The organism is Paenibacillus sp. Dod16 (genome assembly GCF_049893405.1).
Taxonomy (GTDB): Bacteria; Bacillota; Bacilli; order Paenibacillales; family Paenibacillaceae; genus Paenibacillus_AQ.
In genome coordinates, this window is the sequence record NZ_JBNDYG010000009.1 from 57,672 (window position 1) to 115,342 (window position 57,671).

The 57,671-nt window shown below is 46.6% G+C and carries 57 protein-coding genes and 6 pseudogenes (2 of these 63 cut by a window edge); 45 read left to right on the top strand and 18 right to left on the bottom strand.

Annotated elements, in window-relative coordinates:
• The 8 genes and pseudogenes from ACPV3A_RS09775 to ACPV3A_RS09810 all read left to right on the top strand — a co-directional run.
• Positions 1-1,530: the 3' end of an RHS repeat-associated core domain-containing protein gene (locus tag ACPV3A_RS09775; RefSeq protein ID WP_426199271.1), read on the top strand. Its footprint begins 3,198 nt before the window's first position; 1,530 of the gene's 4,728 nt are visible here — the last part of the coding sequence; its start codon lies beyond the left edge, outside the window; its stop codon occupies positions 1,528-1,530.
• A 21-nt stretch (positions 1,531-1,551) separates the two neighbouring features.
• Complete coding sequence (locus ACPV3A_RS09780) at positions 1,552-2,055, top strand: hypothetical protein (protein WP_426199273.1); 504 nt, start codon at positions 1,552-1,554, stop codon at positions 2,053-2,055.
• 104 nt (positions 2,056-2,159) lie between these two features.
• Positions 2,160-2,472 (top strand): annotated as a pseudogene (locus tag ACPV3A_RS09785) (RHS repeat-associated core domain-containing protein); the annotation flags it as partial.
• Positions 2,473-2,903: 431 nt separating this feature from the next.
• On the top strand, positions 2,904-3,077 hold the full coding sequence (locus ACPV3A_RS09790; protein WP_426199360.1) for a toxin C-terminal domain-containing protein: 174 nt from the start codon (positions 2,904-2,906) through the stop codon (positions 3,075-3,077).
• Position 3,078: 1 nt separating this feature from the next.
• Positions 3,079-3,600, top strand: a complete 522-nt coding sequence (locus tag ACPV3A_RS09795; protein ID WP_194544179.1) for a hypothetical protein — start codon at positions 3,079-3,081, stop codon at positions 3,598-3,600.
• Positions 3,584-4,219 carry a hypothetical protein gene (locus ACPV3A_RS09800; protein WP_426199275.1) on the top strand — a complete coding sequence of 212 codons (636 nt, stop codon included), beginning with the start codon at positions 3,584-3,586 and terminating at the stop codon, positions 4,217-4,219. Before ACPV3A_RS09795 ends, ACPV3A_RS09800 begins: the two co-directional genes overlap by 17 nt.
• 16 nt (positions 4,220-4,235) lie before the next feature.
• Positions 4,236-4,673: a hypothetical protein gene (locus ACPV3A_RS09805; RefSeq protein WP_194544177.1), complete on the top strand. Its 438-nt coding sequence runs from the start codon at positions 4,236-4,238 to the stop codon at positions 4,671-4,673.
• A 229-nt stretch (positions 4,674-4,902) separates the two neighbouring features.
• Positions 4,903-5,283, top strand: coding sequence for a hypothetical protein (locus ACPV3A_RS09810; protein WP_426199277.1), 381 nt, complete (start codon positions 4,903-4,905; stop codon positions 5,281-5,283).
• A 322-nt stretch (positions 5,284-5,605) separates the two neighbouring features.
• Here ACPV3A_RS09810 and ACPV3A_RS09815 read toward each other — a convergent pair whose 3' ends face one another.
• Entirely contained in the window at positions 5,606-6,796 is a 1,191-nt protein-coding gene (locus ACPV3A_RS09815) for a YhgE/Pip domain-containing protein (protein WP_426199279.1), read from the bottom strand.
• Between the two features lie 258 nt (positions 6,797-7,054).
• Positions 7,055-7,834: a nuclear transport factor 2 family protein gene (locus ACPV3A_RS09820; RefSeq protein WP_426199281.1), complete on the bottom strand. Its 780-nt coding sequence runs from the start codon at positions 7,832-7,834 to the stop codon at positions 7,055-7,057.
• A gap of 195 nt (positions 7,835-8,029) precedes the next feature.
• Between ACPV3A_RS09820 and ACPV3A_RS09825 the strand changes: the two genes are divergently transcribed.
• The 4 genes from ACPV3A_RS09825 (at position 8,030) to ACPV3A_RS09840 (ending at position 11,573) form a co-directional block, all read left to right on the top strand.
• Positions 8,030-8,635 (top strand): TetR/AcrR family transcriptional regulator, encoded by a 606-nt coding sequence (locus tag ACPV3A_RS09825; protein ID WP_194544173.1) that lies wholly within the window; start codon positions 8,030-8,032, stop codon positions 8,633-8,635.
• 113 nt (positions 8,636-8,748) lie between these two features.
• Positions 8,749-9,039 (top strand): ArsR/SmtB family transcription factor, encoded by a 291-nt coding sequence (locus ACPV3A_RS09830; protein ID WP_374198185.1) that lies wholly within the window; start codon positions 8,749-8,751, stop codon positions 9,037-9,039.
• 152 nt (positions 9,040-9,191) lie between these two features.
• Positions 9,192-10,259, top strand: a complete 1,068-nt coding sequence (locus ACPV3A_RS09835; RefSeq protein WP_426199284.1) for an Atu2307/SP_0267 family LLM class monooxygenase — start codon at positions 9,192-9,194, stop codon at positions 10,257-10,259.
• A 129-nt stretch (positions 10,260-10,388) separates the two neighbouring features.
• A complete protein-coding gene (locus ACPV3A_RS09840) occupies positions 10,389-11,573 on the top strand; it encodes an MFS transporter (protein ID WP_426199286.1) in 1,185 nt (394 codons plus the stop codon).
• A 323-nt stretch (positions 11,574-11,896) separates the two neighbouring features.
• Here the strand turns inward: ACPV3A_RS09840 and ACPV3A_RS09845 are convergent, their stop codons facing one another.
• Both ACPV3A_RS09845 and ACPV3A_RS09850 read right to left on the bottom strand, forming a co-directional pair.
• Positions 11,897-13,393: a monooxygenase gene (locus ACPV3A_RS09845; protein ID WP_220684134.1), complete on the bottom strand. Its 1,497-nt coding sequence runs from the start codon at positions 13,391-13,393 to the stop codon at positions 11,897-11,899.
• A gap of 24 nt (positions 13,394-13,417) precedes the next feature.
• A complete protein-coding gene (locus tag ACPV3A_RS09850; RefSeq protein ID WP_194544169.1) occupies positions 13,418-13,819 on the bottom strand; it encodes a RidA family protein in 402 nt (133 codons plus the stop codon).
• A gap of 233 nt (positions 13,820-14,052) precedes the next feature.
• Here ACPV3A_RS09850 and ACPV3A_RS09855 point away from each other — a divergent pair, with 233 nt between their 5' ends.
• Positions 14,053-14,535, top strand: a complete 483-nt coding sequence (locus ACPV3A_RS09855) for a MarR family transcriptional regulator (protein WP_426199289.1) — start codon at positions 14,053-14,055, stop codon at positions 14,533-14,535.
• An 86-nt stretch (positions 14,536-14,621) separates the two neighbouring features.
• On the opposite strand, the pseudogene ACPV3A_RS09860 reads toward ACPV3A_RS09855, so the two are convergent.
• The 5 genes and pseudogenes from ACPV3A_RS09860 to ACPV3A_RS09880 form a co-directional block, all read right to left on the bottom strand.
• Positions 14,622-14,903 (bottom strand): annotated as a pseudogene (locus ACPV3A_RS09860) (chlorophyllase); the annotation flags it as partial.
• 372 nt (positions 14,904-15,275) lie between these two features.
• The gene (locus tag ACPV3A_RS09865; RefSeq protein WP_426199291.1) at positions 15,276-16,430 is read right to left on the bottom strand and encodes an epoxide hydrolase family protein; all 1,155 of its coding nucleotides are present in this window, start codon (positions 16,428-16,430) and stop codon (positions 15,276-15,278) included.
• Positions 16,431-16,512: 82 nt separating this feature from the next.
• Complete coding sequence (locus tag ACPV3A_RS09870; protein WP_426199293.1) at positions 16,513-16,710, bottom strand: SDR family NAD(P)-dependent oxidoreductase; 198 nt, start codon at positions 16,708-16,710, stop codon at positions 16,513-16,515.
• Positions 16,711-16,751: 41 nt separating this feature from the next.
• Entirely contained in the window at positions 16,752-17,054 is a 303-nt protein-coding gene (locus tag ACPV3A_RS09875) for a Dabb family protein (RefSeq protein WP_426199295.1), read from the bottom strand.
• Between the two features lie 23 nt (positions 17,055-17,077).
• Positions 17,078-17,647 (bottom strand): NADPH-dependent FMN reductase, encoded by a 570-nt coding sequence (locus ACPV3A_RS09880; protein ID WP_426199362.1) that lies wholly within the window; start codon positions 17,645-17,647, stop codon positions 17,078-17,080.
• 193 nt (positions 17,648-17,840) lie between these two features.
• Here ACPV3A_RS09880 and ACPV3A_RS09885 point away from each other — a divergent pair, with 193 nt between their 5' ends.
• Entirely contained in the window at positions 17,841-18,719 is an 879-nt protein-coding gene (locus tag ACPV3A_RS09885; protein ID WP_426199297.1) for a helix-turn-helix transcriptional regulator, read from the top strand.
• Positions 18,720-18,932: 213 nt separating this feature from the next.
• On the opposite strand, the gene ACPV3A_RS09890 is transcribed toward ACPV3A_RS09885, so the two are convergent.
• Positions 18,933-19,805, bottom strand: a complete 873-nt coding sequence (locus ACPV3A_RS09890; protein WP_426199299.1) for an SDR family oxidoreductase — start codon at positions 19,803-19,805, stop codon at positions 18,933-18,935.
• Positions 19,806-19,901: 96 nt separating this feature from the next.
• A complete protein-coding gene (locus tag ACPV3A_RS09895) occupies positions 19,902-20,750 on the bottom strand; it encodes a helix-turn-helix domain-containing protein (protein ID WP_426199301.1) in 849 nt (282 codons plus the stop codon).
• Positions 20,751-20,918: 168 nt separating this feature from the next.
• Here ACPV3A_RS09895 and ACPV3A_RS09900 point away from each other — a divergent pair, with 168 nt between their 5' ends.
• The 4 genes and pseudogenes from ACPV3A_RS09900 to ilvB all read left to right on the top strand — a co-directional run bounded on the left by ACPV3A_RS09900 (position 20,919) and on the right by ilvB (position 24,308).
• Positions 20,919-21,107: an SDR family NAD(P)-dependent oxidoreductase gene (locus ACPV3A_RS09900; RefSeq protein WP_426199303.1), complete on the top strand. Its 189-nt coding sequence runs from the start codon at positions 20,919-20,921 to the stop codon at positions 21,105-21,107.
• 130 nt (positions 21,108-21,237) lie between these two features.
• Positions 21,238-21,531 carry a hypothetical protein gene (locus ACPV3A_RS09905; protein ID WP_426199364.1) on the top strand — a complete coding sequence of 98 codons (294 nt, stop codon included), beginning with the start codon at positions 21,238-21,240 and terminating at the stop codon, positions 21,529-21,531.
• A pseudogene (locus ACPV3A_RS09910) lies at positions 21,476-21,801 on the top strand (IS4 family transposase); the annotation flags it as partial. The gene ACPV3A_RS09905 and the pseudogene ACPV3A_RS09910, both read left to right, overlap by 56 nt.
• A gap of 776 nt (positions 21,802-22,577) precedes the next feature.
• Positions 22,578-24,308: a biosynthetic-type acetolactate synthase large subunit gene (ilvB, locus tag ACPV3A_RS09915; RefSeq protein WP_426199305.1), complete on the top strand. Its 1,731-nt coding sequence runs from the start codon at positions 22,578-22,580 to the stop codon at positions 24,306-24,308.
• 240 nt (positions 24,309-24,548) lie between these two features.
• Here the strand turns inward: ilvB and ACPV3A_RS09920 are convergent, their stop codons facing one another.
• Entirely contained in the window at positions 24,549-25,187 is a 639-nt protein-coding gene (locus ACPV3A_RS09920) for a TetR/AcrR family transcriptional regulator (RefSeq protein WP_194544156.1), read from the bottom strand.
• 182 nt (positions 25,188-25,369) lie between these two features.
• Here ACPV3A_RS09920 and ACPV3A_RS09925 point away from each other — a divergent pair, with 182 nt between their 5' ends.
• From ACPV3A_RS09925 to ACPV3A_RS09950, 6 genes are all read left to right on the top strand, one after another.
• Positions 25,370-26,128: an SDR family oxidoreductase gene (locus ACPV3A_RS09925; RefSeq protein WP_194544155.1), complete on the top strand. Its 759-nt coding sequence runs from the start codon at positions 25,370-25,372 to the stop codon at positions 26,126-26,128.
• Between the two features lie 174 nt (positions 26,129-26,302).
• Complete coding sequence (locus tag ACPV3A_RS09930) at positions 26,303-27,253, top strand: NADP-dependent oxidoreductase (RefSeq protein WP_426199308.1); 951 nt, start codon at positions 26,303-26,305, stop codon at positions 27,251-27,253.
• 45 nt (positions 27,254-27,298) lie between these two features.
• Complete coding sequence (locus ACPV3A_RS09935; RefSeq protein ID WP_426199310.1) at positions 27,299-28,168, top strand: SDR family NAD(P)-dependent oxidoreductase; 870 nt, start codon at positions 27,299-27,301, stop codon at positions 28,166-28,168.
• A 286-nt stretch (positions 28,169-28,454) separates the two neighbouring features.
• Positions 28,455-29,681, top strand: coding sequence for a copper amine oxidase N-terminal domain-containing protein (locus ACPV3A_RS09940; protein ID WP_426199312.1), 1,227 nt, complete (start codon positions 28,455-28,457; stop codon positions 29,679-29,681).
• A 368-nt stretch (positions 29,682-30,049) separates the two neighbouring features.
• Positions 30,050-32,311 (top strand): M20/M25/M40 family metallo-hydrolase, encoded by a 2,262-nt coding sequence (locus ACPV3A_RS09945; protein ID WP_426199314.1) that lies wholly within the window; start codon positions 30,050-30,052, stop codon positions 32,309-32,311.
• 59 nt (positions 32,312-32,370) lie between these two features.
• Positions 32,371-32,799, top strand: a complete 429-nt coding sequence (locus ACPV3A_RS09950) for a protein-tyrosine phosphatase family protein (RefSeq protein ID WP_426199316.1) — start codon at positions 32,371-32,373, stop codon at positions 32,797-32,799.
• Positions 32,800-32,808: 9 nt separating this feature from the next.
• Here ACPV3A_RS09950 and ACPV3A_RS09955 read toward each other — a convergent pair whose 3' ends face one another.
• Entirely contained in the window at positions 32,809-33,669 is an 861-nt protein-coding gene (locus tag ACPV3A_RS09955) for a helix-turn-helix domain-containing protein (RefSeq protein WP_426199318.1), read from the bottom strand.
• 153 nt (positions 33,670-33,822) lie between these two features.
• Between ACPV3A_RS09955 and ACPV3A_RS09960 the strand changes: the two are divergent.
• The 7 genes and pseudogenes from ACPV3A_RS09960 (at position 33,823) to ACPV3A_RS09990 (ending at position 42,020) form a co-directional block, all read left to right on the top strand.
• Positions 33,823-34,631: pseudogene (locus ACPV3A_RS09960) on the top strand (amidohydrolase family protein).
• 74 nt (positions 34,632-34,705) lie between these two features.
• Positions 34,706-35,715 (top strand): annotated as a pseudogene (locus tag ACPV3A_RS09965) (aldo/keto reductase).
• Positions 35,715-36,734 (top strand): zinc-binding alcohol dehydrogenase family protein, encoded by a 1,020-nt coding sequence (locus ACPV3A_RS09970; RefSeq protein WP_426199320.1) that lies wholly within the window; start codon positions 35,715-35,717, stop codon positions 36,732-36,734. Before ACPV3A_RS09965 ends, ACPV3A_RS09970 begins: the two are co-directional and overlap by 1 nt.
• A 29-nt stretch (positions 36,735-36,763) precedes the next feature.
• A complete protein-coding gene (locus ACPV3A_RS09975) occupies positions 36,764-39,034 on the top strand; it encodes a glycoside hydrolase family 95 protein (RefSeq protein ID WP_426199322.1) in 2,271 nt (756 codons plus the stop codon).
• 422 nt (positions 39,035-39,456) lie between these two features.
• On the top strand, positions 39,457-40,719 hold the full coding sequence (locus ACPV3A_RS09980; protein ID WP_426199324.1) for a M20/M25/M40 family metallo-hydrolase: 1,263 nt from the start codon (positions 39,457-39,459) through the stop codon (positions 40,717-40,719).
• 24 nt (positions 40,720-40,743) lie between these two features.
• Positions 40,744-41,541, top strand: a complete 798-nt coding sequence (locus ACPV3A_RS09985) for a DUF3100 domain-containing protein (protein ID WP_216530446.1) — start codon at positions 40,744-40,746, stop codon at positions 41,539-41,541.
• Positions 41,538-42,020 (top strand): hypothetical protein, encoded by a 483-nt coding sequence (locus ACPV3A_RS09990; RefSeq protein WP_216530445.1) that lies wholly within the window; start codon positions 41,538-41,540, stop codon positions 42,018-42,020. The genes ACPV3A_RS09985 and ACPV3A_RS09990 overlap by 4 nt, the downstream gene beginning before the upstream one ends.
• Before the next feature lie 178 nt (positions 42,021-42,198).
• On the opposite strand, the gene ACPV3A_RS09995 is transcribed toward ACPV3A_RS09990, so the two are convergent.
• On the bottom strand, positions 42,199-42,630 hold the full coding sequence (locus ACPV3A_RS09995; RefSeq protein WP_426199326.1) for an N-acetyltransferase: 432 nt from the start codon (positions 42,628-42,630) through the stop codon (positions 42,199-42,201).
• A gap of 166 nt (positions 42,631-42,796) precedes the next feature.
• Between ACPV3A_RS09995 and ACPV3A_RS10000 the strand changes: the two genes are divergently transcribed.
• The 8 genes and pseudogenes from ACPV3A_RS10000 (at position 42,797) to ACPV3A_RS10035 (ending at position 47,894) form a co-directional block, all read left to right on the top strand.
• Positions 42,797-42,955, top strand: a complete 159-nt coding sequence (locus ACPV3A_RS10000) for a hypothetical protein (RefSeq protein ID WP_339219188.1) — start codon at positions 42,797-42,799, stop codon at positions 42,953-42,955.
• Positions 42,918-43,667 (top strand): ATP-binding cassette domain-containing protein, encoded by a 750-nt coding sequence (locus tag ACPV3A_RS10005; protein ID WP_426199366.1) that lies wholly within the window; start codon positions 42,918-42,920, stop codon positions 43,665-43,667. The genes ACPV3A_RS10000 and ACPV3A_RS10005 overlap by 38 nt, the downstream gene beginning before the upstream one ends.
• Entirely contained in the window at positions 43,664-44,887 is a 1,224-nt protein-coding gene (locus ACPV3A_RS10010; protein ID WP_426199329.1) for a hypothetical protein, read from the top strand. Before ACPV3A_RS10005 ends, ACPV3A_RS10010 begins: the two co-directional genes overlap by 4 nt.
• On the top strand, positions 44,880-45,260 hold the full coding sequence (locus ACPV3A_RS10015) for a DUF3796 domain-containing protein (RefSeq protein ID WP_194544129.1): 381 nt from the start codon (positions 44,880-44,882) through the stop codon (positions 45,258-45,260). The genes ACPV3A_RS10010 and ACPV3A_RS10015 overlap by 8 nt, the downstream gene beginning before the upstream one ends.
• A 10-nt stretch (positions 45,261-45,270) precedes the next feature.
• Complete coding sequence (locus ACPV3A_RS10020) at positions 45,271-45,471, top strand: helix-turn-helix transcriptional regulator (protein WP_071223363.1); 201 nt, start codon at positions 45,271-45,273, stop codon at positions 45,469-45,471.
• Between the two features lie 274 nt (positions 45,472-45,745).
• Positions 45,746-46,954, top strand: a complete 1,209-nt coding sequence (locus tag ACPV3A_RS10025) for a PQQ-binding-like beta-propeller repeat protein (RefSeq protein ID WP_426199330.1) — start codon at positions 45,746-45,748, stop codon at positions 46,952-46,954.
• A gap of 25 nt (positions 46,955-46,979) precedes the next feature.
• A pseudogene (locus ACPV3A_RS10030) lies at positions 46,980-47,143 on the top strand (ATP-binding protein); the annotation flags it as partial.
• 250 nt (positions 47,144-47,393) lie between these two features.
• Complete coding sequence (locus ACPV3A_RS10035) at positions 47,394-47,894, top strand: cell wall hydrolase (RefSeq protein ID WP_426199332.1); 501 nt, start codon at positions 47,394-47,396, stop codon at positions 47,892-47,894.
• Here the strand turns inward: ACPV3A_RS10035 and ACPV3A_RS10040 are convergent.
• Genes ACPV3A_RS10040 through ACPV3A_RS10050 form a run of 3 tightly spaced genes read right to left on the bottom strand, consistent with a single transcriptional unit; the run spans position 47,878 to position 50,238 of the window.
• Complete coding sequence (locus ACPV3A_RS10040) at positions 47,878-48,651, bottom strand: glycosyltransferase family 2 protein (RefSeq protein ID WP_426199334.1); 774 nt, start codon at positions 48,649-48,651, stop codon at positions 47,878-47,880. The genes ACPV3A_RS10035 and ACPV3A_RS10040 overlap by 17 nt on opposite strands.
• A complete protein-coding gene (locus ACPV3A_RS10045) occupies positions 48,641-49,261 on the bottom strand; it encodes a polysaccharide deacetylase family protein (RefSeq protein ID WP_426199336.1) in 621 nt (206 codons plus the stop codon). Before ACPV3A_RS10045 ends, ACPV3A_RS10040 begins: the two co-directional genes overlap by 11 nt.
• The gene (locus ACPV3A_RS10050) at positions 49,258-50,238 is read right to left on the bottom strand and encodes a CgeB family protein (protein ID WP_426199338.1); all 981 of its coding nucleotides are present in this window, start codon (positions 50,236-50,238) and stop codon (positions 49,258-49,260) included. The genes ACPV3A_RS10045 and ACPV3A_RS10050 overlap by 4 nt, the downstream gene beginning before the upstream one ends.
• Before the next feature lie 89 nt (positions 50,239-50,327).
• Between ACPV3A_RS10050 and ACPV3A_RS10055 the strand changes: the two genes are divergently transcribed.
• Both ACPV3A_RS10055 and ACPV3A_RS10060 read left to right on the top strand, forming a co-directional pair.
• A complete protein-coding gene (locus ACPV3A_RS10055; RefSeq protein ID WP_426199340.1) occupies positions 50,328-50,963 on the top strand; it encodes a polysaccharide deacetylase family protein in 636 nt (211 codons plus the stop codon).
• 167 nt (positions 50,964-51,130) lie between these two features.
• On the top strand, positions 51,131-52,111 hold the full coding sequence (locus ACPV3A_RS10060) for a CgeB family protein (protein WP_426199342.1): 981 nt from the start codon (positions 51,131-51,133) through the stop codon (positions 52,109-52,111).
• Between the two features lie 20 nt (positions 52,112-52,131).
• Here ACPV3A_RS10060 and ACPV3A_RS10065 read toward each other — a convergent pair whose 3' ends face one another.
• Positions 52,132-53,244, bottom strand: coding sequence for a UDP-N-acetylmuramoyl-tripeptide--D-alanyl-D-alanine ligase (locus tag ACPV3A_RS10065; RefSeq protein WP_426199344.1), 1,113 nt, complete (start codon positions 53,242-53,244; stop codon positions 52,132-52,134).
• 155 nt (positions 53,245-53,399) lie between these two features.
• Here ACPV3A_RS10065 and ACPV3A_RS10070 point away from each other — a divergent pair, with 155 nt between their 5' ends.
• From ACPV3A_RS10070 to ACPV3A_RS10085, 4 genes are all read left to right on the top strand, one after another.
• Positions 53,400-54,392: a CgeB family protein gene (locus tag ACPV3A_RS10070; protein ID WP_194544119.1), complete on the top strand. Its 993-nt coding sequence runs from the start codon at positions 53,400-53,402 to the stop codon at positions 54,390-54,392.
• 45 nt (positions 54,393-54,437) lie between these two features.
• Positions 54,438-54,953 (top strand): C40 family peptidase, encoded by a 516-nt coding sequence (locus ACPV3A_RS10075; RefSeq protein ID WP_426199346.1) that lies wholly within the window; start codon positions 54,438-54,440, stop codon positions 54,951-54,953.
• A gap of 236 nt (positions 54,954-55,189) precedes the next feature.
• The gene (locus ACPV3A_RS10080; protein WP_426199348.1) at positions 55,190-56,761 is read left to right on the top strand and encodes a response regulator transcription factor; all 1,572 of its coding nucleotides are present in this window, start codon (positions 55,190-55,192) and stop codon (positions 56,759-56,761) included.
• Positions 56,758-57,671 carry the 5' portion of a cache domain-containing sensor histidine kinase gene (locus ACPV3A_RS10085; RefSeq protein WP_426199350.1) on the top strand. It continues 877 nt past the right edge of the window, so only the first 914 of its 1,791 coding nucleotides appear in the window; it begins with the start codon at positions 56,758-56,760; the stop codon falls past the right edge of the window. The genes ACPV3A_RS10080 and ACPV3A_RS10085 overlap by 4 nt, the downstream gene beginning before the upstream one ends.

Sequence of the window (57,671 nt, forward strand, 5' to 3'; positions counted from 1 at the left end):
CGCCGAAGCTTTGATAGTGGGCTCAGTACCGGTTTTAGCTATGACGGATATGACTTGTCAGGCGTAACCGTTCAGCAGGGAAGCACATCCGTGCACGAATTCGGATATAGCTATGACCCGAACAAAAATATCATCTCCCGCACGGAGAACGGAACGTCAGGACAATTCACCTACGATCCGCTGAACCGGATTCAGACGGAAACATCAGGTGACAAGAATTTAAGTTACACGTATGACGCTAACGGGAACCGGCTGGAGCAGGGAAGCGGCAAGATTTTCGGCCTGAAGGAAGCAGATTATACGTTTGACAGCCAGAACCGGTTAACCCAGGTGGCAGGAGAAGGCAAGGAAGTCAGCTACACCTATAACGGGGACGGGTTACTGTATGAACGTAAAGAAGGCACGGATACGACGCGTTATTACTTTGACGAGGAAGCTAAACTGATTGCAGAAGCGGAAGTCACCGGAAGCCATGTTACCCTTACCTATGCCTATGTCTATGACCTCTACGGTCAGTTAACGGCAAGGCAGGACCGAGCCACCGGAAAACTGCAGTACTACGAATTCAACGGTCACGGCGATGTTGTCGGTTTGGTGGATGAGCAGGGTAAGCAGCTAAACAGTTACTCCTATGATATTTGGGGTGGCCCAGTTGAAACCGAAGAAACCGTTCCGAACGTGATGCGCTACGCCGGCGAGTATTGGGATGATACGACGGGCCTGCAGTACCTGCGTGCCCGCTGGTACGATCCGGGAACGGCACGGTTTATGGGCGAGGATACGTATGAAGGGGATCTTACAAATTCCAAAAGCTTGAATTTGTATAGTTATGTGCTGAATAATCCATTGATTTATATTGATCCAACAGGGCATTATTGTCGTTCTAGTGATGGAAACTGGGCACACTCAGGAGAGTGCTCGAATAATACTAATGGTTCATACTATCTAGGAGAAGATAAATATCTGACTGGCTTACCGTTAATTAATAATGGGATGTTAGTTGGATGGCAAAACATAGGCCCTACAGAACACAGACCTTATAATTATAATGATCAACATAGGTATTATACTAGTTTAGTCGATCGTGGCGTCAAAGAAGACGAGCTCAGTTGGTTTATATTTGAGACTGTTGCTACGGGTGGGGGAGCGGCAGGAAAAAAAGCTGTACTTTCTATTTTTAAAGGTTCTAAAAAGGTTAAAACTGTATGGAGCTTTATTAAAGGGACTCAAGATGTTATAAAAGGAACGGTTATTCCTAAATCTTTTGAACTCACAACAAGAAAAGCAGGAAAGGTTTGGGTTCATCCTAATGCCACTAAACACATGGAGGAATATGTTAAAAAATATATAAATCATAGTTACCCAGTGAATCAGCAAGCACTATTAGCTAGTTTTAAGTCGGCAGTGGATCATGCGACTCAAAAAGGGATAATTTATGATAGAATGATCAACGTTGGTGGATGGGAATTAATGTTTTCTAAGAAAGCTGGCGATGCTCTTCCAGTTATTAAACATGCATTATTTAAATAGTTAAGAAAGGCAGGTCCTAGAATGTTAAAGATGGTGGGGGTTGAAAGTACCATTAATAAAGTGGATTTAGAGATTGATAAGTATGTTCCTTTTAACATTGAATGGAATTATACCACAATTAAGAATCCTAAGAATTATTGGAGAACAGGTGATTTCAATCGATCTTTATTCGCAATAGGATTAGATTCGGTAACCGGACTAATAAGAGATATGACACTCACAAGTTTCAATAAGATTTCTGAGAGTGATGGTCTTCTCTTATCTAGCAATTCTGTAGTGGGTCTTCCTAAGTTCGACTTAACGCAATGGCCTTCTTCAGATAGTTTCTTAGATTATTCACGAGATTTTATAATTCATCTCACGAGAAATGGGATATCTATTAGTATGATACCAGACTCTGTAGCATTGACAGTCAAGAGTGAAAGAGTACTGTTTCACTTTGATGAAAATAATATATTATTAACAGTTGATATAATCGATTTTACTGAGGATGAGTATCAAAGGATTAGAATGTCATTAACTTAATTACAAGAAGTTGAAGCCGCATGTGAAATAATATTCCATGTGGCTTCTCTTTTATATCTCCTGTTGTCCATTCAAATCTTCTTACCGAACTAATAAGGTTAAAAGTATTAAACGGTCACGGCGATGCCGTCGGCTTGGTGGATGAGCAGGGTACACAGCTAAACAGTTAGTCATACGATATTTGGGGTGGTCCAGTTGAAACCGAAGAAACCGTTCCGAACGTGATGCGCTACGCCGGTGAATATTGGGATGATACGATGGGCCTGCAGTACCCTGCGTGCCCGCTGGTACGATCCGGGAACGGAACGGTTTATGGGCGAGGATACGTATGAAGGGACTCTGACGAATCCGCTGAGCCAAAATCTATATACGTATGTGCATAATAATCCGTTGAGGTATATTGACCCAAGTGGACATTTTGCATTTGAAACCTCGGATAAAGTAGAACTGAAAAATTTACTCGATGAAGCCAAGGAAAAATCGAAATCCAACAGAAAAAACAAATACTATAAGGTATACAAGGATTTCACTGGATCGGTACGACTTTGTATCCATCATGGGAGAAAACCGTTATAATTACTTATTCGATTTGTTAACGGGAACAAGCCCTTACACTAATAATCAGGCATTTCGTCTTGGGCAAGAGCGCAGTTATTAAATGAGTATCAGGTTTCAAAAGAGGCAGAATATATTGCGTTGCTTGCTATGGGATTTTTACCTGCTAACGGTGCCGGTAACAAGAGTACTAAGGCTTGGGTTCGGATGACTACAAAACAATCTACTGATGCGGCTAAGAAATTAGGTTATGAACCGACGAACTACACTGCTAAAAATGGTGAAAGGATGGGATATACTATAATAAGAAAACTAAAACCTATATCAGTCAGGATATTGGCAGTGGTGATGGTAGTGGTCCTCATAATGGGGGGGTATGGAAAATGGCAAAATCACCTGAGGCATTGAATAAGAAGGATACACGGATGGGCACGTATGATGGAAACTTGGAAAGAATAGGTGATTAAAATGAATAAGTATCGTATTTCAAAGTACAACCCTATTTTTAGGGGAAGTACTGGCAGATATTCGAAAGAAGATTGGACGGCGATAAGCGATATAGGAAAAACCTTTGATGGCCAGTTACTTACGGTTGAACTTTACAAGTCAGTTGAAGATAACTATGTAAATACCGTAAGAACAATTATGAATTATTTGAATGTATCTCATCTTACAGTAAGTAATATTAGAAAAGGTTCGAATGAAGAAGAATTCGAAAAAGTTGTTACGAAATATCAACCGCTATATAACAATAACGAGATAAGAGATGCATATTACAATCTTGTTGACAACACGAAACTATCTGCTCAAGAAATTGGACCTGTGGTGAGACTGTTGCTGAGGGAAGATATCGGAGCTGATGTGTATTGCGAGAATGTGATGAGAGTTTTTATTGGATACGATTATCTAATGGGAATTCATACAGCCCAACCCATCGAATCAATAGTTCTCGATATTGAAAGAATGGGAGTGTTTGTCGAAAAAGTGTAATAATAAAGCATTATTATTGACCTTGGGGGAACAATTCCTTCAAGGTCTTTCTTTACTTCACCACCCAGTGCCGAATGAATCGGTCGATGCATCTCGAAAGAACTTAACCCTCATCAAGGATTTCATACGGGATCGGTACGACTTTGTATCTATCATGGGAGAAAACCGTTATAATTACTTATTCGACTTGTTAACGGGAACAAGCCCTTACACTAATAATGCAGGCATTTCGTCTTGGGCAAGAGCTCAGTTATTAGATGAGTACCAGGTTTCAAAAGAGGCGGAATATATTGCGTTGCTTGCTATGGGATTTTTACCTGCTAACGGTGCCGGTAACAAGAGTACTAAGAACACCAAAGTTTTATGGGACATTAAAACAGGTGCTGACAAAAAAATTACTTATAAATTTAAAGGAGATACCGTTACTGCTTATCGTGACCCTAAAACTGGGTTATGGTGGGCGAAGGATACAACCGGACATGCAGATTCTGCCTACAAAGTATTTAAGGAAGCGAAAGGCGGTAAGGAACTTCATTGGGTTGCTGATTCAGACAAATATGGTAATTTTATTGATGGCAAACACAAGAGTTCTACTGGTACAGTAATAAAAATTAAGTAGATTTGAGGTATGAGATATGTCTATATCAAAAACAGAGGCAATAAAGCTGTTCGAATTAGGATTTCAGAGGCCATTATATGCAGATAAGGTATATCCACAGGACATTTTTGAATATCAAGATTCCGTTTGGGTTGTAGGAGGAAGGGTTCTACCATCAACGGGATTTCTCTGCGATGAAGAGATTTATAAAAAGGGAGTATGGATACCGAGTATTCTCGATTTAATGTCCTGGCTAGAGGACAATGATTGCAAATTCAATCTATCTTATATTGGAACAGGTTATAAACTAATCGTTAGTGATAACAATGAAATAGAGTACTCCTCTAAAGGAGCAACTCCGGAATTTGCCTTTTATAACGTTATCATTAAGATTCTCAAGAAGTATGGAGGGAATCCTGTAAATAAAGAATATGAAGTAATTGAAGCCGAATTTATTGATAGAAAGGATTTATAAGCAATCTAACTAAAGACCTTGAAGGTATCTACCTTCAAGGTCTTATTTGTATCCCACGTACCCAGCTAATCTTCTAGCCAGTGAGAGTCCGGTCGCGGAAGGAGCCAAGCTTCAAGTACAAAGGGCGCGTCCTCCATAAACCGTAGTAGTGTGAGACAATAGCCATAAAGTGGTTCTCCAAAAAGAAGCAAATAATACCTTGCTTTTTATGATAGGAGGTGGGAGAAAAATGCGTAGTATTCATGACAATGAAATTGTTTCCTATGAAGTTGATTTTCAAAAATCTAGAATTACATTGCACACTTTAGGTGGTAATGGAGATTCAGTTACCACTACTATCGAGTTCATTGATGTCCTGGCGCATATGTTTAAAACACAGCTACAGGGAAGTATTATTCTTGATATTAGCAAATACGATGTAAGCCGATTTCTCAAACATAATAAAGAATTGTTAAAGAAACAGAAGAATTACGGATGGCCGATGCATTATGAAAAGATTGAAGATTTGTTTGAACATTTACAAAATGAAAAGTATAACTATTATGTAATTTCAGCTTCATATGGTCTTAATGGATGGGTAATTGCTAAAAAATATAATATTTATAATTGAATAGTAATTTTAAACTTGGCCTTGGGGCGGCAATCCTCAAGGTCTTTCTTTTACCCCTACCTAGTGCCGAATCCATTGGATTGGGTGGCATGACTTCAAGGAAACTAACGCTCATCATCCGTATAATACCCCCTGAAATGCCTGCCTCGCCTTTTTAATTCTGATATATACAAAATAAAACTCGTTGGAATCAAGATTAACGGTGTTTAAAATTCAATTTCTTAACATAGAGATAAAAAGGGATTACATTAAACGTACATTAAACGCAATCTAATTATAACATGAGCGTAAAAAAGGAAGTACAACGCATCGTTGATTGTTCTTACTTTATTGTATCGCTTGTAACAGAAGTAGGAGCGGCATCTGTCGCTCGACCGGCCCTAAATCCGGAAGTGAGCAGCAAGACCAAAAATCCACCGGCGACGCCCCACAAAATCAAGGCGTTTGAGTAAGCTGCGTCCAGTCCGCCGAAGTACATTACTTCCCGTAGCCCTCCTGCCGCGAATCGCAGTGGCGTCCACGAATAGATCCAATCTCGCGTCGTCTGCGACAAGAACTCCGGAGCCATGTTCAGCAGCGGCATGGAGAAGAACATCAACAGTACGAGAAGCGGTATTGCCCGGAATCCGATCCAATTCAGCAAGGAAGATTGCAACAAGAAGAACGCCGATCCAGCCAACCATAAGAACAACCACGTCTCCCCCGCGTTCGCCAGTTCCATACCGTACCACGACGAAGCCATCCATATGGTGTAGCACGAGGCTATGCCGACGATCGCAAGCCCCCCGATAGCTTGCAGCGCGCTGACTGTCCATCTCCTTGAACCCGCGGCGACCGCCTTCTGGCTAGCCAGGAACAAGACGACTCCGGTCACCATGCTGCCGATCCATATAATCTGGGTCAACAAACCCGGCGCATTCCCCGCCGCATTATTCGCTCCCGGTGGATGCACGACTTCCTCCTGAACGTTCACCGGCGTCATTAAAGCTTTAGCCGTCTCAACCGAAATTTGCTCCGTTTGCTGTCCGATCTGCCCAAGCAGCTGCTGCAACAGTTCCCCGTTGATCATTTTCATCGCTTGCCCCATTGCCTGTCTTACGACCATCGAGGCTGGGGTGTTCATACCCTCGTTGGAGATGATTCTCACATTAGGGTGAATCGGCGAGTGCGTTGCTAGCGAGAGTAAACCGCTGCTCAGATCCGCCGGAATCACCATCGCTCCGTAATATTCGCGTTTATCCAGTCTTTCCCGGGCCTTTTCCTCGGAATCCACGACATGCCAGTCGAACGGCATTGCCGGGCTAGACAGCAACTTTTCCCGGATCATTTCCCCTATCGCAAACGTTCCTCCAGTCGGCAGCTCCGCTGGCTGGTCAAGGATAACGAGGGCCACCGGGACCTCCTTTGGCTTCGATCCAAGCACCGATCCCATCATCGCTACCCCGAATACGGTCAATACGATCAGGACGAGCACCATTCCTAGCCACATCATTTTTTGTGTCAGCATTTTCACGATCCACTACTCCTCGTCTCTTTATAATGAACATATGGTTGATTATCAACGGCAATGTTCATTGTGAAAGGACCACCATATAATATGGCTGCATCACACGGTCACTTCATGGCAATGAACAAAAATAGCGTTGCTGCAGCAACGCTTCTGTATCCATTTCATTAAAAAAATGATCACTCAAGTACATTCGTAAAATCGAAAGACATCACCGCACTTAAATTTCGGCGATGTCTTTCTTGCGATTCAGCTACACAAACTTCAAAATCTACTGTTCGAATTTTTTCGTTTTTCTGCCGGCAAGATGGCCTCGATTACGTCCCAATGCTCAGCGATCTTTTCATCCTCTACGCGGAACAAATCGTAGAAAGCGGTATGCTGACCATCAAACAGACCTTCACTCATTGTAAGAACAAAATCGCCTTGACCGATAACTTGATGGACATAAGTATATTGAAACTCAACATTTTTCTCCTTCAGAGCCTGCAAAGCAGTGTGAAGACCTGAAAGGCCGTCTGCAATATGCGGACTATGCTGAATGTAGTGATCTCCATCAAAGTAAGAGGCAAGCAGGTCAGGGTTCTTCCCGAGCAAGATGTTCTCAACATAGCTTCTGACAAATGCCTTGTTGGCATCCGTTTTGTCGATATCCTTAATCGTAACCGGTCCGTCAATCATTGTATGATTGCTTGGTGTCTTCTCCACCATCTCTTGCAAATTATCCCAGTGCTCAACGATTAGTCCATTCTCAAAACGGAAGATATCAAATACGATTTTAGGGCCGTGAAAATGATATACAGAATGAAGTGCCACATAATTTCCGTCAACTAAAGCCCGCTTAATGCTTACCTTTGTACCAATTTCCTTTAAATGATCTAGAGCACCAAGCATGGTTTCACGACCATCGAGTAAGGCCTGGTTATGCTGAATATATTGATCTGGATGAACGTAAGCCGTAATCGCTTCGGGATTGCCGCTCTCAAAACTTTCCAGTACGGCGACTGCCTTACGAACAAGCTCATGTTGATGATTGGATGTCATTGGAATGTCCTCCTTGGAATTCTTTTTAGTCATTAGATAAATAATGAACATAACGTTGTTTATTTATCTCTTGCTCATTATAATAGAGGCTAATATAACGCTCAATATTCAATATTTTTAGTTATGATGGATAACAGACAACTCATATAACTTTGTCGCTTAACGACCTAAATAAATGTAGGGGGAACGAAAACAATGAACAAGAAAACCGACCTAAGAATACTGCGCACGAAACAATCGATTCGAAAGGCGTTTTATGAGCTTATTCAGGAAAAGGGATATGAATCCATAACGATCCAGGATATTGCCGATCGGGCTATGATCAATCGAAACACATTTTATCTCCACTACCAAAACAAGCCTGATTTACTAGATACATGTATGAATGAATTGTTGAGCGAATTAAAGGATGCGGTCGTTCTTTGTCCCATCAGCATGGATCCTTTCAGTATTTCTCTACTCGAGACAGTCATGCAAACTGTACTGGAGCATATTTCCCAAAATTTGACCTTTTATCATTCCATGTTAATAGATGAGAATAGAATCTATCAGTTTCAAGCGAAAATGGAAAATATCATTAAAGATAAATTAATTGAGGGGTGGAAACCTGCTCAGGGAAACTCCCCATTAGCGATATCCAAGGAATTACTGATCGAATACCTCGGATCGTCATTCATGGGGATTGTAATTTGGTGGATTAAAAACGATAAACCCCTTCCTGCAGATGAAGTTTCATCTCAGTTTAGCAGAATCGTTGCCTACGGGCATTTAAGAGCTGCCGGCATCGCCGTCGAGGAATAAAATTAACGAGGGTAGAGGGAGCAGGGTTCAGCTCTGCCCTTTACATTTGAACGACATGGTGCTAAACTTGATTTCGATAGTTATAGAACTGCAGAAGATGCGCGGGGAGGTGGATGGAATCAGTGGGAGAAAATCAAGAAGATATCGGGCAAGCGGTTAAAGTGTATAAAGCTTTGGGGGAACCAACCCGGTTGAAAATCGCTTTACTGCTCGCGAAAGAAAGCAACTTATGCTTCACTGCCGTCGGTGAAAGGCTTGAGTCGGTTGCAGGCTCGACGCTATCGCATCATTTAAAGCAATTGACGGACTCTGGCTTGATTGATTCTCGCAAGAATGGATCGTTTATTCACTATAACGTCAATCGAGAAATAGCGGAAAAATTTGCGCCCTTTTTGTTGGCGTAATTTTTTCGAAAATCAATTCTATAAGTTTAGAACTATAGAATTGATTGGGGTTTATACTTAAACGGATTTTAACGAACGAGTCGATTTGGAATGATTATTCAACAGTTTTTTACTAATCCCCCCTATTCCATATTAAGAAGGAGAGAATAACTATGAGCGGTCAAACGAATACGATGGAGATTGGAATGAGCACCTTCCTTCATGCAAATCCCGGAAATGGCGGTGTCTCGCATGCCCAGAGGCTGCGCCAGGCGATCGAAGAAATCCAATTGGCAGATCAGGTCGGCCTTGACGTCTATGCCATCGGCGAGCATCATCGCATCGAATACACAAGCTCCTCGCCAGCTGTCATTCTGGCCGCAGCTGCAGCTACAACGAAGCGGATCCGGCTCTCGAGCGCAGTGACGGTGCTATCTTCGGACGATCCGGTGCGGATATATCAGGACTTTGCAACGTTGGACGGTCTGTCGAACGGGCGAGCGGAGATCATGGCCGGACGGGGGTCGTTCATTGAATCGTTCCCGCTATTCGGCTATGACCTGAAAGATTACGAGGAATTGTATGAAGAGAAACTGGAACTGCTGTTGAAGATTCGCGCTTCCGAAAAGGTGACCTGGCGTGGCGGTCATCGCCCGGCGATTGACAACATGGGCGTCTATCCTCGTGCACTGCAGGAGCCTTTGCCTGTCTGGATCGGTACGGGCGGCAATCCGGAATCAGCTGTTCGGGCCGGCTTGCTGGGACTTCCTATTGCCTTCTCAATCCTGGGAGGGGAGCCGCAAAGATTCGCACCCTTAGTGAAGCTTTATAAAGAAGCCGCCGTGAAAGCTGGTCACGATCCGAATAAGCTGCAAATTGCTACACATTCGCATGGCTTTATTTCGAATACGGCACAAGAGGCTGCTAAGCGGTATTACCCTGTCATGGCTGGCCAAATGAACCACATTGGACGGGAACGAGGCTGGTCTACGTATACACGTGACTCGTACGATTCAGCCCGCAACCTTCATGGCGCTCTATACGTCGGTGATCCCGAATACGTCGCAGAAAAAATCGTGCTGCTGCATAAGAATCTTGGCTTGACTCGCTTCATGATGTACAACGATTTCAGTTCCTTGCCGCATCGCGATTTGCTGCAGACGATTGTGCTTCTCGGGACCAAAGTAGCGCCGATTGTCCGTAAGGAGCTGGCACGTCAGACATCTGGCCATAACGCTTAAAGCAGACCACGAACGCTGGGAACGAGGAGGCTTGATTGGGCCGAGAAGTGAAGTCGGCGAATTGAGCAATTTTTTTTAAATATGAATTCTATAGATTTAGATCTGTTGAAGTGAAAAGAGGAGAAATAGATGAGAAATTCATGGAAAATTTATATTTTAGCCATTGTCAGCTTTTTAGTTGGAACTTCAGAGTTCGTGATTGCCGGCATCTTGGATATGCTTGCAAGTGATTTTGGAGTGTCGGTAGCGGCGGCCGGGCAGTTGATTACGGTCTACTCGCTTGCTTATGCCATCGGCACCCCGATCCTAATTGCGCTCACGGCAAAAATGGATCGAAGAAAGCTTATGCTGTCGGCTTTGGGATTATTTTTCGTAGGGAACTTGATCACGGTCACAACTACAGGCTACGGCATGCTGCTTGGAGCAAGAATTATCTTGGCGATCAGCACGGGGGTATTTATGGTCGTCGCCCTGACGGTTGCCGCTAAAATATCTCATCCAGGAAAACAGGGCAGCGCAATCGCCACGGTTCTAGTGGGCTTTAATCTCGCACTTATTTTAGGGGTTCCGCTTGGGAGAATCATTGCGGGCTCACATGATTGGAAAATCATCTTTACGGGAGTCGGAGCCCTGAGCTTAATCGCGATGCTGGTCCTTTTGCTGGCGATTCCGAGATCGGAAGGAGAGGCTCCCGTACCTATTCGGGAACAGCTTGCCTTATTAAAAAGCCCACGAATCACGGTCGCGCTTTCCATCAGTTTTTTCTGGATATTGGGCTATACGATGCTGTACACCTATATAACGCCGTTTCTTCTGGACATTACGGGGATGAGCGAAGGGATGGTAAACATCGGGTTGTTTGCGTTTGGGCTGGCCAGTCTCATAGGGTCCCAAGTTGGCGGTTACGGTGCAGATAAATGGGGTATCCCCCGTACGATGATTGGAGGCTTGCTCTTTCACTCGGGAATATTATTATTACTGACGGCGTTCTCCCACTCGTCCATGATCGTGTTGCCTTTGCTTATGTTATGGTCCTTTTTCGCCTGGTTGACGGGGCCGGTTCAACAAGTTTATTTAATCGGCATGGCTCCTCAGGCTTCGGGGATTATCCTGAGTTTGAATAATTCTATTGTGCAGTTGGGCATGGCTGTAGGGGCTGTAATCGGAGGCATTGTTGTAGAAAGCATCTCGCTAGCATCCGTTGGTTTGCTTGGCGGAGCTTTCGTTGCCATTGGACTCATCCCGGCTATTATTTCATTATCCATGCGTCGCCGATCTGCAGCTGCGGGCGTAACCGGCAATGCGGAAGTTTGAAAAACCAGGCTTCTATATAAGTTGAACAAATAATATCAGATCAGGTCACCGATTTCTTCGGTGGCCTGCTGTGCATGTTGTTTGATTATAGCTTCTGGACCGGGTGCGTTAAGTTGAACCGTACCACAAATAGTGGTAAAGCGCCTGGATCAAGGCTGTGATGATGCGTTCTGCAGAATTGGGGAGAGGGATTTAAGGAATCAAGTTTTATCCCAACCTGAGGATAAGAACTTGATTCCATTGACATAAAGGACGGTGCTTGTTCAATCATCTACAGACCTTACTGGGTCAGGGGGAGGCGGTCACACACCTCAAACGAATTACTAATCCGTAATGTTTCCGCACCAGCGAGTGATTCCTTCATTTATGGTTTGCATGGGATTCGGATCGGATAGAGGAATCGCCCAGGCAATATGTCCATCCGGCCGAATAAGTGCCGTGTGGACGTCATTCCAATCCGCATCAGCCTCAGCCAAAGAGGCATGTACAACTTGAAGATGGCTATACGTTTCCCATTGGCCGCTATTCTGTTCATTAGAATGGAAATGCAACAGAAGAAAAGTACCTTTGTGCAGGAGCGGATAGGCGTTAATCAATTGCCCGTCTTTCAGCTTTAAGCTGAGATCCTTGAACCGTTTCCCATTTAAAGGATGGGAAGGCGCTTCGGCATCGGGTGCATAATGTACATCCATTGCGGAAACTTGTGCGGCGATTTGATAATTAGCCTCCGGTATTTGAATCAGATCAGCCAACATGCTTCGCAGTTCCGTGATGGGAGGAGTCACGTCCAGAAGCAGGGTTTGGACCTCGGTATTCCGGAGCAAGGCTGTATTCCATGGGAAACGTTCGGTATGATAACTGTCCAATAGCCAGTCCGGAGCCCAGCCTTTGATTGCTCCTGCAAGCTTCCAGCCTAAGTTCATCGCTTCTTGTAAGCCGACGTTCATTCCCTGTCCACCAGCCGGAAAATGAATGTGCGCCGAATCTCCGGCCAAAAACAATCGACCATTCCGATAGCGTCCCGCTTGCCGCGTCGCATTTCCGAAACGGGACATCCATATCACATCGTTCAATCCCAAGTCGCTTCCGGTCGTACGGATGAGCGATGAACGAAACTCTTCCAATGTAACCTTCTCATCCTTAGAGATGTTACGTCTCTCCATATCGATCATCAAGACTCGGTAGATATGATCATTGATTGGCATGATGCTGACCAATCCTTTTTCTGTAATCCGGGATATGACACTCATAGGAGCCAATTCAGATAGAACGGCATCCCCCAGAATAGCCGTGAAGGTCGCATCTGTACCTTCAAATGATATGTTTGCATGCTTGCGAACCAAACTTCTAGCTCCATCCGTACCTACCACATAAGCTGATCTTAACGTTGTTTCTCCATGAGGTCCCGCGATCTTAACGTCAACCCCATCCTCATCCTGGTGCACAGATAGAGCCTCAACCTCTCTCCGGACCTCTGCGCCAAGGCTAAGCGCCCATTCCTCCAGCACCTTCTCCGTCTCACTCTGCGGTAAAAAGAGGGTGTGATTGGAAGAAGAATCCAACACCGAGAAATCCAAGGGGGTTTCTAATCCGGCAAAATGTCCTCTCGAAAGTAAGCGGCCTTGACTGATTAATTGTGATTTCACTCCACGCATATCTAATATTTCAAGGGTTCGTGGATGGACGGTAAGCGCACGTGAATATGGAGTTGTCTCTTTTAATCGCTCAATGACGCAGACCTTTACACCGGCTAATGCCAATTCCCCAGCCAACATCATGCCGACAGGTCCGCCACCGATAAGGATGACTTCATATTTCATATAAATAACCTCTTTTCTTAAACATTATGGGAAGATCACGATAGCGTCTATTTCGATAAGCCATTCAGGATCGGCTAGTGCTTGAACGCCTATATAGGTACTTGCTGTCTTCGGCCAGTTAGGGCCAAACACATAAAATCCTGCATCAAAAATAATCGAAATCAATTCCGGGTTGTGGTTTACCACAAAGATATTCATCTTTCCAATGTACAATGGATCCGCTCGCACGGCTTCCAATGCATACTTAAGATTGGTGAACACTTGAACCGCTTGCGCGTAATAGTCCCCTGAACCGACCAATGCTCCTGTTTCATCTACAGAAACCTGACCTGAGATGAAGGCCAGTTTGGAGGCAGTAGTTACCACGACATGAGAAATTACAGATGTAACCTTATCCGTCAATGTCTTCGGATTCACGAGTTCCATTGGTAGGTATGCACCTCCTTCATTAATTATTGTTTCGGTAGAATCTTTTTATTGCTTGTTAAAAAGGGTATGATAAAAATTATATATAATTTTTGTTTCATATGAAACAATATCATTGTACTTATTTATTCTTTACCCTGTCAACCCCAATCTTAATATGAGTATGATCGTTTGTTTCTCAGGAAACAATCTATGATATAATAAACAAATAAGTCGAGGGAGTCAGCATAATCATGRAAACTGCCAGTAAGAACAAAACCAAAACCGCCATTCATGAATTTTTCGTTCAGTTTCTTGAGCAAAAAGAGCAATATGAAACCCGAATAACTGCCACATACCTGGAGGATATCCGTAAGCATATTGAATCGGAATTCAGCTTGAATATGACGGAACTGCACACCATTGCGTGCATCGGAGAGCAGGAGCCGATCAATCTCACTTCCATCGCGGAGAGAATAGATTTAAGCAAAGGAAATACCTCCAAGATCGCAAACAAGTTACTAAAGGCAGGTTGGGTGCGAAAAGCCCAGCTCAACGATAACAAAAAGGAAGTGTATTTTCGGTTAACGCCTGTCGGCAAAAAGCTATTTGCTGCTCATCATGAGCTTCATGCGAAGGAAAGGCAAAGAATGTACGAATTTTTGGAAAGATATAACGAAAGCGAGCTCGAATTTATTAAACGGCTGTTTGGAGATATGGTTGACTTCTATCGCTGACGTACCTCAAGAAACCAGAAAAAGAGAGCGAGCTCCCTCACAGGCATTGGGCCGGCGGGGGGAGCTCGCTGTTTTTCTCTAGAGCTTTATTTGGATTCAATTCGACCAATTGAATAGGTCGTCTCGGACAAAGTCTGTTTCACGGCCGACCAGTTGGTCTGCTCAATATCGAGTACATGTCGAAGGTAAGCCCATGTAACCTTTTGGATCAGGGCAACTCGTTCTGGGTTTTCATCTGTTGTTTCTTTAACCTCGTAACCAGCGATCCCTCCAAGTGAGTGTTCTGCGCCAAAAAGGGTGAGCAGGCTTTCTGCTCCCGGGCTGAGGAAGTAAGGGTCGGTCATCCAATCCGGCCCGCGAACGGTCAACTGATATGCGCAAATTATATCAAGCATCCGGAGCCACGGATAAAGAGCTAATTGTGGATGAGAGTGGTTATCACGGAACAGATATGTACCATAAGGGAGAGCACGGTGATGCCTTAAAGTCTAAGCTTATTGACTTTGTTAAAAAGGTATTTAATTAAAGTAAATAACTTTTGTAACAAAACCGTGGTTGATAAGGATTGTCAATTAATCCGGTCAAAGGTGCCTTCAAGGTCAAGAGAAGGCCGCTCGTTTCCCGACAGGGGAACTGAGCGGCAACATGATGCAGGGTCAGGGGATGACCACGGTCCGTCTACTTTTCTTATTATCTACTAGACAGTGTATTTAGAATTATTTCGAAACGGTTCTGATTCACTAGCTTTTCGTTCTAAAAGGTCTGAAGAATGCGCGAATGTCATCGGCAAAAAGCTCTGGTTCCTCCAGAGCGGTAAAATGTCCGCCGCGGGGCATCGAAGTCCAGCGGGTTACATTCAGGTTGCGCATGGCCCATTCCTTGGGCGGCAACAGGATATCCGCCGGGAATAGGGCAAGGCCAGTCGGAACCTCGATGTAGCCGATTGGCGGCAAAGAATGCGCATTATCATAATACATATGCGCTGTCGATCCTATGGTGTTCGTCACCCAATATATCATGATATGCGTAAGGAGTTCATCCTCGCTGAATTTTTGCGCAAGATCGCCGTTACAATCGCTCCATGATCGGAATTTCTCCGTCATCCAACCGGCCAAACCTACGGGCGAGTCGGAAAGTCCATATGCAAGGGTTTGGGGGCGCGTCGATTGAATGGACATATAGCCGCCCTCCTGAGCCATCCATGCTGAAGCATTATTCTGGTATTGCCGCTCTTCTTCCGAAAGCGTGGCCTGATCAGATGAAGCTATGAGATCTCGGATAATCCCGATATCGGTCAGATGGATTCCGTATAACCGTTCGGGATGGTTTGCCGCCAGGTATCTGGTCACACCGGAGCCCATATCCCCACCGGCGGCAGCGAATTTACTGTAGCCTAATTCTTCGGTCATGAGCTTAACCCACATTTCGGCGACACGAAAATTGTTGACCCCGGGATGTTTAGGACGGCTGGAGAATCCAAAGCCAGGTAATGAAGGGACGATTACGTCAAAAGCGTCCTCGGGGTTGCCGCCATGGCTGGCCGGATCCGTAAGCAGCGGGATGATTTTTTGGTAACGCAGGTAACTGTCGGGCCATCCGTGAGTTAGAATCAGGGGCAAAGGGTTAGGACCTTTACCGCGTTCATGTACGAAGTGCACGTCGATCCCATCGATCTTGCAGCGAAACTGGGAGAAGCGGTTCAACTTGGCTTCTTGTGCACGCCAATCATAATGGTCCCTCCAATACGAAACTAGCGATTTTAAGTAATTTAATTCCGTGCCCCGTTCCCAATTCGCATTTTCCAATTGATCCGGCCAGCGGATATGATGGATTCTGTATTGCAGATCGTTCAGGATTTCATCAGAGACCTGAATTTGAAAACGTTCAATAGTCAAAATGATTTCCCTCCTCTTCTTAATACATCGTCATTATATCCCTCAAGCTGGTGTGGTACACTGGCATAAATGAAATTTTTAACTATACTATTTGCAGGTGAATGCCATGCCGCAATCGCAAATAGCTGGTCGTAATCCGCTTCCGTAACATCGCTGCACGATTCGCAAAATTGATAACCACCTTGGCGCCATGATTCGCTAAATACTCGGCAATGGTTCTGCCGATTCCTCTGGATGCTCCAGGGACCAAGGCATCTTTTCCGGCAAGCTTCTCATCCATTTCAGCAATCTCTCCTTTCTAATGTGTTTTAAAGGGGAGCATTAAGCAAACGGGTAATCCATAACGACGATTCCTTCAACAAACGGGCCAATGGATTGCAATAATCCTTGATGCAGGGGGTGCTGAATATACTCTCGACAAGCCTGTTGATTTTCGAAAGTGACTCTGATTCCCAGCGTAAACTCCTGCGTATGCTCTATTTCCTCCGTAACATTAATCCCGGCGCTAAGTTCCACGATCCCCGGAATGTTCCTTTTAAAGTCATGCGCGCGTTTTATTGCACTTTCTTTTACTTTAATAGAAACATCGGGCTTGAATTTCAATAGCACGATATGCTCAAACATCTTATTCCCTCCAAGGTTTCTGTTTATTTTTGACTTTGGAGCTGCTTCAATTGGGAGAGCTCCTTCATCCATTTCACGAAATTGTCGGTTACAAGATCAAGGTACTGAATGGTAGGTTCATCTGTCAGCTCACCCTTCTCGATAAACTTCTCATGAACAAGACCAATGTACACTTCATTTCCAGGCAACAGAGGCGAGGAAATACCGGATGCGAACAGAATGTCACGCAGATGGCCCTGCGCTTTGACCGATCCCAACAATCCCATGGAAGATCCGACGATCCATGAGGGCTTCCCGATCATGACTCGATCCACGCGGGATAACCAGTCAATCGCGTTCGCCATGACGCCGGGAATGGTCGAATTATATTCCGGAGTGATCCACAACACCGCATCGGCAGCAGCGACTTTCGCCTTAAAATCGATAACCGGCTGCGGCGGAACAGACTCGATATCCTGATCGTAAAAGGGGAGGTCCCGAATGTTCAGCACATCCAACTGAAAAAGATGCTGATAACGGTTTTGAATATAACGGACCAGCTTCAGGTTGTATGAATCTTTGCGAATGCTTCCGACTATGGCGGCGACTTTCATTTTCATCACCTCAATGATAGGGTCTGAATGGAGTTGAACAGGTGGGACCGATCATCACTGTCTATCCATTCTTGCTATTCCTCCTAAGGAGGACATAAACTAGTCTAAATGGACCCGAAGAGGCTAGGAAGAGATCTAGTTATCGTAGGATTGGGAATCCTACGTTCATGAATAGGTAGGAGGTATGGAGGACATGGCAAACAGATTGGACCGTTATGAGGAATTGTCCCGTTTTTTGCGTTCACGCCGCGAACGAATAACCCCAGAGCAAGCAGGTTTGCCGGATTCCGGACGCAGACGAACACCCGGACTTCGTCGCAGCGAGGTAGCTCTGCTGGCAGATGTGGGATTGGATTGGTACACCTATTTGGAACAAGGGCGTCATATCAACGTATCCGCTGAGGTGCTTGATCGAATAGCGAAAGTGCTTCGGTTAGATGAATCGGAACGCAGGCATCTGTACCATCTTGCCCGTAAACAATTTCCCTTGGCCGGTACGAAGCAACCCTCTAAGGTAACACCGGAACTTCAACGTTTTTTGGATAGCCAGAACCTTTCCCCTGCGAATGTCATGGATGCGCGCATGAACATCATTGCCTGGAATGAGGCCTACTGCGCATTGAATGGGAATCTCACGGTTATGTCGGATAGGGAGCGGAATTTGGTCTGGATGACGTTTACTTCTCCCCGTTTCCGCTATGCAAAGGGAGACCAATGGGAACTGCATGCTTGGCGAATCGTTGCCAATTTCCATGCCGGGTATGCACGTCACGTCGACGATCCTTGGTGGTCCGAGCAGTTCGAGGCGCTTTCACAGGCTAGCAGGGAGTTTCGAGAATTTTGGGATTCCCACGAGGTTCTCGATGCTATGGATGCTCCTAAGACGCTGCATTGTCCGAATCTCGGGATCTTGAATTTTGATCTTGTTTCGTTTCATTACTTGAACGATTCTAATTTGACCGTTTCCATTCATGTTCCTCATCCAGATGGCACGGTGGATAAGATGCAGCAACTGTTAATCGATTATCAGAGCCAGCATTCAGAGCAGCTTGAATCTTCTCGAAGAGTTTAGTATAGGAAGGCAATCAGAAGTCTTATTCGGCATGAATCAAGACATCCGAGCGGATGTCTTTTAATCTTGTTCTATAGGTGAAACGGAGAACTGTATCATAAGTAACGGCAAGTTTTAAAAATGCTCCCCTTTAAGTAAGCAGGTTTAATAAATAAACCGACTACTTCAGAGGAGCATATCAGTTGCCGTGGATGTCGAATTCTTTGTTATCCTTTAAAATTGTTTTACCACATCGTCTGAATCAGTGGAGTAAGCCAGCTCTTTCTGTGCTTCCAGAGCGGCCAGTCTGTCCAGCAGGGCTGCCCGGATTTGCTCGTAGGCGTCACTGCCCAACGCCATACGTATCGGACCCTCTCCCTGGTCGACACGACGGATAATCTGCTGCGCCATTTTATCCGGATCGCCGACAACCATTTGATTGAACATGCCCATATCTATACCAGGCAGTTCTCCCTTCATCAGGCTAACGAATTGGCCCGCCTCCGTATCCCGGTATTCGTCCATCCGCTCGCCGAACACGGCGTTGCTTGTAATGAAATTCGTTCGGATTCCGCCGGGCTCCACCATAGTGGCCTTAATATTGAACGGAGCCACTTCCTTAGCTAGCGCTTCAAAGGCTCCTTCGACCGCCCATTTCGAAGAGCAATACAGCCCCATGCCCGGAATTGAATAATGACCTGCCATACTCGAAATCTGTACGATGTGACCGCCGCCCTGCTTGCGAAAAAAGGGCAGGACTGCACGCGCTGCACGCAGGGAGCCAAGCACATTGGTCATGAACTGATGCTCAATTTGTCTGTCGCTTGCTTCTTCCACTGCGCCATACAAGCCATAGGCTGCATTATTGACAAACACATCGATCGTGCCCAGTTCTGAAAATGCACGTTCCACGACTTCAGCAATTTGCTGAGGGTTTGTCAGATCTAAATTAGCCTGCCAAAGCCCAGAGCCATACTGTGCCTGCAGATCATCCAGCACCCCCGGCTTGCGTACCGTTGCGGCTACACGGTCCCCTCGATCCAGCAACCGGCGAGTTATACGTGAAGCCAAGCCTCCTGACGTTCCTGTAATGAACCACGTTTGCATGCTAAACACCCTCCATTCGTTGTCATCCACTGAATCATACAAGCAACTGGAAGGGGCTAGCCACAGCACATCTATACTATTAACGGGAGTAACAGTCTACGGGAGCTGCCTGTCCTGCTCAAGTAAACGCAATAATCTCTCCTCCGTACCTGAACCGGGCACCGGAACAAAGAAACACCAGTGCAGTCCCGGGTCATTATCGATACCAGCCGCGGAATGGAGCTCGAACTCCATCTCCTGCGCCTCTGGAACACAGAATAAAGCGGTGGCTACGCGTTTTTGTTTGATTTCATATAACTCCCAGAAATGCACGAACTCCACGCTTTCCCGCGTCAAGCGTTCAACCCGTTCCATATAGAACGGGTTGTTCTTGTAAAGATCGAAGCCTGCCCGCAGAACGGCTACAGAGTAACGGGCAGCGGCTTCCCAATTCACCAGTCTGTTGCGGTAATCCGGCTTTAAAAACATAATGTCCATCATATTCCGTTCGTTGTCCGGCAGACTGCCGAAATCGGCTACGATCAGTTCCGCTGCCCGATTCCAAGCGATAACATCCGTCCCTTCGTCCGTGATAAAAGAAGGATAATAAAGTTGATCTACGATTTTCTGCAGAACTCCCGTATCCGGTCCACCGTTATTCGGCACTGTGACAACGCTCGTTCCATCAACATTGGCCAGATCGAATAGATGCTTCTGCTCGTCTTCGTCAAGCTGAAGCGCTTTGCTGATACTTAGCAGCACTTCCGACGAAGGATTCACCTCCTTGCCTTGCTCCAGCCAGGCATAATAAGTCACGCTTATATTGGCAAGATAAGAGACTTCTTCTCTTCGAAGTCCCGGAGTGCGTCTTCGTCCGGGCAGCGGCTGGATCCCGGCCTCTGAAGGCTGCAACCGTTCTCTGCGCGATTTAAGGAAGTTACCCAATGCGGATGAGGAACGATTCATTTTCAAGTGGGTCACCTCTATTTACTCATATGGAAGATACATATCGCTATTAACCAAATAGACCAACAGCACTCTATACATGATTATTATAATCTCTGTTGAATGCCGTTTCTACAAAAGAGAACCATAACGAGTACCGAGGCTGTTAATCCCGCTAATAGTATAAACATGATCCAGTATGGCGTACAGGCTTATGCATTGGCTTGCGATTTGTCCAAAGCGAACGCCCCGCGCCAACTGGCCGAACAAATTTCCGAACTGGGCTTGTCCGTGGATATTCTCATCAACAACGCAGGCGTCGGCACTTACGGCCTTCGAGGAAATAGCCCCGGGGCGCGAGCAGGAGGACTGCGTTAGTCGATCTTACGCACCGGTTGCTGCCTAATATGCTGAAGCGAGAGGACGGAGTCATCGTTAACGTGGCATCGATGGCCGCGTTTATGCCTTGTGCTTATCGGTCGTTTATGGGGCTACCAAAGCATTTGTATTGTCCTTCTCAGAGGCACTATGGGCGGAAATGCGTGGGCGAGGCGTTCGCGTGCTCGCACTGTGCCCGGGTGCAACCGAGACGGGTTTCTTCGATGCGGTCGGTAGCGAGGAATTGGGTGCGGGCCAAAAGCTCTCGACCCCGGAGAAGGTTGTACAGACCGGATTTCGCGGGATTGACCAGGGACGAAGTTATATCATTGATGGTCGTAACAATTACTTTATGGCTCAAATGATGCAAAGCTGTCGAACTGCTGGAGCGCTTCAAGGATCATGCGACTGGTGCGTTCTATAAAGGATTTCGCATGCTGATCATGGGCTGGTCGGACGGGCATTCCTTTATTCCCATAGACTTCGCTTTGCTAAGTTCCATAAAATCCAGCATTAACGGTATCATGGAAGGAATCGATAAGCGCAGTTTTGGCTAAAGACGCCGCCAGGAGGCGTTGCTTGCCGCCACTCAAGTGATGCCATGCTGGATCGTGCCATTCAGTCAGGCGTTTCCGCCTCGTTTGTGCTCATGGACAGATGGTTTACACATGCGCCGCTCATTCAAGAAACCATACATGCATAAATGGGTTAAACTTAACGGGTACAAGAGCTCACTAATCATAAAGCAGCTTAGTATCAATTTGGTTTGAAAAAAAATCGAGTCTGTGCTATTATCAGAAAAATCCAAATATAGCGAAGAAGAGAAGGCTATGCAATAGCGTTTATGTCCAGAGAGCAGAGGGATTGCTGAAACCTCCGTCGTAACGCATGTATAGTGTCGTCTCGGAGCTGTTGACTGAACGTAGAAGGCGTTATTGCACGCCCGCAAGTAGGATCAACCGGCCTGGCATCCGTTAACATGCTGCAGGTAAAGCATCGGCTTTACCTCATGAGACTGCAATTGCGAGATTGCAGTAAACCTGGGTGGTACCGCGAACATTCCCCTTTCGTCCCAAGGCTTCAAGCAACTGCTTCGAGCCTTGGGAAGGAAGGGGTTATTTGTTTAATACCAGCAGGCGATGAAGAGAAAGCCGACAATGGCGCTTATGCCCAGAGAGCAGAGGAAACGCTGAAACCTTTGCCTTAACCCCTTGTATGGTGTCGTCTCGGAGCTGTTAACCGAAAGCGGCTGGTTTCATTCCATGCCCGAAAGTAGGCTTAACCGAAATGGTGCTCGTTAACGCGCCGCAGGTAAGGCATCGGCCTTACCTCATGAGGCTGCATTCGCGAGGGTGGCAGCAAACTTGGGTGGTACCGCGAAAAAATCCCCTTTCGTCCCTGTATGAGCTGACTGCTGTCAGCTTGCTTCAGGAGGAGAGGGGATTTTATTTTAACGAAGGAGGCTGCCCAATGGAACAGCAATTAGGAATGACAAATGAAACAACGACGTCATCAGAGGAATATATCACCGGTTCGGAGGTACTCTTACGCGGCTTGCTGCAGGAGGGCGTAGAGTGCGTATTCGGCTATCCGGGAGGAAATGTGCTCTACATTTACGACGCGATGGTACATCAGCCTGACTTCAAGCATATCTTGACCCGGCACGAACAAGGCGCGATTCACGCGGCGGACGGCTATGCTAGGTCGACGGGGAAGGTTGGGGTATGTATCGCGACATCCGGTCCAGGAGCAACAAATCTGGTGACGGGCATCGCAACCGCCTATATGGATTCGGTGCCGCTGGTGGTCATAACGGGGAACGTATCTACGACTGTCATGGGCACGGATGCTTTTCAGGAAGCGGACATTATTAGTATCACGATGCCGATTACGAAGCACAGCTACATGGTTCGCGATGTACACGACCTTCCTCGCATCATTCATGAAGCGTTCTACATTGCAAATACGGGCCGCAAAGGTCCTGTCTTGATCGATATTCCAAAAGACGTGACCAACCAGCGGATGGCGTATTGTCCAGCGGACACGGTTCAGTTGCGCGGATACCATGGAGCCCCGGAGCCGAATCCGGCAGAAATAGATGCGCTGCTTCAGGCGATTGCAGAAGCGCGCAAGCCGGTTATTATCGCAGGCGGCGGCGTTGTCTATTCGAACTCCTCCCAGGAGCTGATCAAATTCGTCCACACTACGCGGATTCCGGTCGCGACGACTCTGCTCGGCCTCGGCGGGTTTCCGAGCGATGACGAGATGTGGCTGGGCATGCTCGGACATCATGGCGTATATGCGGCGAATATGGCAGTGCAGAATACGGATCTCATTATTTCGATCGGCTCGCGTTTCGATGACCGGGTTACGATGAAACTGGACGGATTTGCGCCTCAGGCCAAACGAATCGCCCATATCGATATTGATCCGGCGGAAATCGGCAAGAACGTCAAGACAGATCTCGCGTGCATCGGTGATATTAAAAACGTGCTGGTTTATGCGAACACGAAAGCGCAAGCAGCCCAGACGGGCACCTGGTTCGAGCAGCTTCAAGAGTATAAGGTGCAGCATCCGCTTCGGTATACCGATTCGGATACTGTCATTAAACCGCAATATGTGCTCGAGATGATTAGCGAGACGACGCAAGGAGATGCGATCATCACCACCGATGTAGGCCAGCACCAAATGTGGACCGCGCAGTTTTACCGCTTTAAGCATCCTCGCTCACTCATCACGTCGGGCGGTCTTGGCACGATGGGCTTTGGCTTCCCGGCTGCGATCGGTGCTAAAGTCGGAAATCCAGATCGTCTCGTCGTCTCGATCAACGGCGACGGGGGCATGCAGATGTGCGCGCAGGAGATGGCGATCTGCGCGATTCATCAGATTCCGGTCAAGATCGTGGTCTTGAACAACCAGGTGCTCGGCATGGTTAAGCAGCAGCAGGAATTGATGTACGAACGACGCTACAGCCAGATTGATCTTTCCGGCAGTCCGGACTTCGTCAAGCTTGCGGAAGCATACGGAATCAAGGGATTAAGAGCAACGAACAAGGCGGAAGCCTCCAAGGTCTGGCTTGAGGCGCTGCAGACGACAGGACCTGTGCTCGTCGAGTTCGTCATCCCGACCAATGAGAACGTATACCCCATGGTGCTTGCCGGCACGCCGCTGGACCAAATGATTCTAGGGTACGACGAATAATTGCGCTGAAGAGAGTCGTACGCTTGGCCCCGCTCCCACGGGTGCTCAGGCATGGAACGCGGCGGGGATTGGCTGGTCCAGTCCGAAAGTACGAAGTACAAATTCTGTTGAGGATATGTGCTAACTCATTAAGTTAACGGGGATGATAGTTCGGAAACATACGGCAGCCGGCAAGACGATCGGCTGCCGTTTCTGTTGAAGTAATGTAGTCCACAACGGAATCGGATATGGACGCTTCACTTATGAAATGCCTTGCAAAATATGAACGATCTTCGTTTCAATATTGGAATTGTCTATGATTTTCAGATATTCAGGTTTGAGCAATTGATACTGCTTCATGTAGTAGAAATCCATTATCGCTTGTTTCAAGGTGATATCATACTGAATCGAAAAGGACGGCTCGATAAAGCGTCGCAGCACAGCGTCATCTTGAACCATAAACAATACGGCATTCAATCTGTTGAAAATCTGTTGCTCCATACCGGATTCAAAAAAAGTTTGTAAGCTTTTATTCCGATTTTGTAGGGCAACGGACAGATTCTCAAAATGGTGCGGATAAAATTCCTTCAGGTCTTGCAAGAACAAATCAGAGATATACGCGGCACACATCAAAGATTGTAAAAATGTTAATTGAAAACGATCCAAAAAAGAGACGGAATCGTCTTTGACAACGGTGTCGGCCTTCTTCGAATAATCAATGTAATAATCAACGACTTGTTCGATGATGTCGTCTTTGGAGGAAAAATGCTTATATAGTGTCACTTTGCTGATATCCATATATTTTGCGAGATCGTCGACTTTCAGTTGGCTGAATTTTGTTTTTCTTATAACGGGCTTTATTTTTTCTACATATGTCTCTACACTCACGGCTTTTCTCACGGATAAGTGCCTCCCTTTAATGCCTCTCGAACTTATTATAACAAACTTGCTGCCTTTCATGTATTAAATTAATTAAATGAACAAAATTAATAAAATTAGTTTACTTATTAAATCTATTGCTATATAATCGGTCCTGTACCTAATCATCCGATTACGGATTAACCAAAGGGAGGACGATTCAAATGGAACCATTCAGTAAAGGCAAATTCGCTGACAAAAAGGTCGTGATCACGGGAGGCAGCAGCGGAATCGGCCTTGCGACGGCGAAGTTGCTAGTGGATGAAGGCGCACGCGTTCTGATTACTGGACGTACTCAGGCGACGCTGGACGCGGCTCGTGAACAACTCGGCAACAACGCAATCGCGGTCTTAAGCGATGCCGCTTCATTGAACGATATCGCCGCGTTAGCCGATCGAGTGAAGGCTGAGTTTGGAACAATAGATGCCCTGTTCGTTAACGCTGGTGTCACGGGGTTTGTCCCTTTCGAGGCAATGACCGAAGAAAAATACGACGAGATACTTACAATCAATGCCAAAGGACCGTACTTTACCGTGCAGAAACTCGCTCCGTTGCTAGGCTCAGGTAGCGGGGTAGTCCTTACCACCTCAATCGTGAACGTAGTGGGTCTCCCAATGCTCAGTGCTTACGCAGCTAGTAAGGCGGCGCTGCGCTCCATGACTCGAGGTCTGGCGCGCGAGTTATTACCTCGAAATATTCGCGTCAACGCAGTCAGCCCCGGCGTCATTGACACAGGTATCATGGAAAAGTCAATGCCGGAAGAAGCTGCCGAGCAGACAAAGGCACAGATGAGACAGCAGATCCCAATGCTGCGTTTAGGCGATCCAGTTGAGGTAGCCAAGGCTGTTGCATTCCTAGCATTTGAGGCCACCTATACCACCGGGGCTGAGTTCCCTGTCGATGGAGGCGGCTCCCAGATCTAAGCTCCTCCGTTCGCACACCTGACTCTTAAAGCGAGGGCAGGGGGCATAGCTTCACCTCATGACACCCTGCCTTCTAGTAACTTATAGTTTAGGATTTCGTTGTTTTCCTTGGAAGACCGTTCGAAATTACAGAGAACATGATTTTTATCAGAGCAAAATAGAGGGGGCATCACAATGGAGAATACCATGCGGACAATCCGGTTCCACGAATACGGGGAACCAGCTGATGTCTTGTGCTTGGAGGAGGTGGCGATCCCAGAGCCACGGCCGGGACGCATTCGCGTGAGAGTACGCGCTTGCGGCTTAAATCCGGTTGACTGGGTGACGTGCCAAGGCCACTTTGCCGGTCAACTGCCCTTGCCTCACGGAATCGGGTTAGACGTGGCAGGTATTGTAGACGCAATCGGAGAGGGCATAACCGATGTTGCCATCGGCGATTCCGTTCTGGGTGCCGCAGATTTCATGAATGGATCGAGCGCTGGTGCGTCCGACCGAGCTATTATGTACTACTGGTTCCGCATGCCGGCCGGACTCGACTTTGTTCAAGCTGCAGCGTTGCCAATGGCAGTCGAAACCGCTTACCGAGGCATTGATACTCTTGGGGTGAAATCGGGTCAGATCGTACTCGTGCACGGAGCCGGCACCACGGTAGGGTTCGCCGCCGTTCAAATTGCCCTCATGCGCGGTGCCCGCGTGATCGCAACCGCTGGTCCCACCTACGCCGACAAGCTCCGCTCAATGGGAGCGTTGGTGACGTCGTACGGTGATGGAATGGTCGAACGAGTGACCGAACTGGCAAAGCAGCCGGTTGATCTCGCCCTGGATACCGCGCCAATCAGCGGTTCATTGAAAGATCTGGTCCAAATCGTCAACGGGCATCCCCAGCATGTCCTAACCGTCAGCGATTTCGCCGCAGCCGCTGAACTTGGCGTTCGTACCAGCTATGGAGAACTGCATACCGCACGTTATGACGTTGTCGGCGACTTTGCTGGGTACGCAGCGGACGGCAAGTTCACGATTCCGGTCGCGAAGACTTTCGAACTCGACGAATGGCGTTCAGCTGTCGAAATCAGCCAGAGCGGGGGTGCCCACGGCAAACTGATCCTCCTGCCCGACTCCGACTGATGAGCACATATAACCGATGAAATTCTAAATGAAGGAGGATACGCATTGAGTAAGAACCAACGAGAACATATTGCAGTGATTACAGGCGCAAGTAACGGGATCGGGTTGGCATTGACCCGGAAAATGCTGTCGGAGAACTGGCAGGTGGTTACTTTGAACCGGTCGGATTTTCCGGCGGACGATAGATTCCTCCAAAATCATCTCAAGGACGGACGGCTCCGAGCCTATAAAGTGAAGGATCTCACCGATTATGGCAGCTTGAGACACGCTTTGGAAGAAATCAAAACCAAGGAACAGCGGATCGATATTTTGTTTAACAACGCCGGAGGAGGCTTAAGTGAACTGCGCTATTCGAAACAAGGCCGCGAATTGCATTATGAATTGTTGACGGTCGTTCCTTTTATTATTCTGATGGAATTGAAGGATCTGTTGAAGAACGGCAGTTTAAAAACGGTGATTAACACTTCGTCGCAGGTGTTTAGATTTACGAAGGAGTTTACGATCGAAAAATTGGAGCATCCCAAAACCTTCCGCAAAATGTATGGACCATATGCGACTTCAAAGCTGGCTCTTTCGTTGTGGACCCAAGCCGTCGCACCGCAGCTTGCAAAGGAAGGCATCAAGATCCGCAGCGTTGACCCAGGTATTAACAACACGCTAAGAAAAGGAAAGGATTCCGGACTGACTGCAGGGTTTGAACTGTTTATGAAGTTTTTTTCCTCTCCGCCTACTCATGGAGCCAATCTATTATATGAGGGAGCTCTGGGCCAAAACAGCAATGAGACCGGCGTGTTTCTGTTCAAAGATCGGATTGCGGGCTTGAAATTTACGGAACATGCACAACGTGTGCTGGAAAAAATCTCCGATATATATAGCCATGAATTTCTTGGAGGGAATGTTCAAGTTAATGGCTGAGTTCCATAAGATTGTTGCTTACAAGGCCATCTTCTGAAGTTCGTTCGAAGTCATTCTGTTTATGAGCTCAGTCAGTTTTTACTGGTTGAGCTTTTCGTTTATTTGCCCAACATGAGCCCTTTCTAGGGCTCAAGTCCCGAACTGATCCGCCTCAGCAATTAAATCTGCATATTTTTTCCCCTGTTGATCTCTTGTTACCAATTATTACATCTCGTATAATCTCATTATGTGACAACACGTGCACAGTTAGGAAAAGAACAATATCAAAAAGACGAGGAAATCACCCATGAGAAAATTGCTAGTATGCGCGTTAGCTATACTGCTAAGTTTAGCTGCGTTTACCCCCGCTATTTACGCTTCTGAAGTTCGAATATCCGTGGATGGGCGTGATGTACAATTCCCGGATGAGCACCCCTACGTCGATCGGAGATCCAACCTTACGATGGTTCCACTTGCTTTTGTATCCGACAAGCTCGGAGCTGCTACGAAATGGGACGGAAATTCAAAACAAATTACGATCTCGCTTAACCGTGACACGATTATTTTGGTAATTGGCGATAATCATGCACTGGTGAATGGAAAAAGAGTTGATTTCGAAGGGGCGGCGGCGCTAAAAAAAGGCCGCACGATGGTTCCGGTGCGTTTTATTAGTGAAGTATTGCATGCAAATGTGGAGTGGCAGCCCGCGCGCAATCTGGTGAGCATTATGACCTCCGTGGCCAATGTTCCGAAAGGAACATGGATATGGGACAGTCACATCATCAAACAGGATCAAGAGAAAATGATAAGCTTCGCCAAAATGAAGGGTGTGACATCCATTTACCTGCAGGTGGATAGAGATATCGATCCAGCGATATATGAGGGCTTTATTCGAAAAGCCAAAAACGAAGGAATTCAAGTGGAAGCACTTGAGGGGCGACCCGAATGGGTCTATGAGTCTAAGCAGGAGGATATTCGGAATTTCATCGCGTGGGTTAAAACCTATAATTCCTCTGTTGGCCCGGAAGGAAGCTTTACGGGACTGCATTTCGATATTGAACCTTATGCGCTAAGCGAATGGACAAAGCACAACAAAGCGATTCTTGAAAGCTGGATGGACAATATGAGACTGATCGAAAAAGAAACGAAAGGCAGCGGCTTGAAAATTTCGATGGACGTTCCGTATTGGCTTAATACGATTCATGTACCCGGGAAGAATTACAGTATGAGTGCATGGATGCTGGAGAAGTTCGATTGCCTCGTCATCATGAATTATCGGAATCATGCGTTAGGCAATAATGGAATTGTGGAAAATGCGCAGGTCATGCTGAGAGAAGCCTCCACCCTCAAGAAGAAAATTGTTGTTGCTGTTGAAACGGTCAAAAGCACAGAGGGTCCTAGGGTCTCATTCTATTCCATAAGTAATAAAGTGATGGAACAGGAGCTTCAGTCCGCCCATAATCAATTGGCGCACTACGCAAGCTATGCCGGCTTTGCCATTCACGATTTCAAAAGCTGGCAGGACATGAAATAAGAAGCTGCTTCTGGTCATAAGGGACATAATTCGCTAGCTGCGGGCCGTTTGAGCGCACTTGGTGGGGGCAGCTGAATGCTGATCATTTCTGACCAGAGCGCAGAGTCATTCGGTATGTGCTCGAAGACGACGCGGCCATTGAAGCCAAATAGCGATTGAATGAAGGCAGCCCATTAGGGTTGTCTTTTTTTTTCGGATCTCGTTCGGAATTAAAACCTTCCTTATTGGCAAAGGGAGGACCGTGCGTAATTTTTTCTAAATAACCTACCTTACCGTAAAGTAAGGTAACTGTAAGATAAACCATTGGTTTGTCTTTTTCTTTTTCATTATGATACTTACAACCATGTAACAATAAGGAGGGATTAATCATGACTAATAATCAAAATTTTAAAGCCATTACGGTCATATCATTTATATTTTTGTTTGCCTTTATCAGCCTGTATACCATTGTTCCACCCAGTCCAGATAAGAAGGCGGACATCTCGAAAAATTTCTCAGCAGATCGTGCTGTCCAACATTTAAATCACATCGCAAAGACAGCTCATCCAAGCGGATCAGCAGAAAATGAAAAAGTAAGAAATTATCTTGTTGAACAACTAAAATTAATGGGATTGAGACCAGAAATCGAACACTCCAATCATGCTTCTCTATATCCCAAAATGTTGACTGGCGGAGATATGTACAACGTGATTGGTAAACTTGAAGGTACCAGCAGTGATCATGCAATGATGATGTCTGCACACTATGACTCTGTTCAACAAGGACCGGGAGCTAGTGATGATGGAAGCGGAGTAGCTGCTCTATTAGAAACCATACGTGTATTAAAATCAGGTCCTCCTTTGAAAAATGATATCTATTTTGTGTTTACAGATGGCGAAGAGCAAGGATTAATGGGAGCAAAGGAATTTTGGACGAAATCAAATCATAAACAAAAAATGGATCTCATCATTAATTTCGAGGCAAGAGGAACAAGTGGTCCGTCTATCATGTTCCAAACCAGTGATCAAAACGGTTGGATGGTAAAAGAATTTGCCAAAGCAGCCCCCAATCCTGTTACTTCATCCTTACTAGGAAATCTGTTTGAAATCATGCCAAACGACTCGGATTTAACGGTTTCCAATGAAAATAAAATACCCGGATTGAATTTTGCTTATGGTGATGGATGGACCGGATACCATACACCACATGATGATGTCAAACACCTAGATATACGTTCGTTAGAGCACCAAGGGCAAAATGCCTTAGCCATGGCTAGGCACTTCGGTCAATTGGAGTTACATGATATTAAGAAAGAGAATGCCGTTTATTTTAACTTTTTTGGGGTAGTCATTTCCTACTCTTACTACTGGGTCTATCCCCTTACAGGGCTGATTGTACTTTTATTTGCAATGGTTACGATCTTTGCAGTAAAGAAAAAGTGCGCCACTTTCAAAGGGTTAGGAATCAGTTTGCTAGCTATCCTGTTAACTGTCATTTCTTCGATCATCGCAACGGTACTGATTTGGATGGGGGTAAACGCACTTTGGGCTGGAAAAATGACTTTATTTAGTGGTGCTGTATACGACAGTCTTTATTATCAGTGGGCATTTCTGTTAATCACGGCATCTATCTGTTTCCTTATCTGGAGGAAATTACGCTCCGTAAATGAATGGGAAATGACTTTGTCGGCGATCTTTCTTGGTGTCATATTTCTCATTTTGTTAACACAATTTCTGCCTGGTGCCAGCTATCTGTTTGCTTGGCCATTGCTCGTATCATTACTGATACTTGGGTGGGTGGTATGGAAGAATAAAATGGATAAAATAAATACCAATACATGGGTGTTATCCCTTATATCCTTCTTACCCATAGTACTGTTCGTCCCACTGCTCAAGTTGCTTTTCACCTTCTTTCCGGTCAGTCTTGTACCTTATCTCATGTTACTTTTTGTTTGGCTCTTAGCTTTGTTGTTCATGCAATGTAAACAGCTATTCCAACTAGGACGATGGGTACCTTATACCCTGATAGGAATCGCGGCAGTAATATTATCGATTAGTTTTTTCAGAGCGAACCCAAGTGCAGATCGACCTATAGATAGTAACCTATTCTATGTCGTGGACCAGGATAAAAAACAAGCAAAGTGGGTTACAACCCAACCACCAGATGATTGGACGAAGAAATATATAGCTACAACGAATATATCCAATATAAAATCTATTTTACCGTTTAACTATGATAAAAAAGCATGGGTAGGAAATGCACCCGTACGAAACTATCAAATGCTACCAATAAAGCTAGTAAAGACAGAGAAAAAACAAGGGAATAAAATGATTCATTTTCGATTTACAGGTGGAACAGATGTGCAAAACATGTATCTGTCTACTCCTGGTGGTCGCGTTCAAAAAATAAAAGTTGGTGAAGAATCCTTTACCATACCTAAATCAATGGAAACTTTTTATTACAAACAAGCAGGTATTCCAAAACAAGGTTTGGATGTCATTGTAGAGGTTAAAGGGAATCAACCCGTAGCGTTTACTTTTGGTTCTGAACAACATCCTGATCCAGAAATTCGCTCCAAACGTCCACCTCATCTAATGACAAGTGGACTGTTTGATGAAAGTATTTTGGTGATCAAACGGGTCACTTATTGATCCTTAAGAAGAAGTTATCCTGATTCTTGAGATAAATGATACCTAAGGAGAGTGACATTATGAATGATACATGGAACCCCGAATCGCAAGGTGTGCTGCGCCTTCCTTCAGGTCGACTCGTCCGCGGCCGAGCACTAAGACGTCCACTTCCCCCAGGGCTTCAACCCACTTTTGCACTCTACCTGCTCGGGCGAGAACCAGCGCCCGTTATCTGGGAGAGCCGCTGGATTCCTTGGCCGGACTTCTGGCTGCCCAAACACAAGGCTGCAGCCGCTGACGCGCTTCGCGAAGCATGGACTCGGGCTGAAGTGGAACGGGTCGAAATCGCCTGTGGGGGAGGGATTGGACGAACGGGGACTGCACTAGCCTGTCTCGCAGTGATTGATGGAGTACCCCATCATAAAGCTGTCGACTATGTCCGGGAGCACTACACTCCACGTGCTGTTGAGACGCCTTGGCAGCGCCGCTTCGTCTCTCGTTTCAAATAGGGAGTTATTTTAGCTTCGGTTTCTGTACTGGCCGGGCGTCTCTCCTGTTAACGATTTGAATACTCTGTAAAAATGAGCAGGTGTCTCATATCCGCATTTCTCTGCGATCACATTCACATTCTCGTCGGAAAACAAGAGAAGTTCCTTGGCTTTAATGATTCGTTTGGTGTTGACGTAGCCTATAACGTTCAGTGAAGTTAACTGCCGGAACACTCTGGAGAAGTGAGAAGGCGACACGCAGGCTTCCCTTGCAAGGTCAGTCAGATGAATCTCTCGCTCGGGATGCTCGTCAATCCGCTTTAGAGCCCGCAATATCCAGGAGGGGCCAATCCGCGGGCTTTCGTGCTGGGTTATCTCATCGGTCAGGAGATGACGATTAATTTGCAGAAGTAACTGGCCGATCGTCAGCAGCACGGCTTCACGGTATCCCGTTTCTTGGTTCGCGAACTCGTCCGCGATTTGCTTGATTGCCATTTCGGCGGCAATTCGCAGTGATCCCGCCAGTCCAATCTTGAACTGCTTTTTTTTGCGGGCGATTTCATAGCATTGAAGCGGGAAGTATCCGTCGCCGAGCGAAGGCCCGGCAATGAGAGACGGTGCAAAGAATATCGCCGATGAGACGATCGGGTCTTCAAGGTCCGGCAGGGAATGATGGATCGTGTTGCCGGGGATGACGAACAGATCGCCGGCGCTTTTTTGGTACCAGCAATTGTCGATGAAAAATATCCCTTGGCCGCTGTGCACATAAACGAGTTCATAATGATCATGCAGATGATCGGGGAGTTCCTTGTCCGGGTGCTTTATTGTCTTATACACAATTTCAAACGGAAACAGCGGATCTCCTGCAAATGATTTACGGTACGGCTGCATGGATGGAGACCTCCTTTTCGGCTGCTTGTTCATATCAAAAAAGGATATAAAAATGCCTGTTCTAGACATTACAATATCATAAAACGGAATATACAATAAGGGTATTCAAGCTTAGATCCCAATGACATGGAGATAACGAGGTGGTTGTTTAACATGAGAATCGATGCCCATCAGCATTACTGGTCTATCGCACGCGGGGATTACGGATGGATTACGCCGGAGATTCCGAAGCTTTACCGCGATTTTATGCCAGCCGATCTGGAGCCGCATTTACGCGTCCATGGGCTGGATGGTACGATCCTGGTTCAAGCCGCCCCGACTGTCTCGGAAACAGACTTTATTCTGAGGCTGGCTGAACAGACGCCTTCCATACTTGGCGTCGTAGGCTGGCTCGATCTGTTCGACCCGAACCATCGACTGCATTACGAGAGATTCAGCCGCCACCCGAAATTTGCAGGCTTTCGTATCATGATCCAGGACATGCCCGACGCAGCGCGAATTTTGGAGCCAGCATTTGTGAAAGCGCTTAAAGGCTACGCCGGGGATGATGTTCCGATCGATCTGTTGATCGTATCTGGACAAACCTGAGGGGCGTCATTGATCATATCGGAAAGCCGTCGATCCGAAGCCATGAATGGGAGTCATGGACAGAGGCGATGAGCCAGGCTGCTGCGTTTCCAGGCATCCACTGCAAAATCTCGGGGATGGTGACGGAAGCCGATCATGAAAGCTGGAATTATGAAGAGTTCGCTCCCTATGTCCAGCACATTCTGGAGACATTCGGCCCAGACAGAGTCATGTTTGGCAGCGATTGGCCAGTCTGCCTGCTTGCTGCAGGGTACGACGAGGTTATAGAGATTGTTCGGCGGGCTCTACCGAAGTCTTGGGGAGAAGAGGAACAGTCGCGGCTGTTCGGAGTCAATGCGAAAGAGTTCTACAAGCTTCGAGCGTTTAGAACCTGAGCTCACAATGCGGGTAATCGGTCAAAAAAGTCTGGAAAAGAATCACCAATATGAATGGATGGAGGGAAAGCAAAATGAAGTTTCGAAAATTGGGTCGCACGGGACTCGAGGTGTCGGTCCTCAGCTTCGGCGCCTCTTCGCTAGGATCGGTGTTCCGGGAAACGTCAGACCGCGAGAGCATTAAGACGGTGCATGCTGCTCTTGACGCAGGCATCAACTATATTGATGTTTCGCCTTACTATGGATTGACCAAGGCGGAGTCCGTACTCGGCCAGGCGATCAAGGAGCTTCAGCGGGATCGTTTCCTGCTATCGAGCAAAGCGGGGCGATACGGTGAGAATACATTTGATTTTTCTGCGAAACGAATGTTTGACAGCGTTGAAGAAAGCCTGAGGCGGCTGAACACGGATTATCTCGATATTCTTTTTTTGCATGATATTGAATTCGTGCCGTCCGGCATCATTCTAGAGGAAGCCGTGCCTGCACTGCTCAGAAGATCCGTTTTACAGGCATCAGCGGACTTCCGCTGAAGCTCAAGCTGAAGGAGCAGGGGAAGATCCGTTTTACAGGCATCAGCGGACTTCCGCTGAAACTATTCGAGCAGATGCTTCCGCAGATTGAAGTGGACGCGATCCTGTCTTATTGCCACTATTCTCTCAACGATACCTCATTGCTTGATCTGATTCCGCTGCTGGAGGAGCGCAGCATCGGCCTGGTCAATGCTTCACCGCTTTCCATGGGGCTGCTGAGCACCCGAGAAACCGCTGACTGGCACCCGGCCGATCCCGAGCTCAAAGCTGCCTGCAGGAAGGCGGCCGAACACTGTGCCTCCCGCGGATACGATATCGCCAAGTTAGCTGTGCAGTTCTCGACCGCTAACGAACGCATCCCGACGACGCTGGTGAGCACGGCCAATCCGGCAAACATCGTCAAGAACGCAAGGTGGGTCGAAGAACCGATGGACCAGGAGCTGCTGGGTGAAGTGTCGGACATTCTCGCTACGGTCCATAATCGGACCTGGGCGAGCGGACTGCCTGAGTATAATGACAGTCCACGGACGGAAGCGAAAGAGGGGCGGGCGTAATGAAGGGGATTGTCTGCGAAGATGCCGGAAGGCTGGTTTATCGAGAGGATTTACCCGAGCCAGTTAGGGGCGAAGGAGAGGCGATCGTCGCGATTCGGCGCATCGGCATCTGTGGTACGGACCTGCACGCATACCAGGGAAACCAGCCTTATTTTACTTACCCTCGCATCCTCGGGCATGAGCTCTCCGGAGTAATCGAAGAGATTGGTGATAATCCGGAAGGGCTAAGAGTGGGCGATCAGGTCAGTATGATTCCGTACCTGCACTGCGGCAATTGCGGCGCCTGCCTAAGCGGCAAAACGAACTGCTGCCGCAGCATGCGCGTGCTGGGCGTGCATCTGGATGGAGGCATGCGCGAGCGGATTTCTGTTCCCGTCCCCCATCTATTCCGGATGGAAGGGCTGTCACTGGATCAGGCGGCTCTACTCGAGCCTCTGGCGATCGGCGCGCACGCCCTCCGCCGATCGGGTCTACATCCCGGCGTGCGTGCACTCGTAATTGGAGCCGGGCCAATCGGACTTGGCGTCATGGCGATGGCGGCAGCTTCCGGTTCCGAGGTGGCCGCGATGGACGTGAATGCAGACCGTCTTGCCTTCGCCAAATCCTGGGCCAAATCAGTACATACCGTTCTTGCGACGGAAAATCCGAAGGATCGCCTTCTCGAATGGAACGATGGAGAACTGCCGTCCGTGGTCATCGACGCGACAGGTAACCTGCGTTCGATGACGGATGCATTCGGGCTGGTCGGTCACGGCGGCTCCCTTGTTTACGTCGGACTCGTGAATGGCGATATTACGTTTAACGATCCTGATTTTCACTCGCGGGAACTAACGCTCCTGAGCAGTCGTAACGCTACACGGGAAGATTTCAGACGTGTGGCTGACGCGGTGACGAGCTTAAAAGTCGATCTAAACGCCTATATTACGCACCGTTGTACGCTCGATCGGATGACAGAGCAGTTTGACACCTGGCTGAAGCCGGAATCCTGCGTGATCAAAGCCATTGTAGAGATCAACTAAAACCATTTTTAGGAGGAGGAGAGATAGGAATGGACAACCGGTTACAGGAACACCGCTTGTGGTATTCAAAGCCCGCGAAGGAATGGAACGAAGCGCTGCCGGTAGGCAACGGACGGCTGGGGGCGATGGTCTTCGGGGGAGTCTCGGCGGAGCGTTTACAGCTCAACGAGGACTCCCTATGGTACGGAGGCCCACGAGACCGGAACAATCCTGACGCGCTACCCAATTTGACAGAGCTGCGGAAACTGATCCTGGAGGGGCGTCTGAAGGAAGCGGAGGAGCTGGCCTCGCTAGCCCTTCCCGGACTTCCGGAAACGCAGCGCCACTACCTTCCGCTAGGCGATCTTCTCCTGATGTTTAAGGGTCAGGATGAGCCCTGCATGGAGTACAGCAGGGAGCTGGATCTTGAACGCGGAACCGTCACGGTACGTTACCGGATCGGAGATATCAGGTATACACGTGAAGTTTTGTCTAGCTATCCCGATCAAGCGCTGGTCATCCGACTATCAGCCGATAAAATTGGCGCGATTTCGTTCAAGGCTCGTTTTAATCGCGGTCGATGGAGGTACCTGGAGAAGACCGAGAAATGGGGCGAAGACGGACTGGTCATGACCGGACATAGCGGGGGGGAGGGCGGAAGCACTTTTTGCGCCGCTTTGAAGGCGGTTAGCAACGGAGGCACCGCCCAGACGATCGGTGAGCATCTTGTAATCGAGAACGCCGATTCCGTAACATTGTTCCTTGCTGCGGCAACGACCTTCCGCCAAACGGACCCCTCCGCACACTGCAGGTCGCATCTGAATGGCCTGCTGAATCAACCTTACTCAGAGCTGCTGGAGCGGCATCTTGCCGATTACCAGTCACTTTATGGCCGTACGAATCTGTCGCTGCCGGGAAGTGTCGAGCTGGCCGGGTTGCCTACCGACGAGCGGCTGGATCGCGTAAAGCGGGGCGAAACGGATCATGGCCTGGTCGCCCTGTATTTTCATTACGGCCGGTATCTGCTTATTGCGTCCAGCCGTCCCGGTTCACTACCAGCGAACCTGCAGGGCATCTGGAACGACAGTTTCACGCCGCCGTGGGACAGTAAATTTACGATCAATATCAACACTCAGATGAACTACTGGCCAGCAGAGCTTTGCAACCTGACGGAATGTCACGAGCCGCTGTTCGATCTCATCGAGCGCATGCGGGAGCCGGGCAGGGTAACCGCACAAGTGATGTACGGGTGCCGCGGCTTTACGGCCCACCACAACACCGATATCTGGGCGGATACAGCGCCGCAGGATACGTATTTGCCGGCTTCATTCTGGCCAATGGGTGCGGCCTGGCTCTGTCTGCATTTATGGGAACATTACCGATTCGGGCGAGATCTCACTTTCCTTGATAGAGCATACGATACGATGAAGGAAGCTGCACTCTTTCTGCTCGATTATCTGGTCGAAGACGAGCAGGGAAGGCTCATTACTTGCCCATCCGTCTCGCCCGAAAATCGATATATTCTTTCAAGTGGGGAATCGGGTGTGTTATGTGCAGGCGCGTCCATGGATTTTCAGATTATTGGCGCGCTGTTCGGCGCCTGCATCGAGGGCGCGAAGCTGCTTGGGGAGGATGAGACTTTCAAGGACGAACTGGAGACTGCCCTGAAACGGCTGCCGCAGCCGAAGATCGGCAAGTACGGACAAATCCAGGAGTGGATGGAGGATTACGAAGAGGAGGAGCCGGGTCATCGCCATATTTCCCATCTGTTCGCCCTGTATCCTGGCGATGCTTTCACGACCGAGCGCACGCCTAATCTAGCCGCAGCCGCACGGACCACACTGACGCGCAGACTGTCTTCCGGTGGGGGTCATACCGGCTGGAGTCGGGCCTGGATCATCAATTTCTGGGCCAGACTCCAGGACGGGATGCTCGCATACGACAACGTGATGGCACTGCTGCAACATTCTACGATGACCAACCTGTTTGACAATCATCCTCCGTTCCAGATTGACGGAAACTTCGGCGGAACTGCCGGTATCGCGGAAATGCTGTTGCAAAGCCATGCCGGCATCATTCGGTTGCTGCCAGCGATTCCGGACGTATGGAGCGAAGGCGAGGTTAAGGGGCTGCGCGCACGTGGCGGATTCACGTTCAGCTTCAAATGGGAAGAATCGAGGATTTCAGAAGTCGTCGTAGAATGCACAGTGTCTGGGCCATGCGAGATCGAGGCTCCCGGCTTCGCTCCCGTCTCCTTTATCGCGGAGGCGGGTAAGACGTATACGTTCGAAGGAAATGTAATGATAAATCATAAACAATGAACATATGGATAGGGAATCTTTCTTGGAACGGCGGCAGAAAGTAAATGTCACCAAGACATCGCTATCGGAAGATTGAGATCAGCGGTTCGATCCTCCAAGGCTCCATAATAAGAAAACCCTTGATGGTATACCATCAAGGGTTTTTGGTTCCAGAGCTGTGATAAAACGTACCATGTTTACTTTTCTTACATCGAAGCTAAAACCAGATATTTTTGGCGCTTTACAGAAAAATAGGTTTAATTTTTTCGTAATGGCAAAAAATAGGCTTTAAATTCCAGACCATCTTCATCATTTTGCGGGAAGGGCGAGTTATATCAAATTATAATTACCTCTATAGAAAAATAATATAACGTGATTTTTATTGACATAATGAAGAGAATTAAAATAACATAAGAATTATTTTCATCAAGAAGGAGGCAGCTATGAGCTTTAAAGAACAGTACGAAGAAATTGCAGGCGTTGGACGGACCATATTCGATAACCCCGAGCTTGGCTACAAGGAATTTAAGACGCATCAAACAGTGACCGAATTTTTGAAGAAGGTAAATCCGGATATCGAGCTGCAATCATTCAGTACGACCGGGCTTCGGACAACCCTCGGCAGCGGCAAGCCGCTGAATATCGCTTTTATTGCGGAATTGGACGCCGTTTACGCTCCAACGCATTGGCGATCGGATAAGGAGACGGGAGCGGCACACAATTGCGGTCATTATACGCAGGTGGCGATCGCACTGGCTTTATACAAACATTATGTTGAATCAAAGGCGTACGAAGCCCTTGATTATAGTTTAACGTTTATTTTCATTCCTGCTGAGGAGTATTTGGATCTCGCTTATAGGGACGAGCTGCTTGCTAGCGGTAAGATTTCCTATTACGGGGGGAAACCCGAAGCGATGAAACTCGGCGTGTTCGACGATATCGACATCGGGTTATGTGTACACGCCATGGGTGGTGAGTTTGCAGAGCGCACGATCGAAATCAACTGCGACCTGGCAGGATTCCTATACAAGCATTATACGTTTACCGGAAAAGCAACCCATGCGGGTTTCGATCCTTTCTCCGCCAAAAATGCCTACAGCATGTCAACCCTGTTCAATGTGGCGTTAGGGCTCAGCAGGCAGCAAATGAAGGACAGTGAGAAGGTTCGCATGAATCCGATCGTTCTGGACTCCGACATGTCGACTAACGTCATTCCCAACCGGATTACGGTGGGCAGCGATCTGCGCACCCAGTCGGTCGACTATATGAAGGAAGCGGCCTCCAAGATGGACGATGCGGCCAAGGGCAGCGCGCTGGCCCTTCAAGGCGAGGTCGAGATTAAGACGCAGATGGGATATTTGCCGTTCGTTCAGGACCGGTATTTGTCCGAATTCGTGATGGAGGCGTTCCAGGATAACGAGGAGGTCTCCCAAATTTGGAACAATAACGCCATCAGCGCGGCAGGAGATATCGGCGATCTGGCCTTCATGATGCCTTGCATTCAAATCGGCTACAGTGGTTTTACGGGGACGATCCACGGCGACGATTTCAAAGATATTGATCCCGAGTTTATCTATGAAGTGTTCCCGAGATTTTTAACCCAGGTGCTGGAGCGAATGAGCGGACGTATTGATCGATCGAAGCTGTACCGTCGTACATTTGCCGAATACGAGCAGCTCCTTGCATCGATAGTTAGCTCCAACTAAGAACAGAAAAGAGGACATCATGGCATGAAGATAAAACTACAGTATCTCTATTTGCTTGCATTCGTGCTCATTGTAATCGCGGTTGCCGAATTTATTGGCATTCAGTCGATCCAGGTGGGCTCCGTAAAAATCAGCCTGCTCCCGCTCGTATTCGCCATTTTGATCACGATGCTGCTTGGCTTGTCGATTTTCCGGAAAGGTTTTATGAAGAAAGTTTACAGTAAGGAGAACGTCGGCTTCTCCAGCAAGTATCTAATCTTCATTATGCTGCCGCTTATGGCGAGATACGGCGCCGACGTTGCGCCTAGATTAGAAGAAATTTTAAAAGTTGGCTGGGTGTTTATCATTCAGGAAATCGGCAACCTGGGTACGATTCTGCTCGGACTTCCAATCGCCATTCTACTCGGTCTGAGAAGGGAAGCCATCGGCGCTACGCTCGGACTTGGGAGGGAAGGGGAACTCGCTTACATATCCGAGAAATATACGCTTGACTCCGACGAAGGCCGCGGGGTGCTGTCCCTCTATATTATAGGTACCCTGTTCGGCACGCTGTTCTTCAGCATTCTTGCGCCGGTCATGCTTGCTGCCGGCTTCTCGATCGAAGCGTTGGCCATGTCCTCCGGCGTCGGCTCCGCCAGTATGATGACAGGCTCTTCTTCCGCGCTAGTCGCGCATTCTCCTGAGATGACGGAGACCATTAACGGATACGCTGCTGCGAGCCAGCTGCTTACCAGCTTCCTCGGAACGTATACGATGGTATTTCTCGCGGTGCCGCTGCAGCGGTTTATGTACAAATTAATGGTCAGAGGTGAGAAGAAATGAGCACCGGTTTGAATAAATACGCAAAATACGCCCTCGTCCTGCTGCTTAGCGTCGGTCTTATTTTATTTACGGAGCAAATGAAGTTCATCAAAAACGGAGAAGGCCATATTACGTTAGGGACGATAGCCGGCTTGGCCGTGCTGTGGCTTTTTTCTTTCATTGGCGTTCTGATCTCCTCACTCATGAAAAAGACTCCGGTCAAATTCTTGCAGGACTTCCCGGTTCTCGGCTGGGTATCTATCGTCTCGCTTATCTGCTGCCTGATTTCGGATGTGTTCGTGGATGCCATTGCCAACGTCAACTTCTTATCCATTACGACCCCGATCTTGGCGTTTGCCGGCATTTCCGTTGCCGACAGGCTGGTTGATCTTCGCAAAACATCGTGGCGCGTCGCCATTGTTGCGGTTTTCGTGTTCACGGGCACGTACGTGGGAAGTGCATTGTTATCAGAGCTCGGCCTCTATTTGTCCGGTAAGTAAACGAATCTATTCACGGCGTTAAGTCTGAACCTTGCAAGCTTGCTCCTCCTTTAATGTGACCTCACCTATATATTCGCTCTGAGATATCAATAGGTTCAGTTAAAAAAACAGACAGAAGGTGACCGGACAAATTCCGGTCACCTTCTGTCTGTTTGAATATAAAGGCGCATGATGCCGTTTATCGTTCTTCCCAGGCCATGACGAATTCCGCCTGACCGGTATCCTCGTCGATGGTTTCTTCAACGACGGCAAAGCCGTTCCGGGAATAAAAACGAAAAGCGTTCCCGTTCTCTTTATATACCTTGAGCTCGAGTTTGGGGCTGCGTTCCTTCACGAATTGAAGAAGAGCCCGGCCATAACCCTTGCCCTGATCACCAGGGTGAATGAACAAAGCAGCCAAGGCATGCTGAACGGTCGAAACAAAGCCAACCGTGACGCCCGCTTCCTCCAGTACATAGGTATCAGCCATTGGCAAATACACGTTTCGCATGTCCTGCTGCTTGGATTTCCAGTATTCGAGGGGGATGAAATGGTGGGCCTCCTCCGAGGCGGCCAGCCAAATGTCAATGAGGCTGTCCATATCCTTGTCGGTCATCAATCGAATTTGCATCGTATTCACTCCAGTGTATAAAACGTTTGCTACAGATATACGCCCCGTATTGTAAAAGCTTTCCTGACGGATGTCAATTCGCGATTCCATTTGACCCACAAATCATGAGGTGATATATTTATCACGTAAAGTTACAAATATATCACTATTGAAAGAGGCGTTTGCGATGAAAATCATTCTCCGATTCGCGATGGGACTGCTCTGGATCGGTATTGCCATCCAAAGACTTACCCAACAGTCGTACCCGCTGGCTCTATTATTTTTGGCAGGAGGCGTTCTTTTTGTTTATGCAGGCTGGAGAGGTTGGAAAGTCCGCAAGCAATGAGGGGATGGAGCGACATCATTTATTAAACATCACGGGGTTGACGGCTTGGTACTGTACGGAAAAGGACGCCGTCATCTCGAATCTTAATTTGGAGATCGGCCCTAATCAGATCATAGGTTTGGTGGGATTGAACGGAGCCGGCAAGAGCACGCTGCTCCATGTCCTGAGCGGCATTCACCGGCATTATTCGCTTGAGCTGCTGCAGTGGAAGAACGAGGAAACTTCGCTGATAAGCCCTACATTTAAACGTAATCGATATACCGTGTTCTCGGAGGACGAGTCGTTTGAGTATTTCACGTTCGAGGAGTATGTAAGGCATGTGTTTCAATCCTACGGACAAGAGGTCCGTCACGATATCTTGGACGAGCTCGTTGCAGGATTCCATTTTCAGAATTACCGAAACGCATTCTTGGGCCAATTATCGATGGGCAGCAGGAGGAAAGCCTACCTGATCACGGGATTTGCATTGCGCCCGGAGCTGCTGCTGTTGGATGAGCCGGTTAACGGACTGGATTTCGAAAGCACGGAATTTTTGTATCAAATGATGAACGAGTACAGGAAACATGGGACGATCTTGTTTTCTTCTCACGTTCTGGAGAGTTTATGTCTAACATCAGACAGCATCATTATTTTGGAAGCCGGGTCCATCCGTCATACCTTTTTGCAGGGAGACATGGATCCCGAGTTTATTAGAGGGGTACTAAACAAGTGATCTCGACATTTCATGGATTCGCCAAAAAGCTCCTCGGGTCAAGCTACGACCGATTGTGGAAGCATGCCGCAGCCGTAACTGCTATCTTTATGGCCATGAGCAGCCTGGATATCCATTACCAGGTATCCTTGAATTTATTCATGACGGCCATCTCCGTATTTACGTTCGGCATGGTGCTGAGAACCTTATCGTCGGACGATAACCGGAGGAAGCTGAAGGGGGCGTTCATGCTTCCATTCAGGCCAAGCAAGTTCAACGCAGCTTATTTTCTTGCGGTAGCACTATATACCTTGGTCACCAAGACTTCGTACATTCTCGTTTTTCACATGTCGGTTTCTCCATTTACGGCTATGCATGTACCGGCATTTCTGCTTAGCTTCTTGAATGCAGGTCTGACTGCTTTCGTGGTATTTGCCCTGCTGAACAGGGGGAACAGGATTCCGGCCTGTTTCTGGATGCTGCTGCAAGCGGCGGTTTGTCTGCTCCATGAGCCGTCCTATCGTTTGACGGGATTGCTGATCAGCATCCTCCTCCAATGGTTCGTGCTGCATCGGACAGATTCTTACCGGTTTTACAAGGACTTGAAGATGACGGAGATCCATGGAGCGCCGATTCGAAACTCTTCGTTCCTCCGGTATATAGGACGCTACCTATTCTCCCATAAAAGCTATCTATACAATACGATTGCATTATGCATATTTGCAGGCTTTATGGCGTTCATGCTGGAGCAGATGCATCTTGCCTCTTATCTGCCGCTTGGATTCGCTGTTCTATCCTTCAACACGCCGATCGGCATCCTGCTGTCGAGTAATCGCGGGCTTCACCGGAAAATTCAAATGCTGCCCGGCCAACTTCAACGTGTAGTGGTTCCGTACGGATTGTTTATACTGGCAGTAAACTTATTCATATATGCGATCTACTTAGCATGCTGGCATATGTTTCATGGATCGTTGGAAATCATGTATTATGTACTTAGTGTGTTATTTGCCGCCCAATGCGCCATTTCGACCGTTTGGCTCGAATGGAAACATCCCGTTTTCCGTTGGAAGGTGGAGAGCGACTTATGGCATCATCCCCGCAAATATGCCGTTCCGCTCATCATGTGTTTATTGGCGGTCACGGTCATTAGCATGGAGTCGGCTGTGTATATGATCGCTCTGCTGATAGGGACAGAGATGGTTTTGATTTTTAACCGCAGGAGAGGAATCAGGAATGTATAAGGGACAGAAGAAGCGTTACGTACGAATCGGTAAGCACGGATGGCTGCTTGGTTTGTTGGGGTTTAACGGCCTTCAGTATTTCAAGACCCATGATCCTTCATTTTTGTTTTACTTTAGTTTTTTCAGCTTTTTCAGTTTCTATTTCCATGGGAAGCTGGCGGAGGAGATGCCGGATGAGCGGTATTACATGAATGCTCAGAAGGCGCGGTCCATCACCATGTGGGTGCCGGCCGTATGTTTGTTTATTATCGGAATCGGCAGCATGTTTCCCTTCGGAACAAGAGAATTCATGATCATCGTGAGCGCAGCGGGTTGGGCAGCTACGTTTCTGACGTATTCCATAACTTTTTATTATCTGGATAAATATTGTTAGGTGGATGCCCATGGAACCATTCAAATGCAATTTAAAAAAGTACAGGCAGTTAGCGGAGATGACCCAGGACGAGTTGGCGGGCAAGGTCGGGGTTCGCAGAGAGACCATCATCCGTCTGGAGGCGGGGAAATATAATCCCTCGCTAAAGCTGGCGATCGATATTTCGCGGGTGGTGGGAGCGCCCATTGAGGAGCTGTTTATATTCGACTAAACAACGATGATGCATTTAATGGGTCTTAGCTATCCAACGAATGCGTCATTTCTTATACCTGCATAAAAACTAAATAGTTCTTGAAAAAACTAATTAGTCATACTACAATAACATTTGATCCCAGTCAGAAAGAGAAAGCATGATTCCGTAATGGCTGGGAATTGGATTATTTTAATACATTTATATATTTTCTGGACTTTTTAGTATTTTCATGCAACTTTATCTTAATCTTAACGTCTGATATGTATATTCAGTCATAGGAGGAATAACATCCATGTATACCATTCAAAAGAAAACCGTTACTCGACTCGTCACAACAGGCATGGCCGTAGCTCTTCTCGCATCGCCAATCTCTTCCGTGCTGCCAGGGCCGGGGAATGTCGCAGCTGCTGCGTCTGCTGTGGACAAGTCCTCCCACAGCCTGAAGCCGATTTGGACGAAGACGCTGGGAGATCCAAGCAAGATTAACCCCCAAACCACATTAATTAAGAACAACTTATACTATACCGTTGGGAAGAAATATATTGCTTTTGACGCGTTGGCAGGCAAAACCCGCTGGGCGTATCCCGCCGCTGCCGTCTCACAGACCGTAACGGATGGCCAATCGGTATGGTTTACGGATGCGACAGGCCGATTAATTAAGCTCAATGCTGCAACCGGCAAGCTTCAATGGAAAGTTAAAACCCAATCCCAGCCAGGAAAGAAAGAAAGCTATGTGAACCTCAGCTTGCATGAAGCCGATGGTGTGATCTATGTCGGGGATGCGTATGGGCTGACGGCGTACAACGCGTCAAACGGGAAGGTTAAGTGGAAATTGAAGGGCAGCGCCCATGGGTACAAACTGCTCCAAACGGGAAAAATCCTTGTCGCAACCACGGTTATCGACGGCGCTTTGACCACGAGCGGGTTACAGGGAATCGATGCTCAGAGCGGCAAAGTAAAATGGAAACAGACCGACGGTGACCACCAGGACATTCTCTTCTCGAATGATAAGTCGTTCTATACGCGTGACGTAACCGAAGGCATCGATGCCGGATATGCAGCGAACATCGATGAAATGAATTTGACCAATGGGAAAATTATGGCTACCCGATCCTATATACCCGTGGATTTCGTGGAAGATCAAAGTGCATCCGATGTCGTATCCGATGGAGAATATTTCTATGTCATTGAAAAGTATGACGAGACTCAGAAGAAAGCTGTAGTTTCCCGATTCCCGGCGGCTAGCCGCTCCAAAGCCGAGCCGGATCAGACCTATAAATTTGAAGCGGGAGTGGCCGAATGGTCCCTCGGGGATGCAGGCATCGTCTATGTAAGACTGGACAACGGCAAGCTGTTAACGCTTGATACGAACAGTGGACGTACGTTGGCCTCCGCTCAATACAAAGGCACTCCATTGCCGACGCTCATCGGACAAGACGTGATTGTCGTTCAGCATGGTGGGCAGATCAGCGGCGTCAAGAAAGCTGCTGCCTCCCAGTAACGCAAGTCGATTTCCATTGAGGACCAAAGCCGAACGTTCTCACAGTCGTAAGTATGACGGCAGCGGTATGGGACTCGCCATCGTGAAATGATCGTATCTCTACATCAAGGTGATATCCGAGTCGAAAGCGAACCAGGTGAAGGAACGACCTTCATTGTCATGTTGCCCATCATTACGCCATCAGTTTAGTCAGATTCATGAGGCCATCGATCGGATCATTTGAACGTTATCGCTGTATCTCTATGCTGCGGCTCACATACAAAGCTTCTTTGTATGTGAGTCCGCAGCATTTTTTTGCCTGTTCATATTCAGTTCAAATGTTGTCAGGACACGGAATAACACTCGTGGCGTTTTTTGCAGTTTTTCTTTTACGGCCCAAACCTCTCATCAATATTAGAATACAGTATACTAAACTCTTAAAGAGAATGGAGATGGCAGTATGGACAATCGGGCAAGACTACGAGCATTGGGGTATACGAACAGTACTCTTGCCGAGGCATTACTCTCATTTAAAAAGGAGTTTAATATTAAGGGGAATTCAACACAGGTGATCAGGAGGCTAAAGGAACTGACGGACAATTCTCCTGCGATAGAAATGCTGGCTAGAGTTATTTACAGCGAATCAAGAACAGAGCCGTTTCAAGGACAAGTTGCCGTTGGAGCTGTTGTACTCAATCGCCTCCATTCTCATGATTTCCCAAACACTTTAAGAGAGGTAATTACACAACCCTTAGCTTTTACAGTCATAGCTACGGGTACATTTTGGCTTCGTCCAAATGAGAGAGTATATGAAGCGGTAAGAGAGGCATTAAGGGGTAAAGATCCAACAGGAGGATGTTTATACTTTTTTAATCCGGAAAAGTCAACTTCCCCCTGGATTCGAAAGCTAAAACCTAAAATGAAGATTGGTCGGCATTGGTTTGCTAAAGATCTGGTTTGATTTTATCTTTATTGGTTGATATCGCGTATTTCCTGTAATTCTTATCGTTTTTCGCAATCAGAATGCTTTGGGATTTAATTGTTTTGTCACTGACTTTCCAAGTATGGCCTCTTTTACTATTGCGGCGCACTGTCACATAATCTAAATAATCCGTGGAGTAAATCTTATAACCTGTTCCACGGCATCTTTCCATGAAGTTGACACATTCCCCTGGCGATGTTTTGTTAAAGGGTATTTTCTTAACGAGAGACCTTTTCATCATAAGTGTAGAACCAGCCACAAATTTAACGAAACGATTTTGCAGCCTGGGATAACGTAGTACCAGCTGATTATGACCTTCCAGAAAGATGAGGCAAGCCCGCTTTCCCACAATATCCGCGCCGTTACGGACCAAAGATTCCAGCTGATTTTTTAAGTAAAGCGGCCCGTAATAATCATCATCGTCGAATTTTGAGATAATGCCATATTTTGCTTGATCCGCGGCATAATTTAGACAATGACCAAGGGGCATTTTACTTGGGAGCTTGTATATTTTGATACGTTTGTCCCCAGCTTTCCTACGGTATTCCTTCAAGTTCATATTGTCGTGATTCAAGATAACGATAAGCTCTTTATGTTTGAATTGCTGCCTAGAAAAATTACGGATCAATTGTTTGAAAAATTGAGGTCGATTTGTACTTGTGATTACACTTACTCCATACCGTTTCTCTTTGCTGATCTCACCTTTAGTATTCGTAATTCTCCCTTTATTCCTCATATTTCCTCAGCTCACTCACGCTTAGGAATCGAAATCCTTTTTGTCTCAATCCTTTAATAATGGAGGGAAGGGCATCAAGGCTTTGATGCCAGGTATCACACGCATGAAGCAATATGATATCACCTGATTTAGCCTTCTTCAAAACCCTTGAAACGATTTGGGATGGATTTCTAATTTTCCAATCCAGCGAGTCTGTTCCCCAATGGATAATTTGCTGATTCATGTTAAGCAGTTTCTTTATAACTCGGAGATTCATATCGCCACTTGGCGTGCGTATGATCATTGGTTTTATCCCGCAAGCGGATTGAATTGCCCGCTGTGCGCGTGTTACATCTCGCTCAATCCAAGCATTCGAACGCTCTGAGTAATTCTCGTGAAGGTACCCATGAGAGGCTATCTCATAACCCATATTTGTGATTTTTCTAGCAATGTCCGGGTTGGATCTTGCCCATGTTCCTGTAACAAAAAAAGTAGTACTTGTGATTCCTTCGGTTTTCAACAGTTTAAGCACGGACAGCGGAACCTTGCGTCCATTCGCAATGTTAAATGTCAGAGCGAGGACCGCTTGTTTAGTTGGGACCCTGCTAACTACTCGATTATAGATCGTCATGATAATATACCCTCATCCTTTAATACGGATAGTAGCTGAGCTGCACGATTCTTATAGTTTTCTGCCGAAATGGTTCCTCTTCCGTTTCTTCGAATTCTTTCTCTCTCCTGATCATGATTCAGATAATATCTCACGAGAGACAACGTTTCTTGTCCCGACGATGAAATGGCAGCATCATAATTAGAGCGGAGCAAACGTTGTACAGCGGGAGTATTACATGTAAGGAGAAATCCTCCCGATCCCAAAATTTCATACGTTCGTTGCGTCAGCATATGTTTATAGTTTTGCAATCCAATGATGATTTTGGCTGAACTATACACTTGATTTGCATTTTTATAAGGAATTTTCCCGCGCAGGCTATCTTTTGGCAATGTTTTTCCGAGATAGGCACCCATTTTACCCCAATCCTTGCCATAGAAATCGACCTTATAGCCGCTAGAAATGAGTGGTTTGATAAGAATATCGATGGCTCTATGCCGGTATAAGCGCGGGTATCTGCGAAGAACATCTGGATAAGCATTGGCTACGACCGCGATATCAGCCCGATAGGCCGGTTTTATTTTGGTTCTAAAATGAATGTTAGGATGATATGCAAAATCCAGATAGGCGGAAGGATAACCCAAGCTGCGAAACATCTTTGCCGTCTGCTTCGAAATGGTAAAAATATAATCTGGCTGCATTCTTTTGATAAGAGGTAGGGTAAATTCGTTCGTGAAATTCGGATCTTCTGTTGACCAATAGACGAGAGGGATCTTATATTTTGCAGCCATCTTTCTCATCAAGCGCTGTTTATAAACCGTATGATCAGGACCCCAACCTACGCTAATTAATAGATCGGGCCGAAAGGAATGCATCTGTTTGACAAGTGCAGTCTCTGTAACCGGTCCTGAAATATGCACGGTATGCCCTAAGTCTCTGAGTCCATCTGGAAGACCATAGGACCAGAGCTTTCCCCGCTCCAAGAATAGAATCTTCATAGTCCTCCTGATGATACCTTGATTAGCCGTCCAATCATTCAAGCTTTTAGTACATAGGATACTTCAGTACAAAGAATGGAGGGAACGGATTGAACAACAATCAGGCCGTGTATAGAGTGAATTTAAAAAACAATAAAAAATGGATTGCTTTAACTTTTGACATTGGAAATGGAAGTAAAGTTCCCTTACCTGTAATCAAAATCTTAAAGAAAGAACAGGTAGATAAGGCAACCTTCTTTTTATCAGGAACATGGGCACGCCATTATCCCGAAATCGCAAGGCAAGTGAAATATTCGGGATACGAGGTTGGATCGCACGGGTATTTACATGAGAATTATACGGAACAGACAAATGAGTGGATCAAGAAGCAATCGATAAAGGCTGAACATGCATTAATTTCGACACTCGGAGTGCATCCTCGCTTGATTCGAACACCGAATGGGGATTGGAATCAGCGAGTGGTAAAGACGTTGAAATCCAGAGGTTATACAACCATTCAATGGAGCATCGATTCGCTAGACTGGATGAAACCTGGAGTGAAGAAAATTATTAACAATGCTACAGCAAGGACAAAGCCAGGCGACATCATATTATTGCACGCAAGTGACACGGCTTCCCAGACTCCGAAGGCACTTTCCACTATCATTCGTATACTGCGGGCAAAGGGTTATGAATTTGTAACCGTCAGTGAACTGCTCAAGGCCGGATCACCTGGGGTCTGTTGATGATACATCGTATTCATTTTGCTTGTTCCTGAAGCAAGTCCGCCTAAAAAATCAATTCCCTCCGAATTCCATATCGCCATGGAACATCTGTTATATAAAAGCATAGCTTATGAAAAGGCTGAGATCATCTTCGATTTGTAATGGTAAAGGAAGGAGGGGGCCTGAATTTGAATATATTATTTTTAGAGAGTCATCCGATGTGGATCTATGGTCTGCCGAATGGCTTTCGTGATTTAGGGCATAACGTGAAGATCTCCGGTCCAATCAACCGACGTAAACTGACCGGGATCATTAAAGACTTTAAACCTCAACTGATATTTACGATGAGCTGGGGAGAGGAGAATACAGCGAAATGGAAGCAGGAGTGTATTAAAGAGTGTGTTCTGAAGGCTAAGGTGCCCCATGTGTACTGGGCAACGGAGGACCCGACACATACAGATACATTTACGCTTCCCTATGTCCGTTATGTTTCGCCGGACTTTATTTTTACTATCTGTGCAAAACGAGTTAAGGAATACAGGTCTTTAGGATTTAAATCAGACCATTGTGATTTCGGATATCATCGTTCTGTTCACCGGAAGGTAAAACCAAATCCTTCTTATAATCACACGATAGCGGTTATAGCGAACGGTTACCCCGTTAAGCTAAAAAAATACTCAAAACATTATCGCCATTCGTCGATCAAGACGCTAATCAGCCCCTTGCTCAAGGCAGGCAGGAGAATCGACTTTTATGGAACGAACTGGGACAAAATGAAACCTTTCCTCGGAACACGTATCCCAAAAGAATGGATTCATGGATATTTGGATTACCGAAACGCGAATAAGGTTTATAGCACGAGTAAAATCATACTGGGTCTTCAAAATCACCCGACACAGCTGACGCAGCGCACATACGAAGTACTCGGCTCGGGAGGATTTCTAATCACCTCCGATACACCCGAAATACGAAAGCATTTTAAACCAGGGGTTCATCTCGTTACCTCTAAATCTCCAGCAGACACGATTAGGTTGGTTGAACATTATCTAAATAATCCTCGTCAACGTGAGCAAATTGCTCTTGCCGGACAGAAAGCAGCGGCCAAACACAGCTATAAACACAGGGCTGCTTATATGCTGCAAGTGCTGAAGAAGAATAAAATTATTTAATAACAGAAACAAGGGAAAACTTAGACGTTTTCCCTTGTTTTCGAACCTAGTAAACGATCGATGAACCGCATCAGTATCGTATTATTATTCCGAGCAGCGCCTTTAAACAGGATTACACTTCCTAGGCCAATCTCACGCTGAACTTTTCTTTTTAATTCTGCCATAGAGGCAACATGGACAACATGCTTCTTCATTCCATTCTTTTTAGCTCCTATTGCAATGTGTTTCCCCTTCGTTCCAAACGTATATAAAGCATGAAGATCCGAACGCGCCAGATCCTTTCCTGCTTGGTAGTGAATATTTTTCGTCCATTTTCCCGTATCCGTTATACCTCCAATAACTGCGACTCTACGTTTTCCTTTACTTAGGTACCGAAGGACGTCGAGTGCCGCATTAAGCTCAGGCTTTGTATTATACGCATCGTTAATCAGGATGGCTCCGTTATTCAAATGGTTTAACTCCATGCGAGCATAGGGTCTCTCGTAATGAAGCAACCCGTGTTTTATATCCGAAACAGGAATGCCTAATTGATCGCATACTGCTATAGCAAACAATGAATTCTGGACATTATAGATTCCGATGCTTGGAATATCAAAATGTTCATTAGCGCCGCGCAGCATGACGGAAAAGGACATTCCCTGAGTTGAATAACGAATATTTCCAGCACGGTAATCTGCCGTTTGTTTAATGCCTATTGTAACAATCCGTCCTTTAAAGGAATCGTGGAATGTGAGTTTTTTGGAGTTAGGATCATCCGCATTTGTGACAAGAAGTCCATTAGGCTTCATCCCGCTGATAATTTCTGATTTCGATGCCGCGATTCCATTGATTCCATGTTTGAAATTCCCAATGTGCGCTTTGCCGATGTTTGTGATTAATCCGATGTCGGGTTGAATCAATTGGCAGTGCTTTGTTATCTCTCCGGCATGCTTCATGCCGAACTCGAGAACAGCGTACTCGTGAGAAGGTTTTATCTGCTTTGCGTATTGAGAGGTGAACCAACAATCGTTTCCATTCTTATACGATTTAAATACACGATGCCTCTGCTGCAATATAGAAGCAATCATTTCTTTGGTTGTCGTTTTACCGGAGCTGCCCGTTATACCAATGACAACGCATTTATTAGACCTCATTGAAGTTAAGCTTTCCTCCTTTTCCTTACTGAGCGAATCTGACTTATCCTGCTATCGTATGTCCGAGAATCATCATTTGATCCATCTGATGAATGACATTACAGTCATTTCATGCATAATCTGTCGAGAAGAACTCACAGAAGGGGACAGGAAAGGTGCGCATTTTATTTTTAGAAAGTCATCCCATGTGGATATATGGACTGCCCAATGGGTTTCGGGATTTGGGGCATCGCGTAGAGTGTGTTAGTCCTAGAAAACGTGAAGCAGCAGAGGAACTCATTCGTAAGTTTCGTCCGCAAATCATTATGGTTATTGGTTGGACACCAGATAACTCAACTCAAGAAAAACAGCTCCAAATCCGCAAATTAATCAGGAATACAGGTATCCCTGTGATCTATTGGGCCACGGAAGATCCAGGATATACATTTGATTTTTCGCTGCCATTAATTCGCCGTGTAAAACCTAACTTTATTTTTACGATTTGCAGACCGAGAATCAACTTGTATAAACGCTTGGGATATCGAAGCGCAAAATTGGATTTTGGATATCATCCTTCTGTCCATGCGAAGGGAAAACCTGTGAATAAATATCGTTCAGAGATCGCCCTCATCGCGAATGCTTATCCGAAACTATATCGGGAACAACCAGATCATTTGCGTTTTCAGTGGATGAAGGATTGCATAAATACGGTATTGGAAAACAAGTGGGATTTGAACATTTACGGTCGACATTGGAATCAGATGAAAGGAATCTTCAGCCGCCCAATTCCTAAGTCAGCTATTCACGGATATTTACCGTATGAGGAAGCACATAAAGTGTACAATTCAACAGATATCATGATTGGTCTTCAAAATAAGAGGAATCAACTCACTCAGAGAACTTATGAGATACTTGGCTCAGGCGGATTTATGCTAACTAGTGATACACCTGCTATAAAGCGTTATTTTACTCCAGGGAAAGACCTGGTTACTGCAGGGAGTAAAGAAGAGATGCAGAGAGTGATTAAATATTATTTGAATCACCCGGCTGAGAGAAAAGCCATTCAACTCCAAGGACAGACTACAATCAGAAAGCATATGTATAAGTTTAGAGCCAAGGAGATTTTGCAAGTCCTTAAACGTGAAGGCATTATAACAGCGGATGTCTAAAAGAAGAAGCCTTGTCCCTGGCTTTACTTCGGGAGAGTGAGATATATGACAATTAAAACCAAGCCAAAATTATATATCAAAAATAGCAGTGAAAAGATAATAAAGGAAGGTTATAAATATCTATCAACACCTTATCGTTTGGGAGCAAAACCTTTTCAGACAAATGAATTTGATTGTAGTTCATTTATTCAATTTCTGTATGGTCAATTTCGCATTCTTCTTCCGCGCACATCTCGCGAGCAAAGTTTGCTAGGTGAAAAAATAGAAAAAAAACAACTCAAACGTGGCGATTTATTGTTTTTTACTAATCGTAAGCGTTACAGGAAGAAAGGGATTAATAGAGTAGCTCATATTGCCATCTTTCTGGGGGATAACAAAATGCTTCATTCTTGCAGGTATAAGGGAGTTACAGTTTCTGAATTTACTGAGATTATTAATGAAACTAAACAAAGACGCTGGATAGATTACTATCTTTTCGCGAAGAGATTACCAGATTATTATGAGTATATCATGGGGGATAACAATAATGAGGGATTAGCACGCTCCCAATCTCATAGGTAGCTTGGCATAAGCCAGAACCGCCCCCGGTCTGGCTTTTTGGCCCCTTTTTTTTAAAAATGTATTTAGTAGAGGAACGGTATATATGCAGTCCGTTATATTTTTTAATCGTACGTTGCAGTGTATGATATTTGTATGCCATAATCTTTGAGTTAATTAGATCATGTCGTTGAAATGAAGGTTGGCTAAGACATATCCGGCAAATCGTAAACGGTTACAAGGCTGCAAGGGAGGCAGGTATGAAACCATTATTCAAGATCATGATTGTGGATGACGAAATGCTTGTCAGGCAGGGGATTAAACACCTGCTCAATTGGGAACAGGAAGGATACCAAATCGTCGGTGAGGCTTCTAACGGTCTGGAAGCACTGAATTTGATGGATGAGGTGAATCCCCACGTCATTCTTACAGATATCGTAATGCCTGTCATGGGCGGGGAGAAACTGGTCAAGATTGTTAAGGAGAAGCATCCTCACATCGAAGTCATCGTGCTCAGCAGTTTCAGTGAATACGATTACGTCCGGTCTACTTTTCAGAGTGGTGTAGCGGACTATATCCTGAAGCCAAAGCTGGAAGCTGATTATCTATTATCCATCCTAAATAAAACTACGGCCAAAATGGTCGCCATGAAGCCGATGGATGATCCAAGCGCGGGTCGTGAGGAAGGGCAGATCCTGCAAGCCATCGAGAAACTTATGACCGGGTATGAGCCTGCGCTGGATCCCGTGTTGCTGGATTCGAAATTCCCTTATGGACAGTATTTGTTTTTTGGAGCGGATATGAAGCACATGAAAGATTCCGGTGACAAATGGAGTTTCGGAAACGAAATGGAGCGAGGGCTTCAGCAGCTTGCTTTGTCCGAGATCGTGTATATGCGGTTGAAGTTTATTAACGATACGGCACTTTTTCTGCTCAATGTGAATCCTGAGCGGTGGGACGAGCTTGTTATTGAACTCCGGCAACTGATCTCCAAACTGGTACAGGATATGAGTGAGACGCATTTTGTTATCAGCCAGTGCTTTGCCGATTTTAAAAGTCTCGGTGAGGTCTACCATGACAATTATCTGAAACTCATGCGATACGGCTTCTTCCTTAAGGACCGGACGCTGATTGAATACGAACATTTGCCGGGCCTTCCGGATTCGCATCTCGAATATGACATGGGCGAGCTCATGGAACTGTTGAAACGTAGGCAGTACCGGAAGGCCTTCACCGGCTTTTTGGAATACGCCGGCCTGCGCTCGATGGATTATCGCACCGATATTTTCGAATTCAAATCGTCGTTGGGGAATTTCATATTTAACGTGGCGACCACGCTTGGAAAAATGAAGGTTGAGACCGGAAGCCTGGAGAATGCCAAATACGATTATTTCCGAAAAATAGACGAAGCCAGGTATGCCAGCGAAGCTATCGCTGTTGTCGAAGCGTTCATCCGCGAAGCGGAACGTGCGATAGGCGAGACGAATACATCCGTTAATCCCAATATGGACCGGCTGCTTGAATATATTCAGGACCATTATGCCGACCCCATCACACTCACCGGAGTGGCCAGGCAGTTCCACTTCAATGCATCTTATCTGTCAAGTTATTTTGCTGTGTATAATGGAGAAGGTTTCAGTGAATACCTCAACAAAATCCGCTTGGAAAAAGCCATGGAGCTGCTTCTGACAACGGAACATACGATTTCCGAAATCAGCGCCAGCGTGGGATACTCGGATCAGAGCTACTTCACCAAGGTGTTCAAGAAGCAGACAGGCATCTCTCCGAGCCAGTTTCGGAGGCAAGACGCACGGGAGATACGGGAATCATGATCGGACAAGCCATAAACAAGCTGCGAAAACAGGGGTTATTCCTTAAGCTGTTTCTCGTGACCCTCATCAGCATCGTGACCGTATCACTTCTGACGCTGTCCATTACCATCAGCATGTCGGAAAAGTTATTTCTGCAGACATTCAGCATCACGAACGGCAAGTTGTTAAACCAAATGAAGTCAAACCTGGAGTCCTATAATAACGCCATAGCAACCGGTGCCACCATGATCGCCCAGAATGCGGCAATCCGCAGTTATTTATCGGGCGGAGAGACGGAGGCCGTGGCGCTTGCGATGAAAACGTATCAGATGACAGAGGGCATGAAGTCGGTCCAGTCTAACTTTAGTGCTTACGATGTTGGCATCATGATCGTTGGAGCGAATGGGAGAAGTTATTCCACAGATCCTTGGTATTGGTCTATCTCGGCCAAGGAACTGAAGGATCACCCGATTACAAAAGCGACTATGGCTCACCCTGCGCAAATCTTATACCAGCTTTATCGCGGCGAGGGTCATAGCGCAGACGCAAAGGAGCCCATGCTCGTCGCTTCCAAAGCTCTCTTTGATCAGTCGACCGGGAGAATGTATGGCACGTTATACGTGGCCATTCGCGACCGGAATTTTAAACCCTTCTATGCCAATTTTACAAGCGAAGGCAATGACGTTGTGCTGTTGAACGAGGAAGGGGTTATTGTATCCAGCAACAGGACCGAGTTGATCGGGATGGCGGATAAGGGGCTGCTTCAAGAAGTCGTAACGGATCAGGGCGAGGGAGAGGACGATCCATCTGCCTATGTGATGGGGAACGAACGAATTGTGTTCTCGGAATACTTGCCGGAATTTGAATTTTATTTGGTCAATATGATCGACAAGAAAGCCGTGACCGGACAGATGGTGAACGCTAAAGCAGT

Coding starts and splice junctions, on each gene's coding strand:
- ACPV3A_RS09780 (WP_426199273.1), top strand. CDS start 1,552: ATGTTAAAGATGGTGGGGGTTGAAAGTACCATTAATAAAGTGGATTTA.
- ACPV3A_RS09795 (WP_194544179.1), top strand. CDS start 3,079: ATGAATAAGTATCGTATTTCAAAGTACAACCCTATTTTTAGGGGAAGT.
- ACPV3A_RS09805 (WP_194544177.1), top strand. CDS start 4,236: ATGTCTATATCAAAAACAGAGGCAATAAAGCTGTTCGAATTAGGATTT.
- ACPV3A_RS09810 (WP_426199277.1), top strand. CDS start 4,903: ATGCGTAGTATTCATGACAATGAAATTGTTTCCTATGAAGTTGATTTT.
- ACPV3A_RS09820 (WP_426199281.1), bottom strand. CDS start 7,834: ATGACATCCAATCATCAACATGAGCTTGTTCGTAAGGCAGTCGCCGTA.
- ACPV3A_RS09825 (WP_194544173.1), top strand. CDS start 8,030: ATGAACAAGAAAACCGACCTAAGAATACTGCGCACGAAACAATCGATT.
- ACPV3A_RS09830 (WP_374198185.1), top strand. CDS start 8,749: ATGGAATCAGTGGGAGAAAATCAAGAAGATATCGGGCAAGCGGTTAAA.
- ACPV3A_RS09835 (WP_426199284.1), top strand. CDS start 9,192: ATGAGCGGTCAAACGAATACGATGGAGATTGGAATGAGCACCTTCCTT.
- ACPV3A_RS09840 (WP_426199286.1), top strand. CDS start 10,389: ATGAGAAATTCATGGAAAATTTATATTTTAGCCATTGTCAGCTTTTTA.
- ACPV3A_RS09845 (WP_220684134.1), bottom strand. CDS start 13,393: ATGAAATATGAAGTCATCCTTATCGGTGGCGGACCTGTCGGCATGATG.
- ACPV3A_RS09850 (WP_194544169.1), bottom strand. CDS start 13,819: ATGGAACTCGTGAATCCGAAGACATTGACGGATAAGGTTACATCTGTA.
- ACPV3A_RS09870 (WP_426199293.1), bottom strand. CDS start 16,710: ATGGATGAGAAGCTTGCCGGAAAAGATGCCTTGGTCCCTGGAGCATCC.
- ACPV3A_RS09875 (WP_426199295.1), bottom strand. CDS start 17,054: ATGTTTGAGCATATCGTGCTATTGAAATTCAAGCCCGATGTTTCTATT.
- ACPV3A_RS09880 (WP_426199362.1), bottom strand. CDS start 17,647: ATGAAAGTCGCCGCCATAGTCGGAAGCATTCGCAAAGATTCATACAAC.
- ACPV3A_RS09885 (WP_426199297.1), top strand. CDS start 17,841: ATGGCAAACAGATTGGACCGTTATGAGGAATTGTCCCGTTTTTTGCGT.
- ACPV3A_RS09890 (WP_426199299.1), bottom strand. CDS start 19,805: ATGCAAACGTGGTTCATTACAGGAACGTCAGGAGGCTTGGCTTCACGT.
- ACPV3A_RS09895 (WP_426199301.1), bottom strand. CDS start 20,750: ATGAATCGTTCCTCATCCGCATTGGGTAACTTCCTTAAATCGCGCAGA.
- ACPV3A_RS09900 (WP_426199303.1), top strand. CDS start 20,919: ATGATCCAGTATGGCGTACAGGCTTATGCATTGGCTTGCGATTTGTCC.
- ilvB (WP_426199305.1), top strand. CDS start 22,578: ATGGAACAGCAATTAGGAATGACAAATGAAACAACGACGTCATCAGAG.
- ACPV3A_RS09925 (WP_194544155.1), top strand. CDS start 25,370: ATGGAACCATTCAGTAAAGGCAAATTCGCTGACAAAAAGGTCGTGATC.
- ACPV3A_RS09930 (WP_426199308.1), top strand. CDS start 26,303: ATGGAGAATACCATGCGGACAATCCGGTTCCACGAATACGGGGAACCA.
- ACPV3A_RS09940 (WP_426199312.1), top strand. CDS start 28,455: ATGAGAAAATTGCTAGTATGCGCGTTAGCTATACTGCTAAGTTTAGCT.
- ACPV3A_RS09945 (WP_426199314.1), top strand. CDS start 30,050: ATGACTAATAATCAAAATTTTAAAGCCATTACGGTCATATCATTTATA.
- ACPV3A_RS09950 (WP_426199316.1), top strand. CDS start 32,371: ATGAATGATACATGGAACCCCGAATCGCAAGGTGTGCTGCGCCTTCCT.
- ACPV3A_RS09955 (WP_426199318.1), bottom strand. CDS start 33,669: ATGCAGCCGTACCGTAAATCATTTGCAGGAGATCCGCTGTTTCCGTTT.
- ACPV3A_RS09970 (WP_426199320.1), top strand. CDS start 35,715: ATGAAGGGGATTGTCTGCGAAGATGCCGGAAGGCTGGTTTATCGAGAG.
- ACPV3A_RS09975 (WP_426199322.1), top strand. CDS start 36,764: ATGGACAACCGGTTACAGGAACACCGCTTGTGGTATTCAAAGCCCGCG.
- ACPV3A_RS09980 (WP_426199324.1), top strand. CDS start 39,457: ATGAGCTTTAAAGAACAGTACGAAGAAATTGCAGGCGTTGGACGGACC.
- ACPV3A_RS09985 (WP_216530446.1), top strand. CDS start 40,744: ATGAAGATAAAACTACAGTATCTCTATTTGCTTGCATTCGTGCTCATT.
- ACPV3A_RS09990 (WP_216530445.1), top strand. CDS start 41,538: ATGAGCACCGGTTTGAATAAATACGCAAAATACGCCCTCGTCCTGCTG.
- ACPV3A_RS09995 (WP_426199326.1), bottom strand. CDS start 42,630: ATGCAAATTCGATTGATGACCGACAAGGATATGGACAGCCTCATTGAC.
- ACPV3A_RS10000 (WP_339219188.1), top strand. CDS start 42,797: ATGAAAATCATTCTCCGATTCGCGATGGGACTGCTCTGGATCGGTATT.
- ACPV3A_RS10005 (WP_426199366.1), top strand. CDS start 42,918: ATGCAGGCTGGAGAGGTTGGAAAGTCCGCAAGCAATGAGGGGATGGAG.
- ACPV3A_RS10015 (WP_194544129.1), top strand. CDS start 44,880: ATGTATAAGGGACAGAAGAAGCGTTACGTACGAATCGGTAAGCACGGA.
- ACPV3A_RS10020 (WP_071223363.1), top strand. CDS start 45,271: ATGGAACCATTCAAATGCAATTTAAAAAAGTACAGGCAGTTAGCGGAG.
- ACPV3A_RS10025 (WP_426199330.1), top strand. CDS start 45,746: ATGTATACCATTCAAAAGAAAACCGTTACTCGACTCGTCACAACAGGC.
- ACPV3A_RS10035 (WP_426199332.1), top strand. CDS start 47,394: ATGGACAATCGGGCAAGACTACGAGCATTGGGGTATACGAACAGTACT.
- ACPV3A_RS10040 (WP_426199334.1), bottom strand. CDS start 48,651: ATGAGGAATAAAGGGAGAATTACGAATACTAAAGGTGAGATCAGCAAA.
- ACPV3A_RS10045 (WP_426199336.1), bottom strand. CDS start 49,261: ATGACGATCTATAATCGAGTAGTTAGCAGGGTCCCAACTAAACAAGCG.
- ACPV3A_RS10050 (WP_426199338.1), bottom strand. CDS start 50,238: ATGAAGATTCTATTCTTGGAGCGGGGAAAGCTCTGGTCCTATGGTCTT.
- ACPV3A_RS10065 (WP_426199344.1), bottom strand. CDS start 53,244: ATGAGGTCTAATAAATGCGTTGTCATTGGTATAACGGGCAGCTCCGGT.
- ACPV3A_RS10075 (WP_426199346.1), top strand. CDS start 54,438: ATGACAATTAAAACCAAGCCAAAATTATATATCAAAAATAGCAGTGAA.
- ACPV3A_RS10080 (WP_426199348.1), top strand. CDS start 55,190: ATGAAACCATTATTCAAGATCATGATTGTGGATGACGAAATGCTTGTC.